The organism is Nitrospirillum bahiense (genome assembly GCF_007828025.1).
In the GTDB taxonomy this organism is placed as follows: Bacteria; Pseudomonadota; Alphaproteobacteria; order Azospirillales; family Azospirillaceae; genus Nitrospirillum; species Nitrospirillum amazonense.
Map to the genome: position 1 here is coordinate 1 of NZ_VITO01000022.1, position 56,876 is coordinate 56,876.

General features: G+C 69.1%; 45 protein-coding genes and 2 tRNA genes (1 of these 47 running past the window's edge). 27 read left to right on the plus strand and 20 right to left on the minus strand.

From position 1 onward, the window contains the following. The first annotated feature begins 355 nt into the window (after positions 1–355). Both FBZ88_RS24260 and FBZ88_RS24265 read left to right on the plus strand, forming a co-directional pair. On the plus strand, positions 356–1,555 hold the full coding sequence (locus tag FBZ88_RS24260; RefSeq protein ID WP_186464585.1) for a DUF3142 domain-containing protein: 1,200 nt from the start codon (positions 356–358) through the stop codon (positions 1,553–1,555). Next, complete coding sequence (locus tag FBZ88_RS24265) at positions 1,542–3,989, plus strand: hypothetical protein (RefSeq protein ID WP_145619653.1); 2,448 nt, start codon at positions 1,542–1,544, stop codon at positions 3,987–3,989. The genes FBZ88_RS24260 and FBZ88_RS24265 overlap by 14 nt, the downstream gene beginning before the upstream one ends. On the opposite strand, the gene FBZ88_RS24270 is transcribed toward FBZ88_RS24265, so the two are convergent. Further along, positions 3,982–5,907, minus strand: a complete 1,926-nt coding sequence (locus tag FBZ88_RS24270; protein WP_145619654.1) for a phospholipase D-like domain-containing protein — start codon at positions 5,905–5,907, stop codon at positions 3,982–3,984. The two genes, FBZ88_RS24265 and FBZ88_RS24270, sit on opposite strands and share 8 nt — an antisense overlap. Positions 5,908–6,095: 188 nt before the next feature. Here FBZ88_RS24270 and FBZ88_RS24275 point away from each other — a divergent pair, with 188 nt between their 5' ends. The 6 genes from FBZ88_RS24275 to FBZ88_RS24300 all read left to right on the plus strand — a co-directional run bounded on the left by FBZ88_RS24275 (position 6,096) and on the right by FBZ88_RS24300 (position 11,447). Then, positions 6,096–8,216 (plus strand): tetratricopeptide repeat protein, encoded by a 2,121-nt coding sequence (locus tag FBZ88_RS24275; RefSeq protein ID WP_145619655.1) that lies wholly within the window; start codon positions 6,096–6,098, stop codon positions 8,214–8,216. Positions 8,217–8,362: 146 nt separating this feature from the next. After that, entirely contained in the window at positions 8,363–8,833 is a 471-nt protein-coding gene (gene rpsF, locus FBZ88_RS24280) for a 30S ribosomal protein S6 (protein WP_145619656.1), read from the plus strand. Then, on the plus strand, positions 8,830–9,111 hold the full coding sequence (gene rpsR / locus FBZ88_RS24285) for a 30S ribosomal protein S18 (RefSeq protein WP_044561423.1): 282 nt from the start codon (positions 8,830–8,832) through the stop codon (positions 9,109–9,111). The genes rpsF and rpsR overlap by 4 nt, the downstream gene beginning before the upstream one ends. Before the next feature lie 12 nt (positions 9,112–9,123). Then, positions 9,124–9,684, plus strand: a complete 561-nt coding sequence (gene rplI / locus FBZ88_RS24290) for a 50S ribosomal protein L9 (RefSeq protein WP_145609914.1) — start codon at positions 9,124–9,126, stop codon at positions 9,682–9,684. A gap of 120 nt (positions 9,685–9,804) precedes the next feature. Continuing rightward, positions 9,805–10,152 (plus strand): hypothetical protein, encoded by a 348-nt coding sequence (locus tag FBZ88_RS24295; RefSeq protein WP_145619657.1) that lies wholly within the window; start codon positions 9,805–9,807, stop codon positions 10,150–10,152. Next, positions 10,149–11,447 (plus strand): hypothetical protein, encoded by a 1,299-nt coding sequence (locus FBZ88_RS24300; RefSeq protein WP_145619658.1) that lies wholly within the window; start codon positions 10,149–10,151, stop codon positions 11,445–11,447. The genes FBZ88_RS24295 and FBZ88_RS24300 overlap by 4 nt, the downstream gene beginning before the upstream one ends. Here the strand turns inward: FBZ88_RS24300 and FBZ88_RS24305 are convergent. Continuing rightward, entirely contained in the window at positions 11,444–13,540 is a 2,097-nt protein-coding gene (locus FBZ88_RS24305; protein ID WP_145619659.1) for a methyl-accepting chemotaxis protein, read from the minus strand. The genes FBZ88_RS24300 and FBZ88_RS24305 overlap by 4 nt on opposite strands. A gap of 325 nt (positions 13,541–13,865) precedes the next feature. Between FBZ88_RS24305 and FBZ88_RS24315 the strand changes: the two genes are divergently transcribed. Together FBZ88_RS24315 and FBZ88_RS24320 are read left to right on the plus strand one after the other, a co-directional pair. Next, complete coding sequence (locus FBZ88_RS24315) at positions 13,866–14,162, plus strand: 4Fe-4S dicluster domain-containing protein (RefSeq protein ID WP_145619660.1); 297 nt, start codon at positions 13,866–13,868, stop codon at positions 14,160–14,162. A gap of 12 nt (positions 14,163–14,174) precedes the next feature. Next, positions 14,175–14,597 carry a VOC family protein gene (locus FBZ88_RS24320; RefSeq protein ID WP_145619661.1) on the plus strand — a complete coding sequence of 141 codons (423 nt, stop codon included), beginning with the start codon at positions 14,175–14,177 and terminating at the stop codon, positions 14,595–14,597. Here the strand turns inward: FBZ88_RS24320 and FBZ88_RS24325 are convergent. Beyond that, complete coding sequence (locus tag FBZ88_RS24325) at positions 14,594–15,031, minus strand: MarR family winged helix-turn-helix transcriptional regulator (protein ID WP_145619662.1); 438 nt, start codon at positions 15,029–15,031, stop codon at positions 14,594–14,596. The two genes, FBZ88_RS24320 and FBZ88_RS24325, sit on opposite strands and share 4 nt — an antisense overlap. Before the next feature lie 165 nt (positions 15,032–15,196). Between FBZ88_RS24325 and FBZ88_RS24330 the strand changes: the two genes are divergently transcribed. Then, a complete protein-coding gene (locus tag FBZ88_RS24330) occupies positions 15,197–17,065 on the plus strand; it encodes a chloride channel protein (protein ID WP_211102786.1) in 1,869 nt (622 codons plus the stop codon). A 9-nt stretch (positions 17,066–17,074) separates the two neighbouring features. Here FBZ88_RS24330 and FBZ88_RS24335 read toward each other — a convergent pair whose 3' ends face one another. Further along, positions 17,075–17,569 carry a hypothetical protein gene (locus FBZ88_RS24335; protein WP_145619663.1) on the minus strand — a complete coding sequence of 165 codons (495 nt, stop codon included), beginning with the start codon at positions 17,567–17,569 and terminating at the stop codon, positions 17,075–17,077. A 369-nt stretch (positions 17,570–17,938) separates the two neighbouring features. Here FBZ88_RS24335 and FBZ88_RS24340 point away from each other — a divergent pair, with 369 nt between their 5' ends. After that, positions 17,939–18,862: an SRPBCC family protein gene (locus FBZ88_RS24340; RefSeq protein WP_145619664.1), complete on the plus strand. Its 924-nt coding sequence runs from the start codon at positions 17,939–17,941 to the stop codon at positions 18,860–18,862. Between the two features lie 78 nt (positions 18,863–18,940). Here the strand turns inward: FBZ88_RS24340 and FBZ88_RS24345 are convergent, their stop codons facing one another. Further along, positions 18,941–19,315, minus strand: a complete 375-nt coding sequence (locus tag FBZ88_RS24345) for a hypothetical protein (protein ID WP_145619665.1) — start codon at positions 19,313–19,315, stop codon at positions 18,941–18,943. Positions 19,316–19,524: 209 nt separating this feature from the next. On the opposite strand from FBZ88_RS24345, the gene FBZ88_RS24350 reads away from it, so the two are divergent. Together FBZ88_RS24350 and FBZ88_RS24355 are read left to right on the plus strand one after the other, a co-directional pair. Further along, positions 19,525–20,718, plus strand: coding sequence for an XdhC family protein (locus tag FBZ88_RS24350; RefSeq protein ID WP_145619666.1), 1,194 nt, complete (start codon positions 19,525–19,527; stop codon positions 20,716–20,718). Between the two features lie 4 nt (positions 20,719–20,722). After that, positions 20,723–22,459, plus strand: coding sequence for an NTP transferase domain-containing protein (locus tag FBZ88_RS24355; RefSeq protein ID WP_145619667.1), 1,737 nt, complete (start codon positions 20,723–20,725; stop codon positions 22,457–22,459). Positions 22,460–22,462: 3 nt separating this feature from the next. Here the strand turns inward: FBZ88_RS24355 and FBZ88_RS24360 are convergent, their stop codons facing one another. Further along, positions 22,463–23,677 carry a hypothetical protein gene (locus FBZ88_RS24360; RefSeq protein WP_145619668.1) on the minus strand — a complete coding sequence of 405 codons (1,215 nt, stop codon included), beginning with the start codon at positions 23,675–23,677 and terminating at the stop codon, positions 22,463–22,465. Between the two features lie 140 nt (positions 23,678–23,817). Between FBZ88_RS24360 and FBZ88_RS24365 the strand changes: the two genes are divergently transcribed. Next, positions 23,818–23,892 (plus strand) — tRNA-Val (locus tag FBZ88_RS24365). Positions 23,893–23,965: 73 nt separating this feature from the next. Next, positions 23,966–24,040: transfer RNA gene (locus tag FBZ88_RS24370), tRNA-Val, on the plus strand. Positions 24,041–24,101: 61 nt separating this feature from the next. Here FBZ88_RS24370 and FBZ88_RS24375 read toward each other — a convergent pair. Next, entirely contained in the window at positions 24,102–24,863 is a 762-nt protein-coding gene (locus FBZ88_RS24375) for an SDR family oxidoreductase (RefSeq protein ID WP_145619669.1), read from the minus strand. Positions 24,864–25,085: 222 nt separating this feature from the next. On the opposite strand from FBZ88_RS24375, the gene FBZ88_RS24380 reads away from it, so the two are divergent. Then, positions 25,086–26,072: an ABC transporter substrate-binding protein gene (locus FBZ88_RS24380; protein ID WP_145619670.1), complete on the plus strand. Its 987-nt coding sequence runs from the start codon at positions 25,086–25,088 to the stop codon at positions 26,070–26,072. Here FBZ88_RS24380 and FBZ88_RS24385 read toward each other — a convergent pair. Beyond that, entirely contained in the window at positions 26,069–28,192 is a 2,124-nt protein-coding gene (locus tag FBZ88_RS24385) for a putative bifunctional diguanylate cyclase/phosphodiesterase (RefSeq protein ID WP_186464586.1), read from the minus strand. The two genes, FBZ88_RS24380 and FBZ88_RS24385, sit on opposite strands and share 4 nt — an antisense overlap. A gap of 409 nt (positions 28,193–28,601) precedes the next feature. Between FBZ88_RS24385 and FBZ88_RS24390 the strand changes: the two genes are divergently transcribed. From FBZ88_RS24390 to FBZ88_RS24400, 3 genes are all read left to right on the plus strand, one after another. Beyond that, complete coding sequence (locus tag FBZ88_RS24390) at positions 28,602–30,629, plus strand: serine/threonine-protein kinase (protein ID WP_145619672.1); 2,028 nt, start codon at positions 28,602–28,604, stop codon at positions 30,627–30,629. A 14-nt stretch (positions 30,630–30,643) separates the two neighbouring features. Then, positions 30,644–31,195 carry a hypothetical protein gene (locus tag FBZ88_RS24395; protein WP_186464587.1) on the plus strand — a complete coding sequence of 184 codons (552 nt, stop codon included), beginning with the start codon at positions 30,644–30,646 and terminating at the stop codon, positions 31,193–31,195. Between the two features lie 64 nt (positions 31,196–31,259). Then, complete coding sequence (locus FBZ88_RS24400; protein WP_145619673.1) at positions 31,260–32,057, plus strand: glutaminyl-peptide cyclotransferase; 798 nt, start codon at positions 31,260–31,262, stop codon at positions 32,055–32,057. A gap of 4 nt (positions 32,058–32,061) precedes the next feature. Here the strand turns inward: FBZ88_RS24400 and FBZ88_RS24405 are convergent, their stop codons facing one another. Continuing rightward, positions 32,062–32,571, minus strand: coding sequence for a MarR family winged helix-turn-helix transcriptional regulator (locus FBZ88_RS24405; protein WP_145619674.1), 510 nt, complete (start codon positions 32,569–32,571; stop codon positions 32,062–32,064). An 82-nt stretch (positions 32,572–32,653) separates the two neighbouring features. After that, positions 32,654–33,649, minus strand: a complete 996-nt coding sequence (locus tag FBZ88_RS24410; protein WP_145619675.1) for a hypothetical protein — start codon at positions 33,647–33,649, stop codon at positions 32,654–32,656. A 567-nt stretch (positions 33,650–34,216) separates the two neighbouring features. Here FBZ88_RS24410 and FBZ88_RS24415 point away from each other — a divergent pair. Then, the gene (locus tag FBZ88_RS24415) at positions 34,217–35,665 is read left to right on the plus strand and encodes an amino acid permease (protein WP_145619676.1); all 1,449 of its coding nucleotides are present in this window, start codon (positions 34,217–34,219) and stop codon (positions 35,663–35,665) included. Between the two features lie 108 nt (positions 35,666–35,773). Here FBZ88_RS24415 and FBZ88_RS31425 read toward each other — a convergent pair whose 3' ends face one another. From FBZ88_RS31425 to FBZ88_RS24435, 4 genes are all read right to left on the minus strand, one after another. Next, on the minus strand, positions 35,774–37,501 hold the full coding sequence (locus FBZ88_RS31425) for an enoyl-CoA hydratase-related protein (RefSeq protein WP_145609883.1): 1,728 nt from the start codon (positions 37,499–37,501) through the stop codon (positions 35,774–35,776). A gap of 139 nt (positions 37,502–37,640) precedes the next feature. Next, on the minus strand, positions 37,641–40,577 hold the full coding sequence (locus FBZ88_RS24425; RefSeq protein ID WP_246138837.1) for a TonB-dependent receptor: 2,937 nt from the start codon (positions 40,575–40,577) through the stop codon (positions 37,641–37,643). 199 nt (positions 40,578–40,776) lie between these two features. Further along, the gene (locus FBZ88_RS24430; protein WP_145609882.1) at positions 40,777–41,826 is read right to left on the minus strand and encodes a FecR family protein; all 1,050 of its coding nucleotides are present in this window, start codon (positions 41,824–41,826) and stop codon (positions 40,777–40,779) included. Further along, positions 41,792–42,406, minus strand: a complete 615-nt coding sequence (locus FBZ88_RS24435) for an RNA polymerase sigma factor (RefSeq protein ID WP_186464588.1) — start codon at positions 42,404–42,406, stop codon at positions 41,792–41,794. Before FBZ88_RS24435 ends, FBZ88_RS24430 begins: the two co-directional genes overlap by 35 nt. 146 nt (positions 42,407–42,552) lie before the next feature. Between FBZ88_RS24435 and FBZ88_RS24440 the strand changes: the two genes are divergently transcribed. From FBZ88_RS24440 to FBZ88_RS24450, 3 genes are all read left to right on the plus strand, one after another. Beyond that, entirely contained in the window at positions 42,553–43,443 is an 891-nt protein-coding gene (locus tag FBZ88_RS24440) for a LysR family transcriptional regulator (protein ID WP_145609880.1), read from the plus strand. Between the two features lie 136 nt (positions 43,444–43,579). Continuing rightward, positions 43,580–44,053: a nuclear transport factor 2 family protein gene (locus FBZ88_RS24445; RefSeq protein ID WP_211102787.1), complete on the plus strand. Its 474-nt coding sequence runs from the start codon at positions 43,580–43,582 to the stop codon at positions 44,051–44,053. Positions 44,054–44,071: 18 nt separating this feature from the next. Beyond that, on the plus strand, positions 44,072–44,662 hold the full coding sequence (locus FBZ88_RS24450) for a VOC family protein (protein ID WP_145619678.1): 591 nt from the start codon (positions 44,072–44,074) through the stop codon (positions 44,660–44,662). A 64-nt stretch (positions 44,663–44,726) separates the two neighbouring features. On the opposite strand, the gene eda is transcribed toward FBZ88_RS24450, so the two are convergent. The 6 genes from eda to glmU all read right to left on the minus strand — a co-directional run bounded on the left by eda (position 44,727) and on the right by glmU (position 53,841). Next, complete coding sequence (gene eda / locus FBZ88_RS24455) at positions 44,727–45,368, minus strand: bifunctional 4-hydroxy-2-oxoglutarate aldolase/2-dehydro-3-deoxy-phosphogluconate aldolase (protein WP_145619679.1); 642 nt, start codon at positions 45,366–45,368, stop codon at positions 44,727–44,729. Then, positions 45,365–47,206: a phosphogluconate dehydratase gene (gene edd / locus FBZ88_RS24460; RefSeq protein WP_145619680.1), complete on the minus strand. Its 1,842-nt coding sequence runs from the start codon at positions 47,204–47,206 to the stop codon at positions 45,365–45,367. Before edd ends, eda begins: the two co-directional genes overlap by 4 nt. Before the next feature lie 103 nt (positions 47,207–47,309). Beyond that, on the minus strand, positions 47,310–48,782 hold the full coding sequence (zwf, locus tag FBZ88_RS24465) for a glucose-6-phosphate dehydrogenase (RefSeq protein ID WP_145609876.1): 1,473 nt from the start codon (positions 48,780–48,782) through the stop codon (positions 47,310–47,312). A 200-nt stretch (positions 48,783–48,982) separates the two neighbouring features. Then, complete coding sequence (locus tag FBZ88_RS24470) at positions 48,983–50,494, minus strand: NAD-dependent succinate-semialdehyde dehydrogenase (RefSeq protein WP_145619681.1); 1,512 nt, start codon at positions 50,492–50,494, stop codon at positions 48,983–48,985. Positions 50,495–50,656: 162 nt separating this feature from the next. Further along, positions 50,657–52,384, minus strand: a complete 1,728-nt coding sequence (locus tag FBZ88_RS24475) for a SulP family inorganic anion transporter (protein WP_145619682.1) — start codon at positions 52,382–52,384, stop codon at positions 50,657–50,659. Between the two features lie 89 nt (positions 52,385–52,473). Further along, a complete protein-coding gene (glmU, locus tag FBZ88_RS24480; RefSeq protein ID WP_145619683.1) occupies positions 52,474–53,841 on the minus strand; it encodes a bifunctional UDP-N-acetylglucosamine diphosphorylase/glucosamine-1-phosphate N-acetyltransferase GlmU in 1,368 nt (455 codons plus the stop codon). A 163-nt stretch (positions 53,842–54,004) separates the two neighbouring features. Between glmU and gph the strand changes: the two genes are divergently transcribed. The 3 genes from gph to FBZ88_RS24495 all read left to right on the plus strand — a co-directional run. Then, positions 54,005–54,691, plus strand: a complete 687-nt coding sequence (gene gph / locus FBZ88_RS24485) for a phosphoglycolate phosphatase (RefSeq protein ID WP_145619684.1) — start codon at positions 54,005–54,007, stop codon at positions 54,689–54,691. 41 nt (positions 54,692–54,732) lie between these two features. Then, on the plus strand, positions 54,733–55,812 hold the full coding sequence (locus FBZ88_RS24490; RefSeq protein WP_145619685.1) for a hypothetical protein: 1,080 nt from the start codon (positions 54,733–54,735) through the stop codon (positions 55,810–55,812). Positions 55,813–55,895: 83 nt separating this feature from the next. Then, positions 55,896–56,876, plus strand: partial view of a hypothetical protein gene (locus FBZ88_RS24495; protein WP_145619686.1) — the 5' portion only. The gene runs 81 nt beyond the window's last position; only the first 981 of its 1,062 coding nucleotides appear in the window; its start codon is at positions 55,896–55,898; its stop codon lies beyond the right edge, outside the window.

Below are 56,876 nucleotides of genomic sequence, written 5' to 3' on the forward strand. Positions count from 1 at the left end.
CCGTCGCCAGAAAGCTGCTCACCATCCTCAATGCCATCATCCGGGATCAAAAGCCATGGGACCCCAAAACCGCTTGACCGCAAAGACAGTCGCTCTGATTGTACAGAGTGTACAGAGACGGTTATCCCCTGACAGTCGCCCCCACTGGTGAGGTCATCAGGCGGCGGGTTTGAGGTTGGCTTCAGACGCCTCCTCCGGCAGCTTGGAAATTCCGTTTCGGTGGGGCCGGCGCGACGGTAGAATGCGTCCGTCCCGCCTACCCTGCCGCCCACCCCCTTCCATGCCCCTGCCCAGGCCCCGGATCCTTCTGGCCGCCCTGACCCTGATGTGTGCCGGCGCCGCGGCGGCGAGCCTGATGCCGTCCCGCCCCAATTCCCATTTGGGTCTGTTGCCCGCCCTCTTGCCCAACGACATCTATGTCTGGCAGCGCGCCTGGACACCGGCCTTGGGCCAGGCGATGGACCAGGCGGCGCCCGACGTCGCCGCCTGGCGTGTACTGGCGTCGGAGGTCTCGGCGGAGGGGCGGGTGGCCCCCGTGCTGCTGAACGATGCACGGTTGGAGGCCCTGCGCGCGCATCTGGCCGGGCGGCCGGTCATCCTGGTGGTGCGCATCGACGGCCGGTTGAGCAATACCGATCCCGTCCCCCTGGTGGCGGCGGCCCTGGCACCGCTGGAGCGTTGGCGTGAGGCCGGAGTCGCGGTGGCGGGGCTGGAGATCGACCATGATTGCCCGACGTCCCGCCTGCCCTTCTATGCCCGCTTCCTGATGGACCTGCGCATGCGGCTGGGCGGCGGCGGGTTGGACGGCACGCGCCTGTCCATCACCGCCCTGCCCACCTGGCTGCCGGCCCCCGCCCTGGCCGACGTGGTGGCGGTGCCGGATGAGGTGGTGCTGCAGGTCCATGCCGTGGCCGCCCCCACCGACGGGCTGTTCAACCCGGCCCAGGCCGCCCGCTGGGTCGCGGCCTACGGCCAACGTTTCGGCACGCCCTTCCGCGTAGCCCTGCCCGACTATGGCGCGCGGGTCAGCTGGAACGCCGACGACAGCCTGGCGACGGTGGAAGGGGAAACGCCCCTGCTGGGCGGCGGCGCGCATGCCGCGGAGCTAATGGCCCGGCCCGCCGATGTGGCTGCCTTTCTGAAGACCTTACGCGCCAAGGCGCCGCCCAACCTCAAAGGCATCGCCTGGTTCCGCCTGCCCACCGCCGAGGATCGCCGCGCCTGGTCGCTGGCCACCTGGGCCGCCGTGGCGCGGGGACAGACGCCCATTGGCCATATCGTCGCGCAGGCCGAGGCCACGGCGACGCCCGGCCTGTCATCCCTGGTACTGGTCAATGACGGTGCCGCCGATGCCGAGGTGCCCGCCGGCCTGGACCTGCCGGCTGCGTGCCCCCTGGGCGACGGCGCCAACGGCTATGCCCGCGATCCCCTGGCCCCCCAACCCCGCCTTGTGCGCCTGTCCCCCGGCCTGCTGCCGCCTGGGGAGCACCGGGCGGTGGGCTGGCTGCGCTGCCCCGATTCCCCCTCACCGCCGGTGATCCATGTCCGCCCCTAGCCCTCGCGTCCTCACCCTGTCCGTCCTGCTGCTGACCGGTGCCGCCGGCATCGCCATCGCCTGCGGCCCGGATTTCCCCTGGCAGTTACTGGACCGCCGCGAGGTGACGCTGGCGGAGACGCCCGCCAACCCCTTCGCCTGGGAGGCGGCGCATCTGGTGCCCGCCCCCACCGACACGATGAAGGCAGTGGAGAACCGCTGGGCGACCGACGATACGCGGGCCAAGTTGCGCACCGACGCCGAGACAGCTGGCTTGCCGGCCGACGCGGCGGCCCTGATCGCCGCCCTGCGCGCGGCCGGTGACGGCGACAAGGCCTATGCCCTGGGGGAAAAGCTGCCCGCCGCCGTGCGCCTCTACACCGCCGCCGCCGTGGATTATAAGGCCGGCCGGCTGGACCAGGCCGCCGCCCGCTTCCAGGCGATCCTGGACCTGCCGGCGGCCGATGGCGCCCCCCGCGCCGTCTGGGCCGCCTACATGCTGGGCCGGGTGGCGGCGAAACGCGAGCAGGCGGACACGGCGGTGGCCGCCTTCGCCAAGGCCCGCGCCCTGGCCCAAGGCGGCGCCCCCGACCCGCTAGGCCTGGGCGTGGCCAGCCTTGGGGAGGAGGCGCGCATACGCCTGGCGCAAGCGGGGCTGTCCCTGGTGACGACGGCAGAGACGGACGACGACACGGTGGCGGGCAGCCTGCCGGCCACCCTGCGGCTGGAGACAACCGGACCGCTGGACGTGGCGGCCCTATCCCAGGCTATCGGCCTCTATGCCCAGCAGGCGGCGCATGATTCGTACAATGGCGTGTCATCCCTGAATATCATCGCCCTACACCTGCTGGAGCATGCCGAGCCCCTGAAGGCCGCTATCACCGACCCGCTGGTGCAGCGCCTGCTGGCCGCCCATGTGCTGGCGTTCGAGGAGGATCTGCCGCGTCAGGCCAAGGCGTGGGACGCCAGCCGGCATGATCCTGGCGAGACATACAAGGCCCCACCGGCCCCGCATCTGGCGGCGCTGAGCACCGCCTTGACGGAGGCCCGCATTGGGGACGCCGGCGGACCTGCGCCAGCCGCCGCCGACCAGCTGGCGGCCCTGGCCTATCGCAAGGGTGACTATGACCTGGCCGGCCGCCTGGCGGCGATGAGGCCGGGGCCGCTGGCCAGCTGGGTCCTGGCCAAGCTGGCCCTGCAGAAGGGCGACCTGATGCAGGCGGCCAAATTCTACGCCCAGGCGTCCGCCGCCTTCCCCGCCGCCGGTGACGGTCCCCAGGGGGGCGCCCTGTCGGCGGCCGAGCGCGGCCGTCTTGCCGGTGAAGGCGGCACCGTGGCCCTGGCGCGGGGGGAGTACGTGGCGGCGCTGGACCAGCTGATGCCCATGGCCGACACCTATTGGGGCGACGTGGTGCACATTGCGGAGCGCGTGTTGACCGTCGATGAGTTGAAGGCCTATGTCGATGCCAAGGTGCCGGCCAGCGTCGTCGCCGGCTGGACGCAGACGGTAGACAACAAGCAATGGCCCAACACCCTGCTGGACACCATGGGCGTGGGCTACAAATACGATGAGGAGGCGGACCGGCTGCGCTACCAGGGTGCGCCCCTGGCATTGCGCAGCCTGCTGGCCCGCCGCCTGATGCGAGCGGGGCGGGGCAAGGAGGCGCTGGCCTATTATCACAATCCGGCCGTGGCCAAGGACGCCCGCGCCTACCTCGATGCGCGGGACGATGCCGGCAACGCCTGGTGGGCTGCCAGCCGCGCCCGCGCCTGGTTCCAGGCGGCGCAACTGGCCCGGATGAAGGGCATGGAGATCATGGGAACGGAGGGCGTGCCGGATGAGGCCGCCCTGCAAGGTGCCTACGATGCCGGCATCGGCCAAGCCATGCTGCCGCCCGCCGGGGCGCCGTACGTCACGGACGGGGAACGCAAGCGCTTCGCCGACAGCGCGCCGCAGCCGGACCAGCGCTTCCACTATCGCTTCATCGCGACCGATGCCGCCGAGCACGCGGCCGACCAGTTGCCGCACACCAGCCAGGCCTACGCCGCCACCCTGTGCTGGGCGGTGACATATGCGCAGGATCAGAGGATCGCCACCTGGACCAACGATCCCGCCACCATCGAGGACCCCTACTGGCAATCCGTCGTCCGCCGCATCATCGAGCGCGACAAGCAGGCGCAGGGCCGGGTGGCGGCCTTGTATCAGCGCTACCTGAAGACCGGTCCGCACCAGGCCTGGGCGGCCCATTTCGGCCGCGCCTGCCCGGCGCCGGACTTCGACGCCGCCGCCAAGGAATGGTGGCGGGCGCCGGCCCGGCAGGCACACCGCTGGATAGCACGGAACCACCGCAAGGCGCTGATCGGCGGCGCGGCGGTCCTGGCCGTGCTGGTGGCCGGGACCGCCCTGCTGCTGGTTCGCCGCCGGCGCTCCCCTTCCGCCAAGGGCGTCAGCTGAGGAAGTAGTCCAGCTCCTTGCCCTTGTCCCCGGACAGGTAGGCGTCCTGCCACTGGTCGTTGGTGGACAGGAAACCGCCTTGCGGGGTGCTGGGGGCCGGCTGTCCCTTCAGCAGGGCGTCCCGCTCCCGCTCTTCCAGGATGGCGCGCTGGCGATAATGCTCATAGACGTCCAGGACATGCACGGCATAGGCCTGGGCCAGCGGCTGGTTGCCCTGGATGATCAGCAGGTTGTCGTCGTTGGCGTAGGAGGCCTTGTAGCCCAGGTTGTGGCTGCCGGTGATGACGACGCAGGCGGGGGAGAAGGGGTCGATCACCACGATCTTGTCGTGGATGATGGCGGCCCCGGCGGTCAGCAGCTCGGGCTGCAGGTCGCCCGTGGGCATGTCGATGGCGGCGGCGCGCACCACCAGCACATGCGGCGCGTCCTTGGGCGCGTAGACGGAGGGCTTGGGGATCTTGGCACCCTGGGCGTCCGTGTCGTCACCCGAGTCATCGCCGCCGTTGGCATCCCCCTCGATGGGCAGGGCCTGCGGGCTGCTGACGGCGCCCATGACCATCAGGTCGGGGCGCTGCTTGCCCAGGTCCACCGCGGCCTCGATGATGCTCTGCTTGCCTTCGACGGAGGGGTAGAAGGTCAGGAACAGGATGGCATGCTGCGCCTGGTCCATCAGTTGGAAGACGTCGGCCAGGTCCGGCGGCGTGGCCGCCGTCTTGGTGGTAGCCAGGGTGGTGGGCGCGCACCAGACGCGGGGGTTGCTGGCCGAATCCGGATAGGCGTGGCTGTCGGCCCGGCGCAGGGGCTTTTGCTGGACATTGTGGTTAGGCGCGCCGGTGTCCGCCTGCACCGGGAAGCTGGCCGTGTCCGCCTTCAGCCGGTTCCAGTAATCCAGATAGGCCTGCGCCAGGGTGGCGTTCTGGGTGATGATTGTGTTGTTGGACTGGGTGCACAGGCCCGTGGGCGTCCAGTTGGTACTGCCGGTCAGCAGGGCCAGCGGCGTGTCGTTGGCGTCCGTGCGCACCAGGAACTTGTTGTGGCCGATATGGGCGCTGTTGTTGAACAGCCGGTCGATGACCTCCCCCGCTGTGCCGTGCAGGGTTTGGCGTGCCGCCTGGTTGGTGCGGTCCCAGGCTGGGTTGGTCTTCGTCGCCTCCCCCGCTGTCGACAGGATCAGGTGCAGCCGGTCGCCCAGGCCGGTCAGACCAGCCACCAGTTCCGGGTCCGACAGTTCATAAAGGGCAGCGTAGACCTTGTCGCCCGGTTCCACCCGGCCTAGGAAATCGGTCAGGGTGGGCAGCACGTCGCCGGTCAGGAAGGTGCGGATGGCGTTGCCCTGCTGTTTCACCTGGTCCAGGACATAGCCCTTGCTGGGCGCCTGGCCGGCAGGGGTGTGCAATTGCTGGCGCAGGTTCTGCGTCGATAGGATGCCGTTGGTGAAGACGGCGGTGAAAGCGCCATAGGTCCAGGTGACGGTGATGGGGTTGGTCACCACCGCGTCACCGCAGATGAACAGCGGCCGCGGCGTCCCCGTATAGGCGCCGGGCTGTGCACTGCTGAACGTCTCCGTCCGCTTGACCCAGCCGGCCACCGATTCACGGCCCGGGGCCTCAAAGCCTACGGGGATGATCTCGTAATGGCAGGTGAAGGGCTGGCGCACCGACAGGCTGTCGCGACTGCGCCGCAGGGTCAGGTCGCGCCACGAGAATTTCTGTATGGGCCAGACGCTGGTGTCCTGCTGTTGCCACTTCGGGTTGGACTGGTCCGTGAACGCCACCCAGCTGGGCAGCAGCCTGCGCTCCCCATCCTCATGCACGCGCGTGACCATGAAGCCCAGCAGGCCGTCGATGCGCCTGTCGGGGCGCCACGCCAGATAGGCCACTTCGTTGTTGCACCAGGCGCGCGCGGGGACCTGAGACATGGGTGACCTCCATCACGACGGGAGAGGTCATGGTGCGCCCGGTATGTGACGGTCACGACCATAGCGTGCACGCTTGTCGACGTACCTCGTCGGTTAGAGTTTGGGGTGGAGCCTGGAGACCGCGGCGCCATCGACGCGGGGGCCGTCGGCAGGCTAGTCTGCGGCCTGTCACCGCGTAGGGAAACGACATGGACCGCAACCAGCGCCGCCTGGACAAGAAGCAGGGCGCGCCCGCCGTGCCGGCAGTGGCGCAGATGCTGTTCAGCCAGGCGACGCAGCAGCACCAGGCCGGCCGCCTAGCGGAGGCTGAGGCGGCCTACCGCCAAGTGCTGGCCCAGGCCCCCCGCCATGCCGACGCCCTATACCTGCTGGGCATCATCCATCACCAGACCGGCCGGCATGCGGATGCAGCCGACCTGCTGGGCCAGGCGGTGGCCGCGAAGGGCGACGCTCCGCACATGCAGGCCGCCCTGGGCACCGTGCTGCTGGCCCTGAACCGGCCGGCCGAGGCCGTGACGGCACTGCGCCGCGCCCTGGCGCTCAAGCCCGACCAGCCGGAGGCGCACACCACACTGGGCAACGCGCTCAAGGACCTGGGCCGCCTTGACGAGGCCATCACCCATTATGAGAGTGCCATCGCGCTGAAGCCGGACTATGCCAACGCCCATAACAGCCTGGGATACGCCCGCCAGGCGCAGGGGCGGCTGGATGAGGCTGCCGGTCATTACCGCCGCGCCCTGGCGCTGAACCCGCGCCTGATCCTGGCACAGGTCAACCTGGGCAAGACGCTGACGGCGTTGGGCGACCTGGCGGGGGCGGAGGCGGCGCTGCGCCAGGCCCTGGCGCTGGACACGGCCCACGCCGACGCGCTGAACAATCTGGGCGCCGTGCTGCAGGCGCAGGGCCGCACGGATGAGGCCACGGCCTGCCTGCGCCAGGCGGCGGCCCTGGCACCCAACGATGCCGACGCCCACCTGAACCTGGCCCGCGTGCTGGCCAGCGACCTGCTGGTGCGCGACCCCAGCCTGCTACGTCAAGCGCTGTCGCATGCCGAGCGGGCGCTGGCGCTGCGCCCCGGCCATGGCGCCACGCTGGACGCGCTGGGCACCATCCTGCAGCGCCTGGGCCGTCTGACGGAGGCGGAGCGACATTTCCGCGCGGCGCTGGCCGTGACACCCGATGACGCGGAGATCCTCCACAACCTGGCCACCACCGTGCAGGCCCTGGCCCGCCAGGATGAGGCGGAGGCCTTGTACCGCCAGGCGCTGGCCCTCAACCCCGATCATGCCGACGCCCGCTATTGCCTGGGCACCACCCGCCTGGCCGCCGGGGATCTGGCCAGCGGCTGGCCGGATTACGAGGCGCGCTGGCGCGGGCGGCAGCTGGCCCCCTTCTGGCGCCCCTTCCCCGTGCCGGAATGGCGGGGCGAAAGTCTGGCGGGCAAGCGCCTGCTGGTGTGGGGGGAACAGGGCCTGGGCGACGAAATCCTGTTCGCCAGCCTGCTGCCCGGCCTGCACCGGCGGGTGGCGGCGGAGGGTGGGCAGCTGGTGGTGGAGTGCGCGCCGCGCCTGGTGGGCCTGATTGGCCGCGCCCTGCCGGGCGTGGTGGTGCGGGCGCCGACCTCCGGCCCCGGCGCCCCCACGCTGACGGACATGGACCTGCACCTGCCCATGGGCAGCCTGGCCGGATTGCTGCGCCCCCGCCTGGCCGACTGGTACGGCGGCGCCCCCTTCCTGGCCCCTCGCCCGGATCTGGCCGCGCTATGGCGGGACCGCCTGGACCAGCTGGGTCCCGGCCTGCGCGTGGGCATCAGCTGGCGCAGCGGCATCCGGCGCGGCGACCGCGACGGCGCCTACACCACCCTGGCCGACTACGCCCCGGTGCTGACCCTGCCTGGCATCATTCCCATCACCCTGCAATACAGCGCGCCGGAGGAGGAGTTGCGGCCGGTGGAGCAGGCCCTGGACCTGACCCTCCACCGCTGGCCCGACCTGGACTTGCGCGAGGATATCGAGGGGGTGGCCGCCCTGACCGCCGCACTGGATCTGGTGATCACCGCGCCCACCGCAGTGGGGGAGCTGGCGGGGGCGCTGGGTGTGCCCTGCTGGCGCCTGGGCACCGACCATGACTGGTCCATGTTTGGCGCCGGCGCGCGACCGTGGTTCAACACCATGGCCGTCATCCCGGCGGCGCCGCAAGGGCCGGCGGCGGCGGGCTGCGTCGCCCTGGCGGCGCAACGTCTGCTGGCGCTGACGGGGGTGCGGGCTGACCACCTTTTCCCTTGCCCCTCGGACGGCGTTCCTATATAAGCCCGCGCTTCAACCGCTCCTTGCCGGTGCCTTTGCCATGGCGCCGGCTAGGTCCGTGCGGCTGGCCCACCCCCTGGTCCCCGGAATGATCCGGCGCCCCGGGCGGGAACAGCGGCGGACCATGTAACAGCCATGAGGAGTATCAAATGGCTTTGTACGAGACCGTGCTGATCGCACGGCAGGACATCACGTCCGCCCAGGTGGAAGGCCTGACCGAAACCTTCACCGGTATCCTGAAGGAGAACGGTGGCCAGGTTGCCAAGGTCGAGCAGTGGGGTCTGAAGACCCTCACCTACAAGATCAAGAAGAACCGCAAGGGCCACTACGTCTACTTCGCCCACGATTCCGCCCCGGCCGCCGTCGCCGAGATGGAGCGTAACATGGGCCTGAACGAAGACGTCCTGCGCTTCATGACCACCCGCATCGAGAAGATCGAGGAAGGTCAGACCGCGATGCTGTCCAACAAGGGCGATCGCGGCGAGCGTGGTGAACGCGGTGAGCGTGGCGATCGCGGTCCGCGCCGCTTCGAGGATCGTGGCGACCGCGGGGACCGCGGTGATCGCGGCCCCCGTCCGCCCCGCCGCATGGAAGCCTCTTCTGAAGGAGACCGGGCATGAGCTTCGGCACCCAGGGTAACGCCGGCGCGCCGCGTCCGGCCGGTGGCGGCGGTGGCCGTCGTCCGTTCTTCCGTCGTCGCAAGACCTGCCCCTTCTCCGGTCCGAACGCCCCGGCGATCGACTACAAGGACGTGAAGCTGCTGTCGCGCTTCATCTCCGAGCGGGGCAAGATCGTCCCGAGCCGCATCACCGCGGTCTCGGCCAAGAAGCAGCGTGAGCTGGCCCGCGCCATTAAGCGCGCCCGCTTCCTCGCCCTGCTGCCTTACATCGTGAAGTAAGGAGTAGGAACGATGGAAGTCATTCTGCTGGAGCGCGTCGAGAAGCTCGGCCGCATGGGCGAAGTGGTCACGGTGAAGCCCGGCTTCGCCCGCAACTACCTGCTGCCCCAGAAGAAGGCGCTGCGCGCCTCCAAGGACAACCTGGCTTTCTTCGAGAGCCAGAAGGCCAAGCTGGAAGCGCAGAACGCCGAGCGCAAGGTCGAGGCCGAGAAGGTTGCGTCCAAGATCAACGACCTGTCGGTCATCATCATCCGCCAGTCTGCCGAAACCGGCATCCTGTACGGTTCGGTGAGCGCCCGTGACGTTGCCGAGGCGGTCACCGCCGCCGGCACCGCCGTGGAGCGCAACCAGGTCGCCATCGACACCCCGATCAAGACCCTGGGCCTGTTCAAGGTCCGCCTGGTCCTGCATCCGGAAGTGTCGGTGAGCATCACCGTGAACGTCGCCCGCACCACCGAAGAGGCCGGCCTGCAGGCCGCCCGCGGTGGCATGGTCGCCGGCCAGCGTGATGATGAGGACGAGGAAGAGGTGGTGGAAGCCGCCGACGAGGCCACGGAAGAGACCGAGGCCTGATCCTTCTCCGGATCGTCTGAGTAACAGGACGGCGCGGTTCTTCGGGACCGCGCCGTTTTGCTTTTGCGCTTCCGTGAGGCGCCATCTAGCCTGCGCTGAATTCTGATGGGGATGGGGATCATGGCAACGGAAGCGGGTGGATTGCGCCAGGGGGCCAAGTGGGTGGCCATCATCGGCTTGGCGGGCAACCACGTGCTGGCCTACCAGCAGGCGGTGGACCGCATCCGCGCCCCGTCCCGCGCCCTGGCCGACATGGCCGGCGCCATCGGCCAGATCTTCGGCCAGTCGCCCGACCGCTTCAAGGCCGGCGACCTCAGCCTTGGGGACAAGATCGACCTGTTCGTAAACCCCTACACCTCCGTGCGTGACATGGCGCATTGGGAGGGGCTGAACCACCTGCTGTTCTGGCCGGGCCTGGCGGCGTTGATCCTGTTCCTGATCCTGACCTTCGGTAGTCGGCGGGCGTGACACGCGTGCGGCGCGCCTATCATCCCCATGTCCTACTGGCGCTGACGTTGCTTTTCAGTGGCCGGGCCGGGGCCGCGTCCAACGCCGCCTTCATCACCCTGATCCCCGAGGGCGATGGGCTGAAGGCCGCCTATCACCTGGACAGCCCCGTCACCAGCCTGACCCTGGGCCGGGGCCCCGTCGCCTGGCAGAACCCGGTATGGGGGGTCGAGACGCCGGGAATGGAAATGCGGGGCCCGGAGGTGCGGGCGACCGATGGCCATGCCTTCAGCGACTTCACCCTGCGCATCCAGGAGGATCGCCGCTTTGTCGACCGCACCTATCCTGTGCTGCTGCGCTTGGGGGATCGCGGCTTCCTGGTTTACGGCCCCTTCCTGATGGCACGCTCGGCCGACGTCGGCACGGGACTGGCGCGCGGCGCCGTCACCACACTGCCGGAGGGCAGCCAAGCCCTGGGCGGCTATTTCTTCGCCGGCCCCGCCGACTATGTGAGTCCTATCGACGCCAAGCGGCCGGATCTGGGGCGCCTCATAGCCCGACCTGATCTTCCTGGCGCCTGGCGGGCGGAGGTGACACCGGGCCTGTCCCGCGCGCTGGCCTATTATCGGGCACGTTTGGCGCCGCGCGACGCCGTATCCCCCATCATCGTCTACCAGGACCGGCCGGCCCCCTTCCTGCGGGGCAGCGTCACCGGCGGCGGCATGATGCTGTTGCAGATCGGCGGCGTCTGGCGCGTACCGCGTCTGGAACTGAAGCCAGAGCGGGACCGGGTTCTGGCGCACGAGGTCTTCCACCTGTTCCTGCGCCGACATGACGCCGCCGATTTCCCCGATTGGATGAACGAGGGCGCCGCCGACTACGCCGCCGGCCTGGTCATCCGGCACGGGGACCTTCCCACCCTTGTGGAGGTGCAGATACAGCTGGACCTGTGCGTCACCAGCCTGGGCGACCGCCCGCTGGACAGCCCCGCCACGGTGGCGCGCAACCGCATGCCCTATGCCTGCGGCTTCGTCGCCCACTGGCTGGTGGACAGGGCGCTGCGGCAGGGACGCGCGGACAGTGACGCGGCCCTGTTCACGCTGTGGGCCGACATGGCGACCCGTGACGGCGTCACCGCCGGTGACGGCCTGCGCCAGGCGGCGGCCCGGGCTCCCGCCGCCGCCCGGGCGCTATCCCTGCTGCTGACAGGGTCGGGTGGCGGCCGCTGGGCCCTGTGGGCGGCGGCCGTGTCGGAAACGGGGGTCGCGGCCCGCTACACCGATGGCCCGGACCCCCGCGTTCTCCTGTCGCCTTAAGCCGCGCGAATACCGGCCAGGAAGCGGTCCACCGCGTCGCGCAGGCGGTCGGCGTCGCCGGTCAGGCCCTGCGCCGCGCTGTGCATGTCGGCCACGGTGCGGCCCGTCTCCCCCACCGCAGCCGAGACGTCGGCCACGTTGCGCGAGACGTCGCGGGTGGCGTCGGCGGCCTGGCGGACGTTGCGGCTGATCTCACCCGTGGCGGCGGCCTGCTCCTCCACCGCGGCGGCGATGGCGGTCGACACCTCGCTCATGTTGCGGATGGAATGGCCGATGGTGCCGATGGCGCCCACCGCCTGGTCCGTCGCCTTCTGGATGGCATTGATCTGGGCGCCGATCTCATCGGTGGCCTTGGCCGTCTGGCCGGCCAGCTGCTTCACCTCGTGCGCCACGACGGCGAAGCCCTTGCCCGCCTCCCCCGCCCGCGCCGCCTCGATGGTGGCGTTCAGCGCCAGCAGGTTGGTCTGGCTGGCGATGTCGTTGATCATCTTCACAACGTCGCCGATGCGCTGCGCCGCTTCCGCCAGGCTGGCGACGGTGCCGTTGGTCTGCTCCGCCTCATCCACCGCCCTGGACGCCATGGAACTGGAATGGGCCACCTGCTGCCCGATCTCGCGGACGGAGCTTTCCATCTGTTCCGCCGCCGCCGAGACGGTCTGCACGTTGCCAGAGGTCTGCTCCGCAGCCTCGGCCGCCGCCGCGACCTGGGACGAGGTGGCGTCCGCCATGCCGCCCAGGGCGCCGGCGATCTGGGTCAGCTGATGGGACGAGGCCTCGACCGAGTGCAGGACTTCGCGCACCTGGGCGTCGAACTCTCCCACCAGGGCATCCACGGCGCGGGCGCGGCGCTCGCGCCCCGCCTGCTCCGCCCGCTGCGCGTCCTCCAGCCGCTGCCGCTCCAGCGCGTTGGCGCGGAAGGTGCCCAGGGCGCCGGCCAGGTCGCCGATCTCATCCTGGTTGTCGGCGTAGGGGATCTCCGCCTCCAGATCACCCCGCGCCACGCGCAGCATGACGCCGGTCATCGCCGTCATCGGACGGGTCACGCGCCGGGCCACCATGACCACGCCACCAGCCCCCAGGCCCAGGCACAGCACCAGCAGCACGCCATCCACGATCAGGCGGCGCAGCGCCGTCTCGCCCTCCCGCCGCGCCAGGTCGCGGGCCGCGTCCAGTGCCGCCATGGGTACGGCGGCCAGCACTTCGAACGAGGCGTTGCTGCGCTCCATCCACTGGTCGAGCGAGACCGGTGAGGACGTGCCGGCCAGCACCGCCTTCTCGATCTGCTCATGCAGTCCCATTACCTCCTTGAAATAGGCCGCCTCGGCCGCCGTCATGGCCTGGCGCACGCCGTCGGGCACGTCCTCGCGCAGGCTCAGCGCCTTGGTCAGGCGCCAGCCGGCCTCCAGCTGGCCGCGCAGGCCGGCGGACTGGGCCTGCATGGCCGGGGTATAGGTCTGGCCCTGCAGCACGAACATCAGGATGTTGCGCTCCAGCCCCGCCGCGTCGCGGGTGACGTAGGAAGCATCCTTCAGCGCGATCAGGCTGGCGAAGGCCGGGCTTTCCCGGCTGATGCGGGCGCCCAGGCTGGTGCCCACCGCCTCCAGCTTGGCGACCAAGCCGTCAGAGGCGGCGTTCCAGCTCTTGAACAGGTCGGCGGGGCGTTGGTCCTGCGGCTGCAGGACCGCCTTGTCCGCCACGGCGCGCACGTCGTTCAGCGTCTGGCGCGCGGCCGTCAGATCGGCCACGCCAGCCCCGGCGCCGCAGTCCAGTTCCGAGCATTCCGCGAGCACCTTGTCCATGGCCGGGTTGGACTTGCCCCGCAGGCTCGCCACCTCGGCCAGGGCCGCGGGCGAGGCCGTGGTCTTATCCGGGATCAGGCGCTTGAAGGCGCCGCGTTCCAGCCGGGTGTTCTGCAGGGCGCGGAAGACGTCGCCCACGGCATCGCCCATGCGGGCCGTGCGCGCGGCGCGGCGATGGTCGGCATAGGCGCCCGCCGTGGCGATGCCCAGCACCACCACCAGCACGGCCAACAGGATACCCAGCACGGCGTTCAGCAGAACAGCGATGCGCACGGATTTCAGGATGCCAGACACCAGACCCCTCCCCCTGTCCCGCCGACACCGACGCAGGCCGGGCCCTCCTCACGGGACTACAGGGTTATGGTGGGCGTCACCTCACCCTTGGAATAGATATCCTGATGTATTGCTATCAAAGGCGAAGCCCGCGTCGCCATCCCCGCACCGAAACGCGAGCGGTCGCATCCAGGATGGCCTCCACCCAGGCGCGCTGCCGGGCCTGGCGCGGCAGTTTTCGTAGGCCCGGGTGCCCGAACGGGGCACCTCACGGACGCGAATTTCCGGGCATGGAGCGGCCCCGTACACTGACGCGAGCGATCACTCGTAATCACGGAGGAATACCTTGGCCGACAACGCGTCCTGCAAGCAGGCCCCTGGCGTCATCGTCCCGCGCATCGACCGCAACCGCTGCGAGGGCAAGGACGACTGCGTGCGCGTCTGCCCCTATGACGTCTTCGAGATCGGCGTGCTGCCGGCGGCGGAGCGGGGGGACCTCAGCCTGGGCGGCCGGGTGAAGGGTTTCTTCCACGGCTATCGCCAGGCCTTCGCCGTGCGGGCGGACCAGTGCCGCGCCTGCGGCCTGTGTGTCAGCGCCTGCCCGGAACATGCGATCACCCTTACCCGCGCGACGGCCGCGTAAGGAGATCCACCCATGGCCGCCTCATTGGGCTTCCGCCACATCGTCCTGACCGTGGCCGACATCGACCGCGCCGCCACCTTCTACCAGCGCATCATGGGCCTGGCCCGGGTCCGGACGGAGCCGCACACCATCACCCTGGCCGCGCCCGGTCTGCGCTACGTCATGAACCTGACCGACCGCAAGGAAACGCGGGCGGACGACGACGGCCCCACCGCCCCCATAGGCAGCCTGGGCGGCATCGACCATCTGGGCATAGAAGTGGATGAACCGGCGGAGGTGGAGCCCCTGGTACAGGAATGGCTGGCGGCCGGCGGCCAACTGCTGGAGCGGCGCGACATGGACACGCCCTACCCCTCCGCCTTCATGCGCGACCCAGACGGCTACCTGGTGCAGATCTACAGCTTCGCACCCGAACTGCGGGCGCGGGTGCCCTAACCTTCCAGTCGGTCGAACAGGGTGCGCAGCAGGGGCGAAAGGCGCCGGATCTCGTCCCTGTGCACCCGCGACAGGCCAGCCAGCAGATCTTCCGCCGCCGGGGTCAGGCTGATGACCACCTGGCGCCGGTCCTCCGGCCCCGGGGCGCGGCGCACCCAGCCGTTGCCCTCCAGCCGGTCGATCAGGCCCACCGCGCTGTGCGGGCGCACGCACAACCGCTCCGCCAACTCCCCCACCGTGACATGGTCGCGGCCGGGATACCCCTTGATGGCCAGCAGCGCCTGGTGCTGCTGCGCCGTCAGGCCGGCGACGGCGGCCGCGTCCTCGCTGAACGACAGGAAGCGGCGCAACACGTGGCGGAACTCCGCCAGCAACTCGTAATCCGCCTTCTCCAGCGGATCCGCCCGCTCGGGCGCGGAGGGCGGGGTGGACATGGGGCGGTCGCTCCTTACAAACCGTGACACACCAAGAGAGCGCCCCTGGACCGGGAACGCAAGGCAGGGCTGAGGGAAGGCCTCTTCATAAATATCGTACTACGATATATTAAGGCCGCGGCCGGCAGGGATCGGCCCCCTTCCTTTCCAACGGTTGCTGATGCGATGGCGAATGATGTGGTGACGGGCGGCGCGGGCCAGCCCATGACGGCGTCCCGGATGGCGCCCCGGACGGCTCAAGCCCACCTGCTGGGTGATTTCAGCGCGGACCGGCGGCTGCTGATGCTGATGGCCATGGCAATGGTGGTGGGTGCCGCCGGCGCCGGGGCCGCCTGGGTGCTGCTGCGCCTGATCGACCTGGCCACCAACCTATTCTATTTCGGTCGCGTCAGCGCCGCCCAGGCGCATATCAGTGACAGCATCTCCCAGGGGCCTTGGGGGCCCTTCATGCCCCTGGTGCCCGTCGTCGGCTGCCTGATCATCGGGCTGATGGCGCGCTATGGCAGCGAGAAGATCCGCGGCCACGGCATTCCGGAGGCGATGGAGGCCATCCTGGTGGGACGCAGCCGCATCCAGCCCAAGGTGGCGCTGCTGAAGCCCCTGTCGTCCGCCATTTCCATCGGCAGCGGCGGCCCCTTCGGCGCGGAAGGCCCCATCATCATGACGGGCGGGGCCATCGGTTCCCTTTTCGCGCAGCTCTTCCACCTGACGGACGCGGAGCGTAAGACCCTGCTGGTGGCCGGCGCCGCCGCGGGCATGAGCGCCACCTTTGGCACGCCGGTGGCCTCCATGCTGCTGGCCGTGGAACTGCTGCTGTTTGAATGGAAGCCGCGCAGCTTCATCCCCGTGGCCATCGCCGCCGCCGTGGCCGCCGCCTGCCGGCCGGCCCTGCTGGGCACCGGCCCGCTGTTCCCCCTGGCCGGCAGCGCCCCGCTGCCGGCGGCGGGCCTGGCCCTGTGCGCCCTGCTGGGCGTGCTGGCCGGCCTGGGATCCGGTGTGCTGACCAGCCTGGTCTACGGCTTCGAGGATCTGTTCAGCCGCCTGCCCCTGCATTGGATGTGGTGGCCCATGATCGGCGGCGCGGTCATAGGCCTGGGCGGCCTGATCGACTCCCGCGCCCTGGGCGTGGGCTACGACAACATCTCAGGACTGCTGCACGGCGAGATACCGCCCGCCTCCGCCCTGCTGCTGGTGGCGGTGAAGGCGCTGATCTGGGCCGTGGCCCTGGGCTCCGGCACGTCGGGCGGCGTGCTGGCGCCCCTGCTGATGATGGGCGGCGCGCTGGGCGTCCTATTTGCCGGCGCCGTCCCCGTGGGCACGACCGGCGAGTGGGCCCTGGTCGGCATGGCGGCGATGATGGGCGGCACCATGCGGGCGCCCCTGACGGCGATGATCTTCGCGCTGGAACTGTCGCACGACGTGGGGGCGCTGCTGCCGTTGGCCATCGCCTGCGCCCTGTCGCATGGCACCACCGTGCTGCTGCTCAAGCGTTCCATCCTGACCGAAAAGGTGGCGCGGCGCGGCCATCACATCGTGCGTGAATACGCGGTCGATCCGTTTGAGACCATGCGCGTGGCCCACGTGATGGCCCAGCCGGTGGACACCCTGCCGGCCGGCATGCCGCTGGCGGAGGCGCTGGCCTTCTTCAGCGGCGCGGACCCGGCCGAAGACGGCCCGAAGGCCAAGCACCGCAGCTATCCCGTGGTGGACGCCGACGGCCAGGTGCTGGGCATGGCGTCGCGCACCGATGCCTTGCGCTGGACCACGGAGGAAGCAACGGATGACGGCTGGACCTTGGGCGACCAGTGCGCCGGCGGCACGGTGGCCGTGGCCTACGATGATGAGCTGGTTGGCCGTGTGGCCGACCGCATGGCCGCCACCGACCACGGCCGCCTGCCGGTGCTGTCACGCGACAGCAACCGGCTGGTGGGGCTGGTGGCACGGCGCGATCTGCTGGCGGTCCGCACCGTAAGCCGCCATCAAGAACAGCGGCGCGAGGCGTTGCTACGTCTGGGTGGGCGGCAGGCGAGCTGACAACGCCGCTTAGACGGTGAGCTCCACATGATGGATCTCACCGTTCTGGGCCATCAGGGCCTGCAGATAGGTGGAAATCTTGCGGGCGCCGTCGCTGTGCACCGCCAGGCATTGCCGCAGGGCGTCGGCCAGACGGGCATTCTCCAACCGTTCCGCGTCGCTGAGGTGGGCATGCTGGGGTGCCAGGTGGTCGACCACATGGTCCAGCTCCCGCCCGGCGGCCGGCGACGACACCGAGGCACCGCTGCGCACCAGCCCCCGCAGGTTCTGGCGCAGCCGTTCCTCATGGTCCGGTTCCAGCGCGCCGGTGGGGTCCACCTCATCCACGATATCGTCAAACAGGGAGCGGCCGTGACGCGCGCCCTCTTCCGGGGGCTGGCGACGGCGCCGGTCACGCTGCCGCGCCTCCCGCTCCTGCACCGCGCCCACGCGGTCGACATGCAGGGTCGCCGCCGGCGGCTGGGCGGGTGCAAGATCCAGAACGGGCAAGGGCGCGACGATCATGATGCCTCCACGGTACAGCGAATCGGGCACGCCCTCAAGAGTAGGCCGTCCCATCATTAGTAGAGGGCGATAATTGCGGCCAAAATCCGCCAATATCGTCGGCACGCTTACTGACCTTCGCCAAAGACATCGGCCCTAGTGCGGAAATCATCGCCATCCTTTTTCAGGAGGCGGGCCGAGCGGCGCCTATGTCCATTGGGGGAACATGGACGGTGCGCCGCGCCACGTCGCAACCGGACCGCCCGTCATCCGGGAACCCATTGCACCGGCTGAAGGTTGGAACCGCGCTGTGCCGCACCGGACAGGGGCTTGCCCCGGTGGCCAGTGCCCAGTACGGTCGCGGGAAACGGCAGAACAAGGACGTCCAGGATGGACATTACCGGCGAATACTTGATCGCGGCCCCGCAGGATCTGGTGTGGGTGGCGTTGAACGACGCCGAGGTGCTGCGGCAGAGCGTGCCGCCGGGCTACGACAGCACCATCACCCTGTCCGACCTGGACCCGCCGCATGGTTGCGTGTTGCACGGCGACGGCCAGCAGGCCGCCGTCCGCTTGGTTGACGCAGGCGACGGCCAGACCCGGTTGATCTTCAACGCCGCCGTCGATGCGGACGCCGAAGCGGACACCCGCGCCTTTTTCGCCCACCTGACGAGCCTGCTGGCCACGGCCGCCACCACCAACCCCGCGCTGGTGGCCGATGTGGCCCTGGCCGAACCCGCCGTGGACGCCGCCGCCATCGCCGAGGCGGTGCCAGAGGAGGCGCCTGCGGACACCAAGCCCAAGCGCACCCGCACCAAGAAAGCGGTCGAGGTTCCCGCGGCCATGCCTGCCACCGGGCCTGAAATAGCGCCCAAACGCGCGCGCAAGCCCAAGGCGGAGCCGGCGCCCGCCGAAACACCGGCCGCCGATCAGCCCGCGCCCACCGAATCCATTCCCCTGGTGGAGTTGGCCCCCTTGACCGAGGCCATGGCCCCGACCCTGGTCGCGGCGGCCCAGGATGGCGCCGCGCGCGACGGGCTGGCGGCGCAAACGCCCGAACCGGCCGCCTTGCCGCTGGAACCGGAAACCCACGCCCGCGCCATCGAGCATCAGGTACGGCCCACAGAGGCCGAAGCCCTGGGTTCCGCCGGCATCTCCCTCCCACCGGAGCCTGCGGCGCCCGAGCCCCCGGCGGACACCGCGCAGCCGGCCCCGACGATGGCCCACCCGGTCGCCCACGCCGGCCTGCGGCCCATGATCTGGATCCCCCTCCTGGTGCTGGTCCTGCTGCTGCTGATCGTGCTGATCCGCTAGGCGACCAAGCCGCTCACGGCTCCGCCCGCGTCAGGCGAAAGGCCGCCAGCATCACCAGCAAACCGGCGGTTGTCAGGGTCAGAAGAACCGGTCCCCACGACTGAAACGCGGCCCCACGCACCGTCGCCATGAAGGGAAGGGAAGGGAAATGATCGTCGGCAGAAAGGCGGCTTCCACCCCCATGAGCCGCACAGCCCGCATCGCCCGGCGGGACACGGATTGTCCCACGCGCCGCGCGGCACGGATACGACGCCAATAGAGGATGGCGGTGGCTGCCGCCTGGAACAGCAGCAGGCCGCCACCAGCCACACAGGACGGGGGCACGGCATCGCCCCAGGCCGCGGTCAGGATCAGGCCGGACAGGCCCACGGCCGCAACCAGCCCAGCGATGGCCCCCAGGAGCGCGATCACAACAAACGAGGAAAACCGCATCTCGCCGCACATCATGGTCAAGCCTCGCACCCGTTATAGGATGAAAATAACTTAGGGACTGCGATTTATCCGCGCAACATTACCAAAGACGATCCATTGAAATCCTTGTCCGCCGACCATGTCCGCGCTGGCAAACCGCGGCCACACCCCCTATTTGGGGGAGACTGGATATGCCGCTGCCGACAGTGTGACGGCCCAGGTCCCACAGTGGTGTCCATGCGTTGGTGTCCATGACCGTCGATCCGCCCGCCCCCGAACAGGCAGTTCCCATTCCGACCGCCACCACCCTGGCCGCGCCGACGTCTGACGACACGCCGCCCCGGGACGCAGCGCTGGTCAGCGCCCCGGTGGATGAGCTTTCCATCCTGCGCACCGCGGAACGCTGGCTGGCCCAGGGCCAAACGGCGGCCATCGCCACGGTCATCGCCACCTGGGGCTCTTCCCCCCGTCCGGTGGGCAGCAAGCTGGCGGTGGACGCCCAGGGCGGCATGATCGGCTCCGTGTCCGGCGGCTGCGTCGAGGGGGCGGTGGTGGAAGAGGCCTTGCGCGCCCTGGAGGATGGGGAGCCGCGGCTGCTGACCTTCGGCGTGCCGGATGAGCGGGCGTGGGAGGTGGGGCTGGCCTGCGGCGGCACCGTGCGCATCTATGTCGCCCCGATGGGCCCGGGCCACGGCGCCTCACGCCGGCGGCTACTGTCGGCCCTGCTGGCAGCGGCCGACGCCAAGCGGCCGGCGGCCCTGGTCACCGACCTCGCCACCGGGCAGCAGACCCTGGTGGACGCGGAGCGGCAGCAGGGCGAGACCGCCTTGCCCGAGGCCGTGCGTGCCCAGGTGCTGGAGGCCCTGGCCCAGGACCGGTCCGTCCTGATCGCGCCGGAGGAGATCGAGGGGGAATGGTTCGCCCAGGTATGGAACCCGCCCCTGCGGCTGATCCTGGTGGGCGCGGTGCATATCGCCCAGGCGCTGACCCCCATGGCCCGGCTGGCGGGTTATGAGGTGACCGTCGTCGATCCGCGCGCCGCCTTCGCCAGCGCCGCCCGCTTCCCCACGGGCGACGGCGTCACCCTGGTGCGCGAATGGCCGGACGACGCCGTGGCCGCGCTGGCGCCCGACCGGCGCACCGCCGTCGTCACCCTGACCCATGACGCCAAGCTGGATGAGCCGGGCTTGCGCGCGGCCCTGGAAAGCGACGCCTTTTTCATCGGCGCCCTGGGCAGCCGCAAGACCCATCAGCGCCGCCTGGAACGCATGGCCGATTTCGGCCCCACCGCACTGGAGCGCATCCACGGCCCGGTCGGCCTGGACATAGGCGCCCTGACCCCGGCGGAGATCGCCGTGGCCATCCTGGCCGAAATGACCCTGGCCCTGCGCGGCGCCAAGACCGCCCGGCGCCCGTGCCAGGCGCCGCAGGCGCTGGGACGCTGACGCCATGCGCTTCGGCCCCCTACCCGTCGCCGATGCCGAGGGGGCCGTTTTGGCCCACAGCCTGAAGGCTGGCACGCTGCGCTATCCCAAGGGCCGCCGGCTGACGGCCGCCGACCTGGCCGACCTCGCCGCCGCCGGCGTGACGGAGGTGGTTGCCGTGCGGCTGGATCCCGACGATGTCGGGGAGAATGCCGCCGCGAGCCGTGTGGCTCAGGCCATCACGGGGCCAGGCCTGGCCCTGACGCCCGCCACCACCGGCCGGGTGAACGTGATGGCGGAGGCCGGCGGCCTGTTGCTTGTCGATGCTGCCCGCCTGAACAGCCTGAACCAGATGGACGAGGCGGTGACCGTGGCCACCGCAGCGGCGTTCGCCCCCCTGGCGCCGGGCGCCATGGCCGCAACCATCAAGATCATTCCCTTCGCCATTCCCAAGGGTCTGGCGGCCTGCGTGGAACAGGCTGCCAGGGGCGAGGTGCCGGCCCTGCGCCTGGCCCCGTGGCGCGGCATCCGCGCCGGCTTGGTGCAGACCCGCCTGTCGGGCCTGAAGGCGGTCACCCAGGACAAGACGGTGGCCGTCACCGAGGCGCGCCTGACCCAGGTGGGCGGCACCCTGGTGGCGGAGCGGCGCGTGGCCCATGACGCCGCGGCCGTGGCCGGGGCGCTGGCGGACTTGTCATCCCTGAACCTGGATCTGCTGCTGGTCATCGGCGCCTCGGCCATCACCGACCGGCGCGACGTGCTGCCCACGGGCATCGGCCAGGCGGGTGGCGAGGTGCGGCATTTCGGCATGCCGGTGGATCCGGGCAACCTCATGCTGCTGGCGCGGCTGGGCGATGTGCCGGTGCTGGGCCTGCCGGGCTGCGCCCGGTCGCCCCGCGTCAACGGGTTCGACTGGATCCTGCAACGCGTCGCCGCCGGGCTGGAGGTCACCCCCGCCGACATCATGGGCATGGGGGTGGGCGGCCTGCTGACCGACATCCCCAGCCGCCCCATGCCCCGCCAACGCGCCGTCCCGGCGCAGGGCCAACGCGCCGTCCCGGCGCAGGGCCAACCCGCCGTCCCGGCGCAGGGCCAACCCGCCGTCCCGGCGCAGGGCCAACCCGCCGTCCCGGCGCAGGACAAACCCGCCGTACCGGCGGCGGCGGAGTTTCCCGTCACCACGCTGGTGCTGGCGGCGGGATCGGCCCGGCGCATGGGCGCCAACAAGCTGCTGGCCGACTATGCCGGCCAACCTCTGGTGCGGCACGCGGTAACGGCGGCGCTGGCCGCCAACCCGGGCCGCGTGACCGTGGTGCTGGGCCACCAGGCCACGGAGGTGCGCGCCGCCCTGCGCGGGCTGGACGTGCGCTTCATCGAGGCGGGGGACCATGCCCAGGGTCTCAGCGCCTCGCTCAAGGCCGGGCTTGCCGATGCGGCCGGCGCCACGGGCGTGCTGGTCTGCCTGGGCGACATGCCGCGCGTCACGGCGGACACGCACCGCCGCCTGCTGGCCCGTTTCACAGCGGCGGCGGGCCGGGCCATCATCGTCCCGGTAGCGGAGGGGCAACGGGGCAACCCGGTGCTGTGGCCGGCCGACTTGGTCCCCGCCATGGCCGGCATCACCGGTGACCAGGGCGCGCGCAGCCTGCTGGTCCCCCATGCCGACCGGGTGGTGGAGGTGCCGTCCGACGGCGGCGTGCACCTGGACGTGGACACGCCCGACGCGCTGGCGGCCCTGCGCACGCTGGAACCGGTGCCCTGAGGCTCAGTTCAGGCGCCAGCCCAGGCGGAAGTCCTGCTCGAAAGGGTCGGCGTGGGCGATGGCCGCCGCCAGGATGGTCAAGCGGCCCAGCCGACGCTGAAAGGCCTCCCGCCCCGGGTCGCCCACCACCTTCAGCCAATCGGCAACCCGGGTGGCATCCACCGCGTTGCAGGACAGGACATGCAGGATGGCGCTGTCCGCGTCCATCGTGCTTTCCGGCGGCATGCGGAAGATCAGGCCGGCACTCAGCAGGCGCAGCCGCTCATACTCCTCCCCCGTCAGGGTGCCGTTGCCGGAGCGCTGGGAAACCAGGCCGGCCAGGAAGGCGTCCACCGCCAGGATGCGTTCAGTCCAGGGGGCCCGCAGCAGGGCGTGGCGCGCAGCCTCGTCCATGGGTTCCAGCAGATCCGACAGTTGCTGGTCCACCACCATCGGCGCCTCGGCGTAGTGGGAGAAGTCGAGCTTTTCCACCAGGTCGGCCGGCAAACCGGCCTCCGCGTAGTGCTTCCACGCCGCCGCCTTCCGGGCGTGGATCATGGGCAGATCGGTCAGCTTGTCGAAGGGCAGGTCCTCCTGGCCCTCGCGCAGCAGGGTGATGCGCAGGGGCGCCTGGCGCACCGGCACCATGGCCACCTTGTCCAGATACTGTCGCAGCGCCGCCTCCGGCTGGAACACCGCCCGGTCATGCCCCTCCATCCCCCGGGGCAGCCAGGTGGCGAAAGCGGCGTAAAGCCGCATGAAGGCGGGGCGGCCGAAGGCGAACTGGTCGTTGTAGCCATCTGCCGGCGCCCAGCTGTCCGGCGTGATCAGCCCGGGCGTGCGGAACCAATCCTCGGGCAGCGTGTCGTCGAAGCGGCTGTCGTAGCGCACGCGCACGATAGCGTCGAACGGGGCGGCCTTTCCGTCCGGGCCCTTGTGCCCCAGCGCCAGGTTCAGGCAAAGCTGCACCGCGTGGAACATGTCGAAGACGGAAAAGGGCGGGCGGTAGTGCCAACGCTCCGCCATGCGCCGCTTCTCCGCCGCGAAGGGGGGGCGCGCCGTCACCAGATGGGCGGCGGGCTGGTAGGCCGCCAGCATCTCCGTCCGTTCAGCCTCCGGCACCTCGTCCCACAGATGCAGAAAGGTGGTGACCTCATGACCGGCCACCAGGCGCCGCAGGCTATCGACGCAATGACGCCAGGTCCGCGGCTGTCCGCTCAGGCACAAGGCGACGCGCATACCCATCCCTTCCTTTGGAAACCGACGCCGCCAGCCTGTCGGGCGCAGCGGCCGGGCCCCAGAATGGATTTATCAACGGCCCCGAACAAGCATATTGACACAGGCCCCCCGTCCCTCTACAAACCGCCCCCACGACGGATGGGCGCGTAGCTCAGCGGGAGAGCATCGCCTTCACACGGCGGGGGTCGTAGGTTCAATCCCTACCGCGCCCACCATCCGTCGAAACCAACATGATCAATGTCTTAGATCATGTTGCCGCCAGCGAAGGCTGGCACAGCCCGAACGGATGGGCGCGTAGCTCAGCGGGAGAGCATCGCCTTCACACGGCGGGGGTCGTAGGTTCAATCCCTACCGCGCCCACCATCCGTTCCCCTCCTCCAGACATATCGACCTCCAAACATACCAGGCCAGGGGTCGGTGGCCTTCAGGCCATGCCCACGTCACGCGCCAGGCTCAGCAAGTGCAGGCCGCAATCGACGGCGATGTCCTGGTCGGTGATGGTGTCGTGGTTCAGCAGGAAGACCACGGTGTCGGCAACCTGCTGCGCGTCGGGCGCGCGGTCCAGGGGGTTGCGGCGGCTCAGTCGCTGGAACTCCGCCTCGTCCTGGCCGGGGGCCGGCAGGACATAGCCGGGGGAGACGGTGTTGACCCGCACGGTGGGCGCCAGGGCGCGGGCCAGCACGCGCGAGGCCCCGGCCAGCGCATATTTGGACAGGGTGTAGGACAGGTGGTCCGGGTTGGGATTGGCCAACTTGAAATCCAGGATGTTGACCACGGCGCCCCGCCGCCCCGCCCCTTCCGCCGCCAGCCCCTGATGCAGGGCCCGGGTCAGCAGCACCGGCGCCAGGGTGTTGACCGTCTGGTGGGTCAGGAAGCCCTGCGCCGTCAGGCTCGCGGCGTCGTCCCATTCGAAGAGGGAAGCGGAGTTGACCAGGCCCGTCAGCGGTTGGCCGGCGGCGGCGGCCGCGCGCGCCACCAGGGTTTCCACCTGGGCGGGGTCGGCCAGGTCGGCCCGCACCACCAGGGCCTGACGACCCAGCGCCCGCACCTCCTCCGCCGTGGCCGTCGCGGCGTCGACAGAGGCGTTGCAGTGCAGGGCCACATCCCAGCCCGCCCCGGCCGCCGTCAGCGCGATCAGGCGCCCCAGGCGCTTGGCCCCGCCCGTCACCAGCAGCCAGCGGCTCATGGCCGGGCACCGGCATGGAGGATGGCGACCAAGGGCGACGGCAGGCGGCACGGCATGGGCGGGAACGGCTTTCCGGCTGAGGGCTGAAACGGTTCCTTTGAGTCTTATAGGTCCGCCTTCCCCGCGCGCAACATCCATCGCCGCCGGCCCCGCTTCCGTCGCCCTGGCACAGTGGGTATGCTCTGCAGCCGTTAACCAATCGCAGAAGATGAGGGAACCTCCATGCCTGCCCGTCCCGTCCGCCGCGCTTTCCTGAAGGCCGGCCTGGCGCTGGCCGCCCTTCTGTCCGCCTCGGCCCTGGGCCAGCCGGCCCGCGCGGCGGAAAAGCTGGTGTTCATGCTGGACTGGCAGGCGGAGGCGGAGCACGGCGGCTATTTCCAGGCGGTGGCGGAGGGCCTGTACCAGAAGGCCGGGCTGGACGTGACCATCGTGCCCGGCGGCCCGGGGATGAGCGCGCAGCAGCTGCTGGCCGCCGGCAAGATCGACGGCACCATCGGTTCCAACGCCTTCTACGTGCTGAACCTGGTGGAGGCGGGCGCCAAGGTGAAGGCGGTGGCGTCCATGTTCCAGAAGGACCCCACCATCCTGATGGCTCATGCCCAGAACACCACCAGCCTGACGGATCTGAAAGGCCGGCCCATTTTCCTGGGCGATCCCAGCATCAACACCCTGTGGCGCTGGCTGAAGAGCAAATACCCGTTCGAGGACAGCCAGATTCGCCGCTACACCGGCAACCTGGCGCCCTTCCTCACCACCCCCACCGCGGCGGCCCAGGGCTACGCCACCAGCGAACCGCTGACCGCGAAGAAGGCCGGGGCGGACGTGAAGGTCTTCCTGCTGGCCGACCAGGGCTATGACGGCTACAGCGGCCTGGTGATGTTCAACGACGCCTACATCCAGGCCCATCCAGCGGCGGTGAAGGCCTTCGTCGCCGCCACGGCGGAAGGCTGGCGCCATTACCTGCACGGCGATGCGGCGCCCGCCAACGCCTTGATCCGCAAATCCAACCCCGACATGGACGCCGAGACCCTGGCCTATGGCCGCAAGGCCCTGGTGGACGACGGCATCGTGGAGGGCACCCCAGCGGCTCCCGACGCCATCGGCCGCATGACCGCCGCCCGCTGGGACAGCTTCACCACCGAGATGAAGCGCTTAGGGATCTACAAGGCGGGCACGGACTGGAAGGAGGGCGTGGATCTCGCGAATTAGGCCGGAACGGCCACCGGCTCCAGCAGGGCCATAAGCTGCGCCTCCGGCATGGGGCGGCCCAGCAGATAGCCCTGGATGATGTCGCAGCCCAGCTCGCGCAGGCAGTCCAGCTGCGCTTCGGTCTCGATGCCTTCGGCGATGGTTTCCAGGCCCAGGTGGTGGGCCATGGCGATGACGGCGGCCACGATCTGGCGGCTGGCGTCGTCGTCCGGCAGGCCATCGACGAAGGATTTGTCGATCTTCACATAGGCGGCCGCGAACTTGCGCAAGTAGGCCAGCGAGGAATAGCCCGTGCCGAAGTCGTCGATGGCGAAGCGGAAGCCGTTGGCGCGCAGGTCGTGCACCGCCTGGAGATTGCCCTCGGCATCGCCCATCAGGGCACTTTCCGTGATCTCCAGCGCGATGTCGCCGGGGGTGCACCCCTCCTCCGTCAGGATCTGCAGCAGGCGGTCGCCGCAGCCCTTGTCGCGCAGCTGCACGGCAGAGAGGTTGACCGCCATCTTGAAGCCTGCCACGCCCCGTTCGCGCACCTTGCGCGCCGTGCGGCAGGCGGTGCGGAACACCCAGTCGCCCAGCGGCACGATCAGGCCCGTCTCCTCCGCCACCGGGATGAAGCGGGCGGGCGAGACGGGGCTGAGATCCTCCGGATGGTTCCAGCGCACCAGCGCCTCCGCCCCCATCAGGGTGCCCCCCACGCCGGTGGCGGCCGGGCGGTATTGCGGCTGGTAGGCCAGGGTGAAGCCGTCCACCACGCCATCGCCCCCCGCGCCCGTGGCCACGCCCAGGCCAACGCGCAACCCCTCCTCAATCCAGGTGCGGTCGCGCACCCGATCGCCGATCTCCGGCGTGAAGAAATGAAAGCGGTCGCGGCCGGCATGCTTGGCGGCGTAGAGCGCCACGTCGGCATGGCGCAGCAGCGCCTCCCACGTGTCGCCGTCGCCGGGGGCCACGGCCACGCCGACGGAGCAGGCCAGGCGCACCTCGCCCCCGCCCGTCCCCTCCAGCGCCAGCGGGTGCTGGAAGGCGGTCACCAGCCGCTCCGCCACCTGGGCCACGGCGGCCAGCGCCTCCTGGCGCTTGTCGGCGCCGGTGAGCGCCGGGCCGGCCAGGGAGGCGCCCGTCAGGATGACAGCGAACTCGTCCCCGCCCAGTCGGGCCACGGTGTCGCCCGGCCGCACGGTGCGGCGGATGCGCTCCCCCGCCGCGACGATGGCGGCGTCGCCGGTGGGATGGCCGCGGGTATCGTTCAGCAGCTTGAAATGATCGAGATCCAGCAGCAGCAGGGCCACCGGCTCCCCCGTCCGCTTGGCGTTGGCCAGGGCCAGGCGCACCCGGCCGATCAGCAGCGCGCGGTTGGCCAGGCCCGTCAGCGCGTCGTGGAAGGCCAGGTGGCGATTGCGTTCCTCCGCCTCCTTCTTGGCGGTCAGGTCGCTGAAGACGGCGATATGGTGGCTGATGGCGCCGTCCTCATCCCGCAGCAGGGTGATGCGCAGCCATTCCGGATAGACGGTGCCGTCCTTGCGGCGATTCCAGATCTCCCCCGCCCAGGCGCCCTCGTCCCGCAGCGCCCGCCACATGACGCGATAGAATTCCGGGCCCTGGCGGCCGGAATTCAGCAGGCGCGGATCCTGGCCCAGCACGTCGTCGGCGCTGTAGCCGGAAATGTCGGTGAAGGCGCGGTTGACCAGCACGATGCGGTTGTCGGCGTCGGTCACCATGATGCCGTCGACGCTGTGCTCGATCACGCGGGCGGCCACGCGCAAGTCGCGGTTGCTGAGCGCCAGGGCGGCCGCCTGCTCCTCCGCCAGGGTGCGCGCCTGCTCCAGCTCCCACGTGCGCTGGCGCACCAGGCTGCGCAGGGTCTCATGCCGCCGCACACGGCCGTGCACCAACGCCGCCAGCGCCAGGCCGGCGACGATGCCCAGGGCGCCCAGCCCCATGACCATGGGCATGCCCATGCCCGATTCCCGGCCGAGGCCGGCAGCGAACAGGCCGGCGAACGACAGGCTGGCCAGGGTGACCACCAACACCAGCGGTCCCCAGCGACGCTCCACGGCGAAGGTGCCCGAACCCGGTGGGGCCGGCACGTCGCCGGTGGACTCATCGCCTGGAAACAACATGGGATAAGGCATCCTGATCAGTACGGCCCCGATTCTGCGCGTCCGCGGCCCGAAATCAACGTCACGATTCGCTAGGGCAACAATGTTGTCTCCGGACGATACGCACCAGGCATCATGCGCCAGGCGGCGGGCGCGGGGGATTGATCCAGCGCAATCCCCGATACACTGGCCTTGTGCATTGGCGCGGCTGTGCCCCTGCACCGTGGGCCCCGACACCCTGGGCACCGACACCCTGGATTGCCATTCCGCCTAGAATTACGCAACCGTTCAGCCAATCGCCTTGATCCGATTGTCTATTCCGGCCAGCCGTCTTGTTCCCGCCCGTACCGATCGGGCATGATCACCATGAGGGGGCCGTCTATGCGGCCGGGGCGTGAGGGCCGGCGGGGCGCCGACCGGACGGGGTATCATGGCGGCGGCAGACAGAGAGTTCCCGGTTCCCGACCTGGGCCCCATCGATCTGGGCGGCCGGGCGGAGATCCAGCCCAGCGCGCCGCTGCCCGCCTTCGACATGCCGGGCGGCCGCGCCTACCTGGCCCACCGCATGCGCGAGAAGAAGACGGAGCTGTTCGCCATCGTCTGCGAACAGCCCGTGCCGCCCCGCATCGAGGCGATGAGCAGCTTCCGCGCCATCGAGAACAACAACCTGCTGCACCTCATGGACTGGGGGGTGGTGGACTGGTCGCCGGAGCACCGGCGCCGCTTCGTCTGTATCTTCGAACGTCCGGCCGGCCGCCGCATCATGGAACGGCTGGACGACGTCATCGAAGGTATCGCCGACGATGCCCTGGTGCGGGTGGTGCTGCCCCAGCTGACCTCCGTGTTGCGCGACATTGCCCAGCGCAGCCTCAGCTGTGGCGCCCTCAACCCCACCAACCTGTTCATCCGCGAATCCGCCGCCGCGGCCGTGGTGCTGGGCGACTGCGTCAGCCTGCCGCCCGGCTATGCCCAGCCCCTGGTGTACGAACCGCTGGAGCGCGCCCTGGCCGACCGTTCGGGCCGGGGCAACGGCACCATCGCCGACGACCTCTACGCCCTGGGCGTCACCCTGCTGTCCCTCTATCTGGGGCGCACGCCGGGCCGGGGGCTGGATGAGCAGACGCTGCTGCAGGCCCGCATGGACAAGGGCACCTACTCGGCCCTGACCAGCGGCACGCGCATCCCCCAGTCGCTGGTGGAACCGTTGCGCGGCCTGATCACCGACGACGCCCGCCAGCGCTGGACCCTGAACGACCTGGACATGTGGATGCAGGGCCGGCGCCTCAGCCCCAAGCAGGCGCAGCTGCCCAAGCGCGCGCCGCGGCCCATGGAGTTCCAGGGCCGGGAGATCTGGCATGTGCGCGGCGCCGCCTGGGCCTTTTCCAAGTCGCCCATCGCCGCCGCCCAGGTGATTGAACGGGGGGAGCTGGACCGCTGGCTGCGCCGCTCCCTGAATGATGAGCCCCGGGCGGAGGCGGTGGCCAACGCCGTGCGCAGCGCCACGGCCGGCGGCCGCGCCTCCAACGTGGAGGAGCGGCTGGTGTCCCGCGTCTGCACCGCCCTCGATCCCCCCGGCCCCCTGCGTTACAAGGGCCGCGCCATCATGCCCGACGGCTTCGGCACCGCCCTGGCCGAGGCGCTGGCCACCGGCGAGGGCGGCCAGGCCCTGGCCGAGATGATCGTGGGCCAGCTGCCGGCCTTCTGGATCAGCGTGCAGGCCGAATACAAGGCCGAGCAGGTGCTGATGATCCAGCAGTTCGACGCCGTGCGCGCCGTGCTGGAGAACACCAGCCCCGGATTCGGCATCGAACGCGCGCTCTATGGCCTGAGCCCGGTAGCGCCCTGCCTCAGCCCGGCGGTGGCCGACCATTATCCCTTGACCCTGGGCGACCTGATGGCAGCGCTGGATGTGGCCGGCGCCAGCGCCGGGCCCGGGCGCGACCCCATGGACCGCCATGTCGCCGCCTTCATCGCCACCCGCAATCCCAAGCTGAATGAGCGCCTGCTGGCCACGCTGGCGGCGGAAACGGCACGGCGGCCGGTGGGCGTGCTGGCCATCCTGGCCGACACCCAGCGCCGGGCGGGTCCGCCCAAGGTGCCGGGCCTGGCCTTGTGGATGACCAGCATCCTGGACCCGTCGTTCAAGCGCTTCCGCAACCTGAAAAAGCGGGAAGAGGTGCGGGCGGCGGCGCAGAAGGCGGCGCGCGAGGGCGTGCTGGACGCCTTGCTCAGCATCGTCGACGACCCCAAGGCCCTGACCCAGGACCACCATGGTTTTTTGGACGCCATGCGCCGCCATGAAAGCCTGACGGCCCGCATCAACAAGATCGAGGAATCGCTGGGCGACCGCAGCGACGTGGCGGTGACGCGGGGCAAGCGGGTGGCCGCCATGGTGGCCAGCGGCATCTCCCTGGCCGGCCTGGCCTTGATCGTCACCTTGATGGCGGGCGTGAAGTGAGCCAGGGTGGTGTCATGAACAGCGCCTCATCCCCCCGTCGCCGCAGCTATGGCGGCCTGCTGGCCGCCGCCGTGCTGCTGCTGCCTTTGGGCGCGCTGGTCATGCCCACCTCGGTGCTGACCGTCATCGGGATGGTGCCGACCCTGGTGGCCTGGATCGTCGACCGCGATCCGGACAAGCCGGCGGCCGTGACGGTGGGCGGCCTGAACCTCTGCGGCGTCATGCCCTTCTGCATCCAGCTTTGGCAGCATGGCCATACCATGGACTATGCCGCCGGCCTGCTGGTGCAGCCGGTGACCTGGCTGGTCATGTATTCCGCCGCCGGCGTGGGCTGGTTGCTTTACTTCGGCATCCCGCCCCTTGTGGCCGGCTGGGCCGTGGCCCGCGACCAGGCCAAGATCAGGGAACTGGATGAACAGCGCCAGGCGCTGGTGGAGGAATGGGGCATCGAGGTCACGGGCCAGGGCCTGAAGGCCGAGGCGCCGGCCGAGGGCGAGGCGGCATCGGAAGAGCCGCCGGACCCACTGGCCGAGTCGACCCAACCCGGCGAGCCCGCGACGCCGTGACCGTCCATGCCCGCGGCGCAACCGCGTATAAAACTTTCCCGCCCGCCGCCTGAGCCCGAGCCCCATGCCCCTGCCCCATGTCCGTGCCCACGTCTGGGCCCTGCTGCTGCTGGCCCTCGCCCTGGCCGTCCTCCCGTTCACCGCGCGCGCCCAGGAGGCGCCTCGGAAATACGGTGTGGAAGTGGTGCGCACCTACCCGCACGACCCCCAGGCCTTCACCGAGGGCCTCTTCTACCTGGACGGCTTCCTGTACGAGAGCACGGGGTTGGAGCAGCACTCCACCATCCGCAAGGTGGATCTGGCGACCGGCGCGGTGCTGCAGAGCCGGGAGCTGGATCCCCGGTATTTCGGCGAGGGCATCGTCAACTGGAAGGACCGCCTGGTGCAGCTGACCTATCGGACCGAAGTCGGCTTCGTCTATGGCCTGGGGGATTTCAAGGCGCGGAAAGAATTCCACTATCGCGGCGAGGGCTGGGCCCTGACCCAGGACGGCCATCGCCTGATCATGAGCGACGGCACGCCGGAACTGCGCTTCCTGGATCCGGAGACGCTGGCCGAGACGGGACGCATCACCGTCACCGACAGCGGCTATCCCATCCGCAACCTGAATGAGCTGGAGTTCGTGAAGGGCGAGATCCTGGCCAACATCTGGCAGACCAACCTGATCGCCCGCATCAACCCCGCCACCGGCGCCGTCACCGGCTGGATCGACCTGACGCCGCTGGAGGCGCTGTCGGGCCGGACGCAGAACATCGACAACGTGCTGAACGGCATCGCCTACGACGCCAAGGGCGACCGGCTGTTCGTGACAGGCAAGCGCTGGCCCAAGCTGTTCGAGATCAAGCTGGTGCCGGTGAAGTAGGCGTTCAGCCCTCGCCCAACGCCGCCGCCAGCTGGTGCAGGCGGTCACGCAGGTCCGCCACCTCGTCCAGCGGCACGGGGAAACGGCACAGCATGGCGCCGGGAACGGCCAGCGCCTTGTCACGCAGCGCCCAGGCGGCGGGGGTCAGGTCGACCAGCACGCGGCGCTCGTCCGCCGGGTCGCGCCGCCGCGCCACCAGGCCCGCCGCCTCCATGCGCTTCAACAGGGGTGTCAGGGTTCCGGAGTCGAGGTCCAGGCGGCTCCCGAGGTCGCCCACCGTGAGGGGCGCCCCCTCCCACAGCACCATCAGCGCCAGGTATTGCGGATAGGTCAGGCCCAGCGCGTCCAGCAGGGGGCGGTAGGCGCGGGTGATGCGATTGGTCGCCTGGTAGAGGGCGAAGCACAGCTGCCGGTCCAGCGCCAGCGGGTTGTCCACACCCAGGGGGACGGCCACGGGCTGGGCCGGGGACTCGGTATCAGGGGCGGGGGACGGAACGTTCGCGGGTTTTGCCATCGGGACCTCAAGGTACCCTAGAATAGGGGCAGACCTTAAGGGCGATGGCAATGGGGGACGCGGCGGCCCAACCCGGAAGAACTCACGCCTGCAGAACTTCGACCTTCACGCCGTTGGCGCCGGTGACCCCCTCCACCCCCGTCTTGAGTTTGGACAGGAAGGTGAAATTGATGCCATCCCGGCCGGCCAGCAGGGTGGTCAGCTTGTGGCGCGGCAGGTCGATGCGCTTGGCCAGGTCTTCCATGTAGCCGCCGCCGCGCAGGGACTTCACCGCGTCCGACGACAGCTCAGGATCGACGTACAGCTTTCCTTCCTTGCGGGTCAGGTACAGCGTGCCGGTGGCCGGCCCGCCCACGGGCGCGGGCAACGCGCCGACATCACCGGGGCCACGCAGGTAGGCCCTGACCGTCTGTTCCTGCCGATCATTGGTGAAGTCGCGCAGGGCGGGGGCCGACTGCACGATGATCTGGGCCAACGCGCGGGACCGGGCGACGGCGCCGGTCAGGCGGCCATAGCCGGCCATGGCCGCCTCATACGAGGCCTCGACGGCGTCCAGTTTCAGCAACGGGGCCGCCGCCTCCCCCGCCGGAACGGTCTCGGCCAGTTCGGCGGCGTGGCGGACATCGACGTGCAGGCGTTCCAGGTCGGCTATGGACTGCGCCACCTCCTGCGCCGTCACGTCCATGTGGGTGACCCACTTTTCCATGACGTAGCCGGTACCCAGGCCCATGGGCTCCGCCTTGTCCACCATGGCTTGCAGGATCGGCTCGACCGACCGGATGTGCAGTTCCGTCACCGTCTGGCGCAGCTGGGACAGGCGGATCAGGGTGGCCGGCCGCTTGCTCTCATCCAGGCTTTCGCCGCGCGAGGCCAGCACGGTGATGAAGGACAGGGTGTCGCCAACCTCGACCCACAGCTTGCGGAAGGCGTTCAGCTCCTTGGTCTGCGCCACCATCTGGCAGGTGCGCTGCAGCGCCGCCACCGACTGTTCCAGCTGGCGGATGTCCCCGATGATACGGGTGTAAAGCTGGCCCTTGTCGGGCTGCTTCTTCCAAGGATTGGGCGCGTCGGCACGCAAGACGGGGAAACTCCAGAAGGCGGGGCCCGGAACACCGTCCGGTACCAGGGATGGTATCAGGCGTACCCAGGCCTTCCCAAACCTATAAGGCGCGCATCCGCATAGGGTCAGGGGTGTGCCCCATCCGCGGCGGACTCGAAGGGCGAGCGACGGGAGGACGGGCAACCACCGGGCAAGGACGCGGGACCGGTACAGGCGTGGGTTGATCTTCCGGCGGCGGGGCCCCGGGTGTCAATTCGCCGGTATTGTTTCGAAACCGATCCCATCCTGGCGAGCCGCCGATGCGCACGAAATGACTAGGCCACCTGGACAGGCAATGGCGATCCGTTCCGACGGGGCCGGGAGCGCGCATAAATCTGTCGCCGCCCGGCCGGTTCCGGAAAAGCATAGCCCATCAACATTTTTGGTCGCCGTTTAAGGTGACAGCGCCCCCGGCAGCAGGTACATCGACATCCAAGCAATGCGCGGCAAGCGACGCGCGGGCAAGCAATACGCGGGGCATCACATCATGCCGGTCGTGCCTGGGCGCCCAAGCGCCCGCTGACCGGTCGGGAATTGACGGGAGAGGTGGTTTTGAGCCTTTGGACGAAAAAGACTATCGAGGAGGCCAGCGCCGACGGTGACGGCGATGAAAGCCGCCCGACCCTGGCACGCAGCCTGAACGCCTGGAACCTGACCGCGCTGGGCATCGGCGCCATCATCGGCGCCGGCATCTTCGTCCTGACGGGTTCGGCCGCCGCCCAGTACGCCGGCCCCGGCATCGTCCTTTCCTTCGTGCTGGCGGCCACCGCCTGCCTGTTCGCCGGCCTATGCTATGCCGAATTCTCGGCCATGGTGCCGGTGGCGGGCAGCGCCTACACCTACGCCTACGTCACCGTGGGCCAATTCCTGGCCTGGATCATCGGCTGGGACCTGGCGCTGGAATACCTGTTCGCCTCGGGCACCGTGGCCGTGGGCTGGTCGGGCTATTTCGTCAACCTGCTGAAACAGGTGGGAATCGTCATCCCCGCTGCCCTGACCTCCGCCCCGCTGACGGTGAAGGACGGCTTCCACTTCCAGACCACGGGCGCGGTGCTGAACCTGCCGGCCGTGCTGATGGTCGGCCTCATCACCCTGCTGCTCTACGTCGGCATCCGCAATTCCGCCCGCGTGAACGGCATCATCGTCCTGCTGAAACTGCTGGTGGTGTTCCTGGTCATCGGCTTCGGCCTGTTCTACGTGGTGCCGGCCCATTGGTCGCCCCTGATCCCGGCCGAGGTGGTGGACGACAAGGGCTCCCACTACGGCTGGGGCGGCGTGCTGCGCGGCGCCGGCGTCATCTTCTTCGCCTACATCGGTTTCGACGCCGTCTCCACCACCGCGCAGGAGGCGGTGAAGCCCCAGCGCGACATGCCCATCGGCATCCTCGGCTCGCTGGTGTTCTGCACCGTCCTGTACATCCTGATGTCGCTGGTGCTGACCGGCCTGGTGTCCTACACCGAGCTGAACGTGCCCCACCCGGTGGTGGTCGCCATCGAGGCGGTGCGGCAACTGCACTGGCTGGCCCTGCCGGTGGACATCGGCGCCGTCGCCGGCCTGACCACCGTCATGCTGGTCATGATGCTGGGCCAGAGCCGCGTGCTGTACGCCATGTCGCGCGACAAGCTGCTGCCGCCGGTGCTGAGCAAGGTGCACCCCACCTACCGCACGCCCCACGTGGCCACCGTGGTCACCGGCGTGCTGGCCGCCCTGCTGGCCGGCCTGTTCCCCATCGACATCCTGGGTGAGCTGGTTTCCATCGGCACGCTGCTGGCCTTCGCCATCGTCTGCGGTTGCGTCCTGGTGCTGCGCATCACGCAGCCCCATATGCAACGGCCGTTCAAGACGCCGCTCTACTGGCTGGTCTGCCCCCTGGGCGTGCTGGTCTGCGGCTATCTGATGTGGGGCTTGCCGGGCGATACCTGGCTGCGTCTGATCATCTGGATGATCATCGGCTTCTTCGTCTACTTCGGCTACAGCCGCCGCCGCGCCGCCTGAGTTCGGCGACCGGTGTGACAAAAGGGGCCGGGCGACAGGTTCGCCCGGCCCTTCTTATTTTCAGGCCGTCGTAGACCAAGATCGCGGCCACCCGGCGCCTGGGGTGCCTTACCTCCGGGCGAAGCTGCCCAGGGGGCCGCCGCTCGCGGCGGGCCAGCCGAAGCCCAGCACGGCCATCAGGTCGGCGGCGACGGCGTCGTTCACCAGGCCCTCGGCCAAGGCGGTCACCATGGCGGTGCGCACGGCCGCCATCATGCGGGGGCCGGCATCGGCCGGCGCGGGGTCATCCGGCGGGCGCTTCAGGGCAGCCAGCACAGCCGCGGCCCCCTCCTCCCCCACCAGGTCGGTCACGGTGGCGTAGCCCAGCCGGCGGGCCAGGGCCCAGGGGCCCTCCGCCAGGCCGGCGGCGCGGGCGGCGGCGTCAACGTCGGCGGCCCCCAAGGTGGGGCCCAGATCCAGCGCGGCGCGGAAATAGGCGGCGGTCAGCCGGGCCAGGAAGCGGCCCTCGCCATCCTCCACCCGGAAGGGCGTGCGGCCCAGGCGCCGCGCGGCGTCCACGGCGATGGACAGGGCGGGTGCCGAGGTCCCAGGCCCCGCCACCACCTCCGCCACCCCGCCATCGGCTGGCAAGTACAGGCCCACCAGCCGATCGGCCCAGGCCAGCCCCTGCGCCACCGCGCCAACGCGCAGGCGCGGCCCCGTCAGCACCAGCAGCACATCCTCGCCCAGCGCCGCCTCGGCCGTCGCCAGCAGGGCGCGCTTGGCCGCCACATCCTCGCGGCTGGCGTCGAACAGGATCTCGACTTTGCGCTCACCCAGCTTGACGGGCGTCAGCTCGTCCAAGCCATCGGCATCGGCCACGGCATACACGTCCAGTCCGGCGCGGCGGGCCGCCAGGGCCACGGCGTCGGCCGCGGGTCCCCGGCCCAGGACGGCCACGCGCGACAATTCCGCCGCCGGCAGGGCCGGCCGCCAGGCGGCCTTGTCCGCCTCCCCCTTCGCCACCACCAGGGTGCGGACCAGCGCCGCCACCTCCCCCCGGCGCAGCAGGCCGGCGGCCAGCGCCCGCTCCAGGGCCAGGCCCTCGTCGAACGACAGGCCCAGGCCCTGGCTGACCGCCGTCTCTATGGCGGCGGTGGCGGAGGCCACGGCGATGGGGCGGCGCTTCTGCCCGACGATGAAGGGCGCCTCCACCGTGTTGCCCAGCCGGGCGCGCACCCACGCCTTGGCGGCGCTGCGCACGTGGCTGGCCGGAACCACCTCGTTCACCAGCTTCAGCTCCAGCGCCGCCGACGCCGTCACCATGTGGCCGCCCGACAGCAGGTCATGCGCGCCCACCCAGCCCAGCAGGCGGGGCAGGCGCTGGGTGCCGCCGGCCATGGGCATCAGGCCCAGGCGCTGGTCGGGAAAGCCGAATCGCGCGGCGGGGTGGTCGGTGGACACGCGGTAGCCGCAGGCCAGCGCCAGTTCCAGCCCCGGCCCCAGGGCGGAGCCGCTGAGCGCCGCCGCGATGGGCTTGGCCGTCCCCTCCAGCCGGCGCAGCGCGTCGCCGTAGGGAGCGATTGCGGCCAGCAGCGCGTCGTCGGACAGGCCAGGGGCCGCATCCGCCAAGGCGAGCAGGCCCAGCGGCTCCCGCCCCAGCAGGAAATGCCCCTTGGCCGAGGCGATGACCAGGCCCCGCACCTCCTCCCGGTCCTCCAGGATGGCAGCCAGCTCGTCCAGCGCCGCGATCAGGGCGTCGTCCAGCAGGTTGGCGCGCCCGGGCGCGTCCAGCGTGGCATAGGCGATGCCGTCGTCGTCGAGCGTCAGGTGCAGGGGGGACGGATGGTCGGTCATGTCCGCACTGTGCCGGGCGTCCGGTGCGGCGGCAAGTGTCCCCGATGCCGCAAAGCCACCCCGCGCGAAGGGAAAAGGGCGCCGGCGGTTGCCCGCCGGCGCCCCTCATGAACCCAACTGCCAGGTTGGTTCCAGTTATTTAGAACTCGCAGGTCACGCCCCACAGGAAGGTGCGGCCGCTGGAGGTGTTCACCTCGATGCGATGCGCGGTCAGGTCGGTGAACTGCACGATGTGCTCATCGGTCAGGTTCAGGCCTTCCAGCGTCACCTTTATGTGCGGGGTGACGTTGTAGTGGGCGGAGAAGTCGACGTTGTTGGTCGGCTCATAGGCCTCGCCCACGTTGCCGTTGCCGCCGATGCTGTCCAGGTACTGGCTGCGGTAGGCCTCCGAGATGCGCACGCCCCAGGTTTCAGTCTCGTAGTACAGCGTGGCGTTGGCCGAGAAGCGCGAGAGGTTCACCAGCGGCAGGTCGTAGGACTTGCCGTTGATGATGGCGGGGGAGCTGCCGTCGGCGAAGGTGCCGTTGGCGACCATGCCCAGGTGGTTGAAGGGAGCCGGCAGGAAGTCGAAGTCGCGCTGCACGGCCACTTCCACGCCCTTGATGCTGGCGCCGGAGACGTTCACCGGCTGGGAAACGTTGTAGGGCGTGGCGCCCGTCTGCCCCGGCAGCAGGAAGGACAGCGGATAGCCGGTGGCGGAATACGGCTCCGTCACCGTGGTGGCGCTGATGAAGGAGTTCAGCTTCTTGTAAAAGGCGCCGATGGATACGAAGCCGACCTTGCCGTCGTAGTACTCCAGCGAGCCTTCCACCGCGTCCGCCGTGAAGGGCTTCAGGTCGGGGTTGCCGATGGTCAGGCTGCCGCCGAAGGGGGCGGTGGTGATGGTGCCGGCGGCCTGCAGATCGGACAGGGCGGGGCGGCTGATGTTGCGGTTGGCGCTAAGGCGCGCCACCAGGTCGGGCTCAACGAAATAGGCCAGGTTGGCCGCCGGCAGCACGCCGCTGTAGGTGTGCGGCACCGTCACCGGCTTCAGCACGCCGCCGGAGTTGACCGAACCGGCGGATGTCAGGTCGGTGGAGTAGTAGCGCAAGCCGACATTGGCCTTCAGCCGCCGCTCCATGACGTCCGTGTCCAGGTCGTACTGGATATAGCCGCCCTTGGTGTCTTCCGTGACGTGGTAGTCCGATCCTGGCGACAGGAACTTGGCGTTTTCGATGTCCCGCGTCTGGCCGATCAGCTTGTAGATGGCGTCCACGTCGCCGACGATGTAGGGCACCAGGGTGTCGTAGGGCACCGTGTACTTGGTGCTGGCCGGGATCGCCCTGTCCGCCGGGACGTTGTAGAAGACCTTGTTGTTGTACTGCGCGCCTTCATCCTCGAAGCGCTTGTATTCGAAGCCGGTCTTGATGGCGGAGCTGTCGGTCAGCGCGTATTCGAAGTCCAGCTTGGCGTTCTTGTAGGAATTGATGATCTTGTTGGCTTGGGTGTCCAGGCGCATCAGGTTCCACAGCGACGGGTCGGTGGTGTTGAAGCTGTAGGTGTTGACCGGCATGGTGGTGCGGTCGTCGAAGCCGATGCCCTGGTTCTTCGCCTCCAGGAACACCTTGTCGAAGTAGGGCAGCTCGTAGTCGGAGCGGGAGTAGCCCACCATCCCCTTCACCAGCAGCCGGTCCGTGATCTGGTCGGACCCGTGCAGCACCGTCTGATAGAAGTCGGTGCTGTCGCTTTCGGTGTTGTACTCGTTGCGCATGTCCACGCCGGTGTAGTTGGCGGCCACCAGGGTGTTGCCCTGGATGACGGCCGACTGCAGCACCTGGGTACCCGACACATTACCGGTCAGGGCGTTGGTGCCGCCCGCCGCCATGGCGTAGTCTTTGCGGTCGTTGGTCAGGCGGCTGTACAGGGCGTCGAAGCCCAGCTTCAGGCCGTTCTCCGGCTCATACTGCAGGGCCAGCGTGCTGCCCAAGCGGGTGCGGTGATCGAACCAGGTGGAATAGGTGTCGGCCTGTGGGGCATAGATGGTGCCGGATTCCATCTTGGCGGCGTCGGCGGCGCTGACACCCGGGCCGATGTTGGCCGGGTTCACCTTGATCTGGCTCCAGCCCCAGTTGCGATAGCCGTACTCGTTGCTGTCGTTGGTGCTGTAGGCGACCGACACCAAGGCGCCGAAGTCGCCCCAGCGGTTGGACAGCAGGCCCACCATGCGGGGCGTCACGCTGTCGGTGTTGCTGTTGTTCTGGCCCTTGGCGGAAAACACGGCCTTGAAGCCGTCGTAGTCGAAGGGCTTGGCGGTGCTGAGCCCCACCGTGCCGCCGATGCCGCCCTCATCCTGTTCGGCGGCATAGGACTTCTCGACGGTCACGCGGTCGAACAGCTCGGAGGCGAACAGGCTGTAATCGAAGCTGCGGGTGCGGCTGACGGCGCCGCGGTTGTCCATGCCTGAGGCCGTGTTGCCCAGCACCTCCATACCGTTCAGCTGGGTGCGGGTGAAGTCCGGGCCCAGGCCGCGCAGGGTGATCTGCCGGCCTTCGCCGGAATCGCGGTTGATGGTGACGCCGGGCACGCGCTGCAGCGATTCCGCCAGGTTCAGGTCGGGAAACGCGGCGATGTCTTCCGCGACGATCACCTCCTCCGATCCCACGGCCTCGCGCTTCAGGGCCTTGGCCTGCGCCAGGCTTTCCCGGAAACTGGTGACCACCACCTCTTCCAGCGGATCGTCATTGACGCGCGCCTGCGGCTTGGGCGCGGCGGCCGGGGCCTTGGCCGGCGTTCCCACCTGCAGGACCACCACGGCACCGTCGTCGGACGACACCACCAGGGGCGTGCCCTGCAACAGGGTGGTCAGGGCCTTCTTGCGGTCCAGCTCGCCATGGATGGCCTGGGTGCTGATGCCGTCCAGCTGGCCCGCCGGCGCCACGATCTGGATGCCGGCCTGCTTGGCGAAGGCCGGGATGGCGCTGACCGCCGGCTGGGCCGGCAGGTCGAAGCTGCGCGTCTGGGCCACGGCGGGCGCGCTGAACGCGATGACGGCGGACGCCGCGCCGCACAGCAGCATCGGGCGCAAAGATTTGAACATTCTCACTGACTCCCCCAGCAATATCAGTGTCTGACTGCCATTCGCGGGGCGTTCATCGCCCTCACGCCCCTTAGATTATTTTGGGGAGCCAATCAAGCCATCCGTAATGAAACTTTTATATTTTGTTGCTCTCATTGTTTAATTTGGATGACGTGGGCATTTCGACTTCGCGTCATAACCGTTCATCTGGATGCCGGTCTTATTTATAAAGGGTGATGATGTCCCCTTCCCGCTTGCTTTTGATGCGCAGGCCCAGGGCGATGGCGCGGGCGAAGCCGGCGGGATCGGTGGCGGCAAACAGGCCGGAGATGCGCTCATGCGCCGGTGCCCCCTTCACCACGATCTTCTGGACGGAATAACGGGCGAATTCGGCCGCCGCCTCGGCCAGGGTGACGCCCTCGAAGGACAACAGGCCCTCGCGCCACATCAGGCTGCGTCCCAGGGCGCCCGGCGCCACGTCGCGCAGGGAGACCTGCACCTCCTCCACGCCGGCGGCGTTCAGGCCGATGCGCACCTCCGCCTCCTGGTTGGCGGTGACGTGGGTGCCGTTGGTGGCGCCGGCCGATGGCGTCCACAGCCGTTCCAGCGCCTGCCAGGCCGTGGCAGGCGGGGCGGGCGGCGGCAGTTCCACCGCCACCCGGCCACTGGTCACCTGCACGCGCATACTGCCCTTGTCATCCTCCAGCCGCACGGCATAGGCGGTGCCGACGGCCCGCGCCTGGGCCTTGGGGCCCTGGACGATGAAGGGGCGATCAGGGTTCTTGGCCACCTCGAAATAGGCCTCACCCTTCAGCAGGCGGATGGTGCGGCTGTCCTCGCGGTAGTCGACCTCCAGCACGCTGTCGGTGTTCAGAGTGATCCTGGACCCATCGGGCAGCGGGATGCGCCGCACCTCGCCCACCTCGGAGGCATAGCGGCGGCCGGCGGTCGGCGCCGGGCGGCGGACGAGAACGGCGGCACCCAGGACCGACGCGGCCGCGCCCATCAGTACGGCGCGGCGCGGCAGCGTGCCCCACTGGGCCACGGACGGCGCCGGCGGCCGGCGCAGCATGCGCATGGCCAATTCCATACGTGGGCTGATGAAATAGGCCTGGGCGCGGGCCAACGCGCCGACGCAGCGGATGTCGCTGTCCAGCCAGGCCGACAGGTCCGCTTCCTCGGCCGGGGTCAACTCACCGGCGTCCTGGCGGGCGACCCAGCGGGCCGCCGCCTCATCAATGGACTTTGCGCTTTGCCGCTGCGTGATCACGCTCTACCGACCTTGTCTTCTTCTTTTGATCCGCCACGCCGTCCTCATCGGCCTCTTCCCGGCCCAATTGGGCCAACAGCAGCTTGATGCCCCGCGCCACCTGCTTCTGGATGGTGTGCTGCGACAGGTTCATGCGCCGGGCGATCTCCTGCTGCGACAACCCCTCCACCCGGCGCATGACGAAAGCGGCGCGCGTCTTACGCGGCAGGGCCTCGATGGCGCGCCGCACATGCTCCAGTTCGGACCGGGCCAGCACCGTGTCCTCCGGCGACGGCTGATCCATCACCGCCTCCAGCGCGCCGATGTCGGACACGGCAGTGATGGGCACCACGCGGGCATGGCGCAGCTGCTGCAGGATGACGGAATGGGCGACCTGGAAGGTGTAGGTCTTGGGATCGAGGATGGCGTCCACCGAGGCCTTGGTGGCCAGGATGGCGTACGTTTCCTGCACGACGTCGTCGATATCGCAGTGCAGGCCCCCCTTGCGCTTCAGCCAGGCGCGCAGCGCCGGCTCATGCGGCACGACGTGCAGCGCCAGCCACTGCGCCCGCTCAATCGTGATCTGCTTGGTGGATTTCAATGTCGCCCCGCATCTAAGCACTGCTCCCTAGATGCGCGGACTTTGTGACAGACGCCATTTGTCATGAAAATTTAGGAATTGGCGTCTGGCGACATCGGCGCATAATCCAATCATATTGTTTCCATATCAGAACAACGGATGCCGTCATGGATTTGAACGCGGTCGCGATGTTCGTCGCCGTCATCAAAGCCCAAAGTTTTTCAAAGGCGGCCACGGAACTGGGCGTCACCAAGTCCACCATCTCCAAGAAGATCAGCGAGCTGGAGGCCTTCCTCGGCACCACCCTGATCCGGCGGACGACGCGCAGCCTGCAACTGACCCAGATGGGGGCGGAGTTCTACGAACAATGCGCCACCTCCCTCACCGCGCTGCGGGACGCGGCGGAAAACGCCCAGGCGGCGGGGACGGAACCGCGGGGGCATTTGCGCGTGACCTGCCCGGCGGACTTCGTGCCCGCCATCATGGGACCGGTCTTTGCCGGCTTCATGCAGGCCTACCCCAAGATCACGCTTGAGGTCATCCTGACGGACAAGCCGCTGGACCTCGTCATGGACAACATCGACGTGGCGATCCGGATTGGAAACCTGAGCGATTCCGCGCTCATGTCCCGCCGCATCGGGCGTGAGGTTTTCCAGTTGCTGGCCAGCCCGGCCTATTTCGACCACGCCCCGCCATTGCGCGAGCCGGGCGACCTGCGGGATCACGAATGCCTGATCTTCGCGCCCAAGCCCGAATTGCGGATCTGGCACCTGCAGGATGGTGAGCGCCGGCTGCGGATAGAACCGGGCATCAAGTTCATCTCGAACAACATCTCGATGATCAAGACTTTGGCCGTCCTGGGCGCCGGCATCACGCTGCTGCCCGTCTCAAGCTGCCAGGAGGAGATCGCCGCCGGGCGGCTGTCGGTCCTTCTCCCCGAACTGTCGATGGGCGCCACGCCCATCCACCTCGTCTACCAAAAGCAGCCCTTCAAGTCGCCCAAGATCCAGACCTTCGTCTCATACGTCGAAACGCACGTCCGGAGTCAATTTCCGTAAACATCAATAGTTTCTTATAAGAAACAATGTTTTCATGCTTTCGTTCATTATCAAACAATCCTCGCCGGGGTACGGTTTGCCCGGATCGAAACGGGCACCGACCCGTTACCCGTTGCCCCCGCGAAGGATAAAGGCGATGAAGCCCCCCTCGAAATTCGGCCTACTGATGCTGGCCCTCTTCTCCACGGCCGCCGCCCGTGGCACCCATGCCGCCCCGGCCCAAACGCAGGTGCTGGATACTGCGCCGGCGACGAATGAGCAGATCGCGGCCGCCCAGACGCTGATCGACAAGCATTTCGCGCTGTGGAACAGCAACGACATGTCGAAATACCGGCAAGCCTACGACGCGATCTACGCCAAGAATTTCCTGATGGCGGATTACAGCGGCGTGGCCCGGAGCTACGACGATGTCGTGGCGCTGATCCAAAAGGTGCAGGCGGCGCATCCCGGTTTCCATTTCACGCCCAAGCCCGTCGCGATCAACCATGGCCTGGGCCGCGTCACCTGGGGCTACGGCCCCGCCGACGACCCCACCCTCATCACCGGCGAAGACATCTTCACCATCGAAGACGGCAAGATCACCAGCCTTCGCGTCTTCCTGAACAAATAAGCCGACAAGAGAGACATCATGAAATTCATCAACGCCTTCCTGGTGGCCGGGCTGCTGGCCACCGGCGCCCCCGCCCATGCGCAGGACGTGAAGGTCGCCGGCATCGACCATGTCGGCATCACCGTGCCGGACCTGCAGCAGGCGGAGGAGTTCTTCTCCAGCACCTTCGGCTGCGTGCCCGTCACCCACATCGGCCCCTTCCCGATGGCCACCTCCCTGTCGCCGGACCGCAAGCAGACCGTGGCCCCCCGCGCCACCAGCCTGTCGCTGGCCATGCTCCGCTGCGGCACCGGGTCCAACATCGAACTGTTCGCCTACAAGGACTCGACCGGTTCGACCATCATCCCCAATAACGAGGATCTGGGGCAGTCGCACATCGCCTTCTACACCGACGACGTCAAAGCCGGCGCCGCCAAGCTGAAGGCCAAGGGCCTGCAGATCATCGGGGAACCCATCACCATGCCCAGCGGCGACACCGCGGGGGAGACCTGGGTGCACTTCCTGTCGCCCTGGGGGTCGGAGATGGAACTGGTCGGCTATCCCAACGGCAAGGGATATGAAAAGACCGCCAAGGTTAAACTGTGGAGCGCCAAGCACCCGGCCGACTGACCCTGCAACAAAAAACGCCCCGACCGGTGTTCAAACCGATCGGGGCGCTTGTTCGGTAAAACGCTCACCTGCCCAGGGCCGACGCCTCGCGCGCCAGCTTGGTGATGACGGCCCAATCCTTGGCCGCCACCAAGTCCGCCGGGGTCAGCCAAGAGCCGCCAACGCAGGCGACGTTGGGCTGGGCCAGATAGTCGGGTGCCGTCTTCACGGTGATGCCGCCCGTGGGGCAGAAGGTGATCCCCGGCAGGGGCGAGGCCAGCGACTTGATCAGCTTCAGGCCGCCCACGGCCTCGGCCGGGAACAGCTTCACATGGCGCAGGCCGCGGGCCTGCAGGGCCATGACCTCCGACGGGGTGGCGGTGCCGGGCAGGAAGGGCACACCCTGGGCCAACACCTCATCCAGCAGGGCGGGGTAGCAGCCTGGGCTGACGATGAACTGCGATCCGGCGTCGCGCACACGGCCCACCTGGTCCGGCGTCACCACCGTGCCGGCACCGACCACGGCGTCCGGCACCTTGGCGGCGATGATCTCGATGGCGGCCAGGGCGGCCTCGGTCCGCAGGGTCACTTCCAGCACCCGCACGCCACCCTCGACCAGGGCCTCGGCCAGCGGCAGGGCGTCCTCGACCTTCTCGATGATCAGGACGGGAACGACGGGGCCCAGCGCCAGGATTTCGCCCACGCCGTACTTGCTCTGCGAACTCATGCGAAATCCTCTCCGAAGCTATGGGCGCCGTCCTCGGCGCCGGTCACATGGGCGCGCATGGCCCCGAACAGGTTGCGGCCCGTGCCCCAGGTGTTGGCGCTCAGGTCGGGCGTGGCGGCCGGGCGGGCGGCAAACTCGGCCGCGTCCACCAGGATGTCCAGCGTGCCGGCCTCACCATCCAGGCGCACCACGTCGCCGGTCTGGATGCGGGCCAGCGAACCGCCCTTCAGCGCCTCCGGCGTCAGGTGGATGGCGGCGGGCACCTTGCCCGACGCACCGGACATGCGCCCATCGGTGACCAGCGCCACCTTGAAGCCCTTGTCCTGCAGCACGCCCAGGGGCGGCGTCAGCTTATGCAGTTCCGGCATGCCGTTGGCGGCGGGGCCCTGGAAGCGGACCACGGCAATGAAGTCGCGCTCCAACTCACCGCGCTTGAAGGCGGCCAGCATCTCATCCTGGCTTTCGAAGACGATGGCCGGCGCCTCGACGACGCGGTGCTGCGGCTTCACGGCCGACACCTTGATGATGGCGCGGCCGGCGTTGCCGGTCAGCAGGCGGATGCCGCCCGACGGGTCGAAGGGGTCGCTGGCCGGGCGCAGGATGCTGGTGTCGGCGCTGGTGGCCGTGCCGGGCCGCCAGGCGGCCTTGCCATCCTTCAGCCATGCCTCATGGCGGTAGGCGTCCAGGCCGCTGCCCTGTTCCGTGCCGTCCACAACGGTGGCGACGTCGCCGTGCAACAGGCCGGCGTCCAGCAGGCTGCTGATCAGGAACTGCAGGCCGCCGGCGGCGTGGAAATGGTTCACGTCCGAGACGCCGTTGGGATAGACCCGCGCCAGCAGGGGCACGGCCCCCGACAAATCACTGAAATCCTGCCAGTCGATATGGATGCCCGCGGCGCGCGCGATGGCCACCAGGTGCAGGGTATGGTTCGTCGACCCGCCCGTGGCCAGCAGGCCCACGATGGCGTTGACGATGCTGCGCTCATCCACCAGGCGGCCGATGGGCGTGTAGTTGCCCGCCTGCTCCGTCAACTGGGCCGCGCGCTGGGTGGCCGCCACGGTCAGGGCATCGCGCAGCTCCGTGTTCGGGTTGATGAAGGAGGATCCGGGCAGATGCAGGCCCATGATCTCCATCAGCATCTGGTTGGAGTTGGCGGTGCCGTAGAAGGTGCAGGTGCCGGGGGAGTGGTAGGACTTTGACTCCGCCTCCAGCAGGTCGTCACGGGTGGCCTTGCCCTCCGCGTACAGCTGGCGGATGCGCGCCTTCTCCGGATTCGACAGGCCCGACGGCATCGGGCCGCCCGGCACGAAGATGGCCGGCAGATGGCCGAAGGACAAAGCGCCGATCAGCAGGCCGGGGACGATCTTGTCGCAGATGCCCAGGTACAGCGCCGCGTCGAACATATCGTGCGACAGGGCGATGGCCGTGGCCTGGGCGATGACATCGCGGGAGAACAGCGACAGCTCCATGCCGTCGCGGCCCTGGGTCACACCATCGCACATGGCGGGGACGCCGCCGGCGAACTGGGCCACCACGCCCGCCTCATGCGCCGCCTTCTTGATGATGGCGGGGAAGCGCTCGAACGGCTGGTGGGCCGACAGCATGTCGTTGTAGGCCGACACGATGGCGATGTTGGATTTGCGGTTGCCGGCCAGCGCCGCCTTGTCGTCGGCGGCACAGCCGGCGAAGCCGTGGGCCAGGTTGCCGCAGCCCAGCGCGCCGCGCCGGGGGCTCTGGCCCTTCTGCGCGTCCAGGCGCTGCAGGTAACGGGCGCGGCTGTCCGCGCTGCGCTGGATGACGCGGTCGGTAACCTGCCGCAGGGTGTCGTGTAGCGCCATGGGGTCCTCCCTGGCTGATGAGCCATGAACGTGGATACGCCGGCGGGACCGGCGATGCGGCGCCGGCCCCGGGGGCTGAAGTCGAATAAACGCCCGCGAACCCTTAGAGTTCGGGGTCGTGCCAACGGCGACCGTCGCGGTCCAGCAGCAGGGCCGCGCTGATAGGGCCCCAGCCGCCGGCGGCGTAGGGGTCCGGGCGCATGTCCGTCTGCTCCCAGCCGGCCAGGATGGTGTCGATCCAGGACCAGGCGGCGTCCACCTCGTCGCGGCGCATGAACAGCGACGGATTGCCCCGCACCACGTCCATCAGCAGCCGCTCATAGGCCTCGGGATACCGGTCCTTGAACGCCTCGGCATAGGAGAGGTTCAGCGGCACGGAGCGCAGGCGCAGGCCGCCCGGGCCCGGCACCTTGGTCATGATGTTCAGCTGCACGCCCTCGTCCGGCTGCAGGCGGATGACCAGGCGGTTGGCCATCAGCTCGCCCGAGCCTTTGGGGAAGACGCTGTGCGGCACGTCCTTGAACTGGACGACGATCTCGGAATAGCGGACTGGCAGGCGTTTCCCCGTGCGCAGGTAGAAGGGCACGCCGCTCCAGCGCCAGTTCTCGATCTCAGCCTTGATGGCGACCAGGGTCTCGGTGTTGCTGGACCGCGTCAGCTCATCGGCGTACCCCGGGACCGGCTGGCCGTCGATGGAGCCGGCGCGGTACTGGCCACGCACGGTCTTGACCTTCACATCGGCCTGGGTGATGGGGCGCAGGGCCCGCAGCACCTTGATCTTCTCATTGCGGATCTGGTCGCCCGACAGGTGGGCCGGCGGCTCCATCGCCACCAGGCACAGCAACTGCAGGAAGTGGTTCTGCACCATGTCGCGCAGGGCGCCGGCCTTGTCGTAGTACTCGGCCCGGCCTTCCACACCCACGCTTTCGGCGACGGTGATCTGGATATGATCGATCCAGCTGCTGTTCCACAGCGGCTCGAACAGAGCATTGCCGAAGCGCAGGACCATCAGGTTCTGCACCGACTCCTTACCCAGGTAATGGTCGATGCGGTAGATGCGGTCTTCGGGGAAGACGGCGCCCACCTCTTCGTTCACCGCATTGGCCGACTTGCCGTCATGGCCAATGGGCTTCTCCAGCACCACGCGGCAGGTATCGGTCACCAGGCCGGCGCTGGCCAAGTTGCGGCAGATGGCGCCAAACAGGCTGGGGGCCGTCGCCAAGTAGCAGACGCGGGCCTTGTCCTCATGCCCCTTCAACAGGGTCTGCAGGGGTTCCCAGCCGGCCGACTTGGTCGCGTCCAGCGACACATAGCCCAGGCGGGCGGCGAACCGCTCCCACACCGCCGTCTCCAGGTCGGCGGCGGGGACGTGGCGCTGCAGCGCCGCCCACACCGTGGCCCGGAAATCCTCCACCGTCTGGTCGGTGCGGCTGACGGCGATGATGCGGCTTTCGTCCGTCATCTGCCGGTCGCGCTCCCGGTAGTAGAGGCCGGGCAGCAGCTTGCGCATGGCAAGATCGCCGGTACCGCCGAAAACGACGAAATCGAAGGGATTGACTTGCAGCACTTCAGCCATGATGGCGCCTTGGCTTGGTTTCCCAGGGATGGCAGGGCCATCCGCCCGTTATCGATTATGCGGTTATTTCACTACCACAATTCCCTGGAAGCGCCACCGGAAAATCACGTACCCTGTAATCAGGCGGGCAATTTTCCGGTAATTCCGTAACATGACAGCCTTGCGGCGACGGGGAGCTCCAGGAGCGGCGGCGCGTGGGCTCAGGCCTTCAGGCCGCCCATCAGCAGGTATTTCACCACCAGGTAATCCTCGATCCCATACTTGGAGCCTTCACGGCCCAGGCCGCTCTGCTTCACGCCGCCGAAGGGGGCCACCTCGGTGGAGATGATGCCCTCGTTGATGCCGACCATGCCGTATTCCAGCGCCTCCGCCACCCGCCAGATGCGGCCGATGTCGCGGCTGTAGAAGTAGGCGGCCAGGCCGAACTCGGTGTCGTTGGCCATGCGGATGGCCTCGGCCTCGTCCTTGAAGCGGAACAGCGGCGCCACCGGGCCAAAGGTTTCCTCGCGCGCCAGGATCATGTCCGGCGTGGCGTCCAGCAGCAGGGTGGGCTCGAAGAAGTTGCCGCCCAGGGCATGACGCCGGCCGCCCATGGCGACGCGAGCGCCCTTGGCCACCGCATCGGCGATGTGGCGCTCCGCCTTTTCCACCGCGGCGGCATTGATCAGGGGGCCGGTGGTCACGTCCTTGTCGGCGCCGTTGCCCACGCGCAGGCGCCCCACCGCCTCCGCCAAGCGGGCGGCGAACGCCTCATAGACGCCGTCCTGCACCAGGATGCGGTTGGCGCAGACGCAGGTCTGGCCGGCGTTGCGGTATTTGGAGGCCACGGCCCCCTCCACCGCCGCGTCCAGGTCGGCATCGTCGAAGACGATGAAGGGCGCGTTGCCGCCCAGTTCCAGCGACAGCTTCTTCAACGTGTCGGCGCTCTGCTTCATCAGCAGCTTGCCCACGGGCGTGGAGCCGGTGAAGGACAGCTTGCGCACCAGCGGGTTGGAGGTCATCTCCCCGCCGATGGGCTTGGGATGGCCGGTGACGACGCTCAGCACCCCCGGCGGCACGCCCGCCCGCTCCGCGAGCACGGCCAGCGCCAGGGCGCTGTAGGGCGTCACCTCCGACGGGCGCACCACGATGGGGCAGCCGGCCGCGAGCGCCGGGCCCACCTTGCGGGTGATCATGGCGATGGGGAAGTTCCAGGGGGTGATGGCGGCGGCCACGCCGATGGGCTCCTTCACCACCACGATGCGCTTGTCGCCGGCGAAGCTGGGGATGGTGTCGCCGTAGGCGCGCTTGCCCTCCTCCGCGAACCATTCGATGAAGCTGGCGCCGTAGGCGACCTCGCCCCGCGATTCGGCCAGGGATTTGCCCTGCTCCGCCGTCATGATACGGGCCAGATCCTCCTGCGCCGCCATGATCATCTCGAACCAGCGGCGCATGACGGCGGCGCGGTCCTTGGCGGTGCGGGCGCGCCAGCCGGCCCAGGCGGCGTTGGCCGCCTTGATGGCCAGCGCCGTCTCGGCGGCGCCCATGGCGGGAATGGTGCCGATGACCTCACCGGTCGCCGGGTTGTCGACGTCTATGGTGCCGCCCTCGTCGGCATCGACCCAAGACCCGCCGATGTAGGCTTGGTCCCGCAGCAGGCCGGGGTCCTTCAGCCCAAGGGCCTGAGCCGTGCGGATGAGGAGCCCGTGGGGGGCGCGAACGGGGGTATCCATGGCAAACCTCTTGTAACAACCGCCTGGGGGCATGGTTCTTACGTAGGCGGGTTCTGGGGGCGTTGCAATGCGGGGGGTGCCCCGGCCCAGGCAGCTCACAACCGCCCACCCCCAGCCTGCGTTCCCAGGTTGGGCTGAAATCCGGATCTTGGACCTTGGGGCTCAGGCCGCTTCGTGATCCGTGTCCGGCTGGTCCCCCGGCCGGCCCAAGGCGCGGCGGGCGCGAACCAGTGCCTGGTCCAGGGTGCGGCCGACATGAACCCGTGGCGGCTTCAGGCCCTGGGTCAGCAGCAGGCGCCGCGCCTCTGGGTCGGCCAGGGCGATGGCCACGACCGCCCCCTGTTTACGCGCCTTGGCCGCCAGCCCGTCGATGACGGTGACGGCCGTCGAGTCCAGCAGCGGCACCGCCGTCAGGTCCAGCACGTAAGCCCGCGGCCGGGCGGCGATGCGGTCGAACAGGGCGGACACGCCGGCCGCCGCCCCGAAAAAGAATGCACCGGACAGGCGGAAGACCAGAATGTCGTCGTCGCGCGTCTGGGGCTGGTCCGGCAGCGGGCCGGCGCGATCGGCAACGTCAGGGGCCACCAGGGGGACGCCCCCCTCTATCCGCAGGGTTCCGGCCATGCGGTGGATGAACAGCAGCGACCCGGTGGCGAAGCCGACGACGATGCCCAGCGTCAGATCCCGCAGGATAGTCAGCAGAAAGGTGGAGAGCAGCACCGCGGCATCCCCCCAGGACGCCCTCAGCAACAGGCCGAAGGCATGCTTCTCCGCCATGTTCCAGGCGACAATCGCCAGCACCGCCGCCAGCGCCGGCAGGGGGATATAGCTGGCCAGCGGGGCCGCCACAGCCATGAACAGCGCCAGGAACACGGCGTGCGCCATGCCCGACACCGGCCCGCGCGCGCCGGCCCGCACATTGGTGGCCGTGCGGGCAATGGTGCCGGTGACACAGATGCCGCCGCAGAGCGCGCTGGCGATGTTGGCGACACCTTGCGCCACCAGCTCGGCATTGGCCCGGTGGCGCCGGCCGGTCATGCCGTCGGCCACCACGGCGGACAGCAGGCTTTCGATGGCGCCCAGCAATGCGAAGGCCACCGCGTCCGGCAGGACCGCCAACACCAGGTCCGGCGACAGGGGCGGCAGGTGTGGTGCCGGCAGGCTGCGCGGGATGCCGCCGAAGCGCGTGCCGATGGTCTCAACAGGAAGGTGGGCAACCGCCGCGACCACGCTGGCCGCCGCCACCGCGATCAGCAGGATGGGCCATTGAGGGCGCCAGCGCCGCAGCAGCACGATCAGGCCGATGGTCGCCACTGCCGTACCCAGGGCGGCGGGGTTCAACGTAGGCAGGGCGTGTCCCAAGGCCAGCAGTTTGGGCACAAGCGGCCCCGGCTCCTTGCCCGGCAGCGTCAGGCCCAACAGGTCGCGCGCCTGGCTGGCCGCGATGATGACGGCAATGCCGGCGGTGAAGCCCACTGTGACGGGATAGGGGATATACTTGATGAAGGTCCCCAGGCGCAGGGCACCAATGGCCATCAGGATCAGGCCGGACAGGATCACGGCCAGCGCCATGCCGCCCACCCCCAGCCGCTCCACCGACGCGGCGACCAGCACGATGAAGGCACCGGCCGGACCGCCGATCTGGAAGCGGCTGCCGCCCAGCAGCGAAACCAGGAAGCCGCCGACGATGGCGGTGTACAGCCCCCGATCCGGCGTAACACCCGAGGCGATGGCGATGGCCATGGACAGCGGCAAGGCCACGATGGCCACGGTCAGGCCGGCCACCAGGTCGGTCCGCAGGTCGCGCAGGCCATACCCCTCGCGCAGCACCGTGACCAGCTTGGGCTTATAAAGTTCCCGCCAGCTTGGCTCCGCCATCGTCCTGTGCATGACGCCCCCTGTCGTTAACGCGCCGCACCCATCCTTCGTCCCATACCATCATCGCCCAGCCGGACCATCCTGGCCTAACCCTTTCCCGCTCAGCCCTTCTTCTGCGCCGCCTTGCGCGCCTTCTGAGATGCGGCGAAGGCGGCGGCCCAGCCTTCCTTCACCACCTGGCGGCCGCGGCCGATGGCCAGGGCGTCGGCCGGCACTGGCTGGGTGATGGTGCTGCCGCCGGCGATGAAGGCGCCGTCGCCCACCTGCACCGGGGCCACCAGGGTGGCGTTGGTGCCGACGAAGACGTTGCGGCCCACCTGGGTGCGGTACTTGAAGGTGCCGTCATAGTTGCAGGTGATGGCACCGGCGCCGATGTTGGTCCCCTCCCCGATGTCGGCGTCGCCGACATAGGCCAGGTGGTTGGCCTTGGCGCCGTTGCCCAGGGTGGAGGCCTTGACCTCGACAAAGTTGCCGACGTGGGCGCCGGCGCCGATGTCGGACCCCGGGCGCAGGCGGGAATAAGGACCGATGATGGCGTCGCGCCGTACCACCACACCTTCCAGGTGGCAGAAGGGACGGATGGTCACGCCATCCTCCACCACCACGCCGGGCCCGAACACCACGTTCTGCCCCACGGTGACATCGCGGCCCAGCACCGTGTCGGCGGAGAACCACACCGTATCCGGGTCGGCCAGGGTGGCGCCGTTCAGCATGGCCTGCCGGCGCAGGCGGGCCTGCATCAGCTTTTCCAGCCTGGCCAATTCGACACGGGAATTGACGCCTTCCACATCCGCCGGGTCCCCCTCGGCCACGGCGCAGGCATGGCCCTCGGCGCGGGCCACGGCCACGGCGTCGGTCAGGTAGTATTCGCCCTTGGCGTTGGCGCTGCCGATGGCGTCCAGGATGGCCCACAGGCGGCGGCCATCGAAGGCCATCAGCCCGGCGTTGCACAGGCCGATCGCCCGCTCCTCCGGCGTGGCGTCCAGGAATTCCACGATCTTGGTCAGGCCGCCGGCCTCGTCCTGCACCAGCCGGCCATAGGCGGCCGGATCGGTTGGGCGCATGCCCAGCACCGCCACGGCCGGATCGCCGGCGCCACGCCGTGCCTGAACCAGCAGGGACAGCGTCTCCGGCCGCACCAGGGGCGTGTCACCGAACAGCACCAGCACGTCGCCATCGAAATCGCCCAGGCTCCCGCGCGCCGCCTTCACCGCGTCGGCCGTGCCCAGCTGCTGGGGCTGCAGCACGGTGGCGTGCGGCGCGACGGCCTTGGCCACCCCCTCCTGCCCAGGGCCCACCACGACAATGATCCGGTCGGGATTCAGCGCCGACGCCGCCCGCAGCACGTGGGCCACCATGGGCTCATTGGCGATGGGGTGCAGAACCTTGGGCAGGTCGGACTTCATCCGGGTACCCTTGCCCGCGGCCAGGACGATGCAGGCGAGGGCGGTCGACGTCTGAGCGGTCATGGCGATAACCTTATTCACGGCACTGTTTGGATTCACTGCACTGTTTGGAGCGCGACACGTCGTCAGATGGGATGAACCCATGCCCGACGCCATTGCCAGCGAGGTCCCCTTACTGCCACAACGATGGTGTCTCGCGAAACCGCCATCGCCCGGATGCCGCCCCATGAGCCTCATGCCCGCCGCCGTCCTGTTCGACTTCGACGGAACGCTGATCGACAGCGCGCCCGACATCCTGACCGGCATCAACCGCCTGCTGGATGAGGAGGACCTGCCCAACCTGGACCTGGCGCAGGTGCACCAGTTTATCGGCGACGGTGCCCCGATGCTGGTGACCCGCACCTTCGCCGCTGTGGGCCGGCCGCTGGATCCCGACTCGGTCCCCGCCATGACCGACCGCTACATGGCGATCTATGAGTCCCTGCCGGCCGATCCGTCCTGCGTCTTCCCCGGCGTGGCCGAGACGCTGGCCAGCTTGAGCGCCGACATCCCCCTGGCCCTGGTGACCAACAAGCCGGAACGGGCAACCCACGCGGTGCTGGAGGCCATCGGCCTCGCTCCCTATTTCAAGGCCGTGGTCGGGGGCGACAGCCTGCCGACGCGCAAGCCCCACCCCGGCCCACTGCTGCACGCCATGGCCCACCTGGCCGCCGCACCCGGCAAGACCATCATGGTGGGTGATGGTGCCAACGACGTGACCGCTGGCCGCGCCGCCGGCTGCCAGGTCGTGTGCGTTACCTATGGCTATCCGCGCATGCCCGTGGAACAACTGGGGGCGGACCGGTTGGTGGACCATTTCCGCGACCTGCCGTCCGCCCTGGCGGATTTGGCGGCGGATTTGGCCGCGGGGTGACGGCCGGGCCAACGTCACCGGCTTATTGGGGAAAGTCGCATATGCGTGGTTTGGATTTGCGGGCAGATCGGGAGGAATACCTGGACGCCCTGCTGGTGACGGGCACGGCCTTCATCCTGGCGGTGGCGCAGTGGCGCCACATCGTCCACTTCTTCGACCAATACCTGCTGCAGAACTTGCAGGCTGAGGTGGGGGTGCTGCAGGGCTATCCGCACTGGCGCTTCTTCCAGTCGCGCGTGCTGGCGCCCTTCCTGGAACATCTGATCGAGCTCACGGGCGTGAACCTGACCAGCGCCCACGCCGTGGTCGCCGTGTTCGGCCTGACCGGCGCCGGCCTGGCTCTGTTCTACGCCGCCCAGGCGGCGGCCGGCCAGGGAGCGGCCAGCCAACGAGTGGACGGGCGGCAGAAGGCCTGGACGGCCTTGCTGGCCATGCATGTCCTGTTCATGGCCCTGATGTCGAAGCCCTGGCTGTACATCTGGGACTTCGTGCTGCTGCTGACCACGGCAGTGTTCTACCTGCTGGTCCTGACCCGGGCGCCGTGGTGGTCCTTCCTGGCCCTGCTGGGCGTCGCCTGCTTCAACCATGAATCCGCCGTGTTCATCGGCGGCTACATGATGGCCAAGGCCGTCATCGACGCATGGGTGGAAAAGCGCCGGCCGGACTGGCGCTGGCTGGCCTCGGGCCTGCTGGGCAGCGTCGCCGCCTTCGCCGTAATCGAGTTCCTGCGCCGGACGCTGCTGAAGGAAGAGGTCGGCTACAAAATCTTCCGCGATATCCAGAAGTCATCCTCCACCACGTTCGACGCCTATTTCCATATCCAGGTGGGGGAGAATTTCGGCCAATTTTACGACTGGATCACCGATCCCGGCCTGTCGCTGGATCTCTTGATCCCCGTCTACCTGGCCACGGTGCTGGGACTGACGGTGGTGATGGTAAAGCGGCATGGTATCCGCGCCCTGTCCCTGGCGGCCTTCGTCCTGGTCCAGGTGCTGGCCGTGCTGGCCCTGGGCCTGACCAACGAAACACGCACGCTGCTGCATCTCGCGCCGTTCGTGGCCCTGGCCGCCGTGTGGCTGAAAAAGCCCACGGCGGAAAATCCCGGCCCCTTCGCCGCCTGATCGCATGGGGCGGGACCGCACCATACGATCGGGCCCTAAGCACCATACGGTCAGGCCTTAAAATGACGAACCTGGGAAGTGACATGCATGAAGTACCCGCCATCGGCCAGACGGGTCGCTCAGGCATTGTCGCCGTGGGGGCTACGGCCTTCCTGCTGGCCATCGCGGAATTCCGGCTGATCAGCTTCTATTTCCTCGATTATATCGTCCAAAACGTCGCGGCGGCGCAGGGCGTCTTGGACGGTTTACCGCACTGGCGCGTCTACCAGTCGCGGGTGCTGGGTCCCCTGGTCATGGCCGCCGTCAGCTGGCTGGGGCCATCCCTGATCAACGCTTATTTCATTACCGGCATCGGCGCCCTGACGGCCGCGGCCGTGGTCACCTTCCGCGTCGGCCAGCGGCTGGAGGGGCCGGCCGGCGGCTGGGCGGCGATGATGGGACTGCTCGCCCTCTTCCCACTGGTCTTGAGCCGACCCTGGCTCTATATCTGGGACTTCTTCATCCTGGTGATCGGCGCGACCTTCCTATTGCTGGTGGTTCGGCGGGCCCCCTGGTGGGCCTTCCTGGCGCTGATGGCCGTGGCCTTCCTGAACCATGAAAGCGCGCTGTTCATCGCCATATGGATGGCGGTGCAGGGCTTGGCCGACAACTGGATGCGGTGGCGGCTGGCCTGGCGGCAGTGGGATTGGCGCCTGCTGGGCGGGGGTGTGGTTGGCGGTGTGGTCGGCCTGGAAGTGGTCGAACTGCTGCGCACCCTGCTGTTGAACCGCGAGATCGGACCAGAACTGTTCGCCGATGCGAGCCAGATCGGCGACCACACCGGGGGCATGCATATCAAGCTGCTTCGCAACCTGGGCTCCGTCATCGATTGGTTCATCACCTTCGACTACAGCTTCCCGTTTCTAATACCTCTGTTGCTGCTGTGCGCCGTCGCCGTGGTCGGGGTCTTGCTGGCCGGTTACCGCCTGAAGGCCGCCGGGCTTGCCGTCTATGTCGCGGCACAGGTGGCGGCCCTCTGCATCGCCGCCGAATTGGCGGAAACCCGGGTATTGCTGCAGTTGGTC

What these genes read in the sequence shown, in the direction of transcription:
- FBZ88_RS24260 (WP_186464585.1), top strand. Translation starts at nt 356, where the DNA reads ATGCCGTCCCGCCCCAATTCCCATTTGGGTCTGTTGCCCGCCCTCTTG.
- FBZ88_RS24265 (WP_145619653.1), top strand. Translation starts at nt 1,542, where the DNA reads ATGTCCGCCCCTAGCCCTCGCGTCCTCACCCTGTCCGTCCTGCTGCTG.
- FBZ88_RS24270 (WP_145619654.1), bottom strand. Translation starts at nt 5,907, where the DNA reads ATGTCTCAGGTCCCCGCGCGCGCCTGGTGCAACAACGAAGTGGCCTAT.
- FBZ88_RS24275 (WP_145619655.1), top strand. Translation starts at nt 6,096, where the DNA reads ATGGACCGCAACCAGCGCCGCCTGGACAAGAAGCAGGGCGCGCCCGCC.
- rpsF (WP_145619656.1), top strand. Translation starts at nt 8,363, where the DNA reads ATGGCTTTGTACGAGACCGTGCTGATCGCACGGCAGGACATCACGTCC.
- rpsR (WP_044561423.1), top strand. Translation starts at nt 8,830, where the DNA reads ATGAGCTTCGGCACCCAGGGTAACGCCGGCGCGCCGCGTCCGGCCGGT.
- rplI (WP_145609914.1), top strand. Translation starts at nt 9,124, where the DNA reads ATGGAAGTCATTCTGCTGGAGCGCGTCGAGAAGCTCGGCCGCATGGGC.
- FBZ88_RS24295 (WP_145619657.1), top strand. Translation starts at nt 9,805, where the DNA reads ATGGCAACGGAAGCGGGTGGATTGCGCCAGGGGGCCAAGTGGGTGGCC.
- FBZ88_RS24320 (WP_145619661.1), top strand. Translation starts at nt 14,175, where the DNA reads ATGGCCGCCTCATTGGGCTTCCGCCACATCGTCCTGACCGTGGCCGAC.
- FBZ88_RS24325 (WP_145619662.1), bottom strand. Translation starts at nt 15,031, where the DNA reads ATGTCCACCCCGCCCTCCGCGCCCGAGCGGGCGGATCCGCTGGAGAAG.
- FBZ88_RS24330 (WP_211102786.1), top strand. Translation starts at nt 15,197, where the DNA reads ATGGCGAATGATGTGGTGACGGGCGGCGCGGGCCAGCCCATGACGGCG.
- FBZ88_RS24335 (WP_145619663.1), bottom strand. Translation starts at nt 17,569, where the DNA reads ATGATCGTCGCGCCCTTGCCCGTTCTGGATCTTGCACCCGCCCAGCCG.
- FBZ88_RS24340 (WP_145619664.1), top strand. Translation starts at nt 17,939, where the DNA reads ATGGACATTACCGGCGAATACTTGATCGCGGCCCCGCAGGATCTGGTG.
- FBZ88_RS24350 (WP_145619666.1), top strand. Translation starts at nt 19,525, where the DNA reads ATGACCGTCGATCCGCCCGCCCCCGAACAGGCAGTTCCCATTCCGACC.
- FBZ88_RS24355 (WP_145619667.1), top strand. Translation starts at nt 20,723, where the DNA reads ATGCGCTTCGGCCCCCTACCCGTCGCCGATGCCGAGGGGGCCGTTTTG.
- FBZ88_RS24360 (WP_145619668.1), bottom strand. Translation starts at nt 23,677, where the DNA reads ATGCGCGTCGCCTTGTGCCTGAGCGGACAGCCGCGGACCTGGCGTCAT.
- FBZ88_RS24375 (WP_145619669.1), bottom strand. Translation starts at nt 24,863, where the DNA reads ATGAGCCGCTGGCTGCTGGTGACGGGCGGGGCCAAGCGCCTGGGGCGC.
- FBZ88_RS24380 (WP_145619670.1), top strand. Translation starts at nt 25,086, where the DNA reads ATGCCTGCCCGTCCCGTCCGCCGCGCTTTCCTGAAGGCCGGCCTGGCG.
- FBZ88_RS24385 (WP_186464586.1), bottom strand. Translation starts at nt 28,192, where the DNA reads ATGTTGTTTCCAGGCGATGAGTCCACCGGCGACGTGCCGGCCCCACCG.
- FBZ88_RS24390 (WP_145619672.1), top strand. Translation starts at nt 28,602, where the DNA reads ATGGCGGCGGCAGACAGAGAGTTCCCGGTTCCCGACCTGGGCCCCATC.
- FBZ88_RS24395 (WP_186464587.1), top strand. Translation starts at nt 30,644, where the DNA reads ATGAACAGCGCCTCATCCCCCCGTCGCCGCAGCTATGGCGGCCTGCTG.
- FBZ88_RS24400 (WP_145619673.1), top strand. Translation starts at nt 31,260, where the DNA reads ATGCCCCTGCCCCATGTCCGTGCCCACGTCTGGGCCCTGCTGCTGCTG.
- FBZ88_RS24405 (WP_145619674.1), bottom strand. Translation starts at nt 32,571, where the DNA reads ATGGCAAAACCCGCGAACGTTCCGTCCCCCGCCCCTGATACCGAGTCC.
- FBZ88_RS31425 (WP_145609883.1), bottom strand. Translation starts at nt 37,501, where the DNA reads ATGACCGACCATCCGTCCCCCCTGCACCTGACGCTCGACGACGACGGC.
- FBZ88_RS24425 (WP_246138837.1), bottom strand. Translation starts at nt 40,577, where the DNA reads ATGTTCAAATCTTTGCGCCCGATGCTGCTGTGCGGCGCGGCGTCCGCC.
- FBZ88_RS24440 (WP_145609880.1), top strand. Translation starts at nt 42,553, where the DNA reads ATGGATTTGAACGCGGTCGCGATGTTCGTCGCCGTCATCAAAGCCCAA.
- FBZ88_RS24445 (WP_211102787.1), top strand. Translation starts at nt 43,580, where the DNA reads ATGAAGCCCCCCTCGAAATTCGGCCTACTGATGCTGGCCCTCTTCTCC.
- FBZ88_RS24450 (WP_145619678.1), top strand. Translation starts at nt 44,072, where the DNA reads ATGAAATTCATCAACGCCTTCCTGGTGGCCGGGCTGCTGGCCACCGGC.
- eda (WP_145619679.1), bottom strand. Translation starts at nt 45,368, where the DNA reads ATGAGTTCGCAGAGCAAGTACGGCGTGGGCGAAATCCTGGCGCTGGGC.
- edd (WP_145619680.1), bottom strand. Translation starts at nt 47,206, where the DNA reads ATGGCGCTACACGACACCCTGCGGCAGGTTACCGACCGCGTCATCCAG.
- zwf (WP_145609876.1), bottom strand. Translation starts at nt 48,782, where the DNA reads ATGGCTGAAGTGCTGCAAGTCAATCCCTTCGATTTCGTCGTTTTCGGC.
- FBZ88_RS24470 (WP_145619681.1), bottom strand. Translation starts at nt 50,494, where the DNA reads ATGGATACCCCCGTTCGCGCCCCCCACGGGCTCCTCATCCGCACGGCT.
- FBZ88_RS24475 (WP_145619682.1), bottom strand. Translation starts at nt 52,384, where the DNA reads ATGCACAGGACGATGGCGGAGCCAAGCTGGCGGGAACTTTATAAGCCC.
- glmU (WP_145619683.1), bottom strand. Translation starts at nt 53,841, where the DNA reads ATGACCGCTCAGACGTCGACCGCCCTCGCCTGCATCGTCCTGGCCGCG.
- gph (WP_145619684.1), top strand. Translation starts at nt 54,005, where the DNA reads ATGAGCCTCATGCCCGCCGCCGTCCTGTTCGACTTCGACGGAACGCTG.
- FBZ88_RS24490 (WP_145619685.1), top strand. Translation starts at nt 54,733, where the DNA reads ATGCGTGGTTTGGATTTGCGGGCAGATCGGGAGGAATACCTGGACGCC.